This is a genomic window from Actinoplanes sp. NBRC 103695 (assembly GCF_030269485.1).
In the GTDB taxonomy this organism is placed as follows: domain Bacteria; phylum Actinomycetota; class Actinomycetes; order Mycobacteriales; family Micromonosporaceae; genus Actinoplanes.
Window position 1 is genome coordinate 1 of sequence record NZ_BSTL01000043.1, and the last position, 55,600, is coordinate 55,600.

Annotated in this window: 49 protein-coding genes, 1 tRNA gene and 5 riboswitches; of the genes, 22 read left to right on the plus strand and 28 right to left on the minus strand. The window is 68.8% G+C overall.

What is annotated here, in order from left to right; all coding sequences use genetic code 11:
* Positions 1-305: 305 nt before the first annotated feature.
* Both QSK31_RS43745 and QSK31_RS43750 read left to right on the plus strand, forming a co-directional pair.
* Positions 306-4,175 carry a tetratricopeptide repeat protein gene (locus QSK31_RS43745; protein ID WP_285690932.1) on the plus strand — a complete coding sequence of 1,290 codons (3,870 nt, stop codon included), beginning with the start codon at positions 306-308 and terminating at the stop codon, positions 4,173-4,175.
* A gap of 183 nt (positions 4,176-4,358) precedes the next feature.
* A complete protein-coding gene (locus QSK31_RS43750) occupies positions 4,359-6,563 on the plus strand; it encodes a GmrSD restriction endonuclease domain-containing protein (protein ID WP_285690933.1) in 2,205 nt (734 codons plus the stop codon).
* A gap of 156 nt (positions 6,564-6,719) precedes the next feature.
* Here the strand turns inward: QSK31_RS43750 and QSK31_RS43755 are convergent, their stop codons facing one another.
* The 3 genes from QSK31_RS43755 to QSK31_RS43765 form a co-directional block, all read right to left on the minus strand.
* Positions 6,720-7,310: a hypothetical protein gene (locus tag QSK31_RS43755; protein ID WP_285690934.1), complete on the minus strand. Its 591-nt coding sequence runs from the start codon at positions 7,308-7,310 to the stop codon at positions 6,720-6,722.
* Positions 7,311-7,492: 182 nt separating this feature from the next.
* Positions 7,493-8,797, minus strand: a complete 1,305-nt coding sequence (locus tag QSK31_RS43760; protein WP_285690935.1) for an ATP-dependent nuclease — start codon at positions 8,795-8,797, stop codon at positions 7,493-7,495.
* Between the two features lie 180 nt (positions 8,798-8,977).
* Complete coding sequence (locus QSK31_RS43765; protein WP_285690936.1) at positions 8,978-9,328, minus strand: hypothetical protein; 351 nt, start codon at positions 9,326-9,328, stop codon at positions 8,978-8,980.
* Positions 9,329-9,480: 152 nt separating this feature from the next.
* On the opposite strand from QSK31_RS43765, the gene QSK31_RS43770 reads away from it, so the two are divergent.
* Positions 9,481-10,722 carry an MFS transporter gene (locus QSK31_RS43770; RefSeq protein ID WP_285690937.1) on the plus strand — a complete coding sequence of 414 codons (1,242 nt, stop codon included), beginning with the start codon at positions 9,481-9,483 and terminating at the stop codon, positions 10,720-10,722.
* Here QSK31_RS43770 and QSK31_RS43775 read toward each other — a convergent pair.
* From QSK31_RS43775 to QSK31_RS43795, 5 genes are read right to left on the minus strand one after another with little or no spacing between them, the layout of a single operon-like run.
* Complete coding sequence (locus tag QSK31_RS43775) at positions 10,709-11,353, minus strand: ABC transporter ATP-binding protein (protein WP_285690939.1); 645 nt, start codon at positions 11,351-11,353, stop codon at positions 10,709-10,711. The two genes, QSK31_RS43770 and QSK31_RS43775, sit on opposite strands and share 14 nt — an antisense overlap.
* Positions 11,350-12,258, minus strand: a complete 909-nt coding sequence (locus QSK31_RS43780) for an ABC transporter ATP-binding protein (RefSeq protein ID WP_285690940.1) — start codon at positions 12,256-12,258, stop codon at positions 11,350-11,352. Before QSK31_RS43780 ends, QSK31_RS43775 begins: the two co-directional genes overlap by 4 nt.
* Positions 12,255-13,073: an ABC transporter permease gene (locus QSK31_RS43785; protein ID WP_285690941.1), complete on the minus strand. Its 819-nt coding sequence runs from the start codon at positions 13,071-13,073 to the stop codon at positions 12,255-12,257. The genes QSK31_RS43780 and QSK31_RS43785 overlap by 4 nt, the downstream gene beginning before the upstream one ends.
* Positions 13,066-14,031, minus strand: coding sequence for an ABC transporter permease (locus QSK31_RS43790; RefSeq protein ID WP_285690942.1), 966 nt, complete (start codon positions 14,029-14,031; stop codon positions 13,066-13,068). The genes QSK31_RS43785 and QSK31_RS43790 overlap by 8 nt, the downstream gene beginning before the upstream one ends.
* Positions 14,028-15,602 carry an ABC transporter substrate-binding protein gene (locus QSK31_RS43795; protein WP_285690944.1) on the minus strand — a complete coding sequence of 525 codons (1,575 nt, stop codon included), beginning with the start codon at positions 15,600-15,602 and terminating at the stop codon, positions 14,028-14,030. The genes QSK31_RS43790 and QSK31_RS43795 overlap by 4 nt, the downstream gene beginning before the upstream one ends.
* Before the next feature lie 285 nt (positions 15,603-15,887).
* Between QSK31_RS43795 and QSK31_RS43800 the strand changes: the two genes are divergently transcribed.
* Positions 15,888-16,394, plus strand: a complete 507-nt coding sequence (locus QSK31_RS43800) for a GNAT family N-acetyltransferase (RefSeq protein WP_285690945.1) — start codon at positions 15,888-15,890, stop codon at positions 16,392-16,394.
* Here QSK31_RS43800 and QSK31_RS43805 read toward each other — a convergent pair.
* Genes QSK31_RS43805 through QSK31_RS43835 form a run of 7 tightly spaced genes read right to left on the minus strand, consistent with a single transcriptional unit; the run spans position 16,378 to position 22,589 of the window.
* Complete coding sequence (locus QSK31_RS43805; RefSeq protein ID WP_285690946.1) at positions 16,378-16,803, minus strand: MarR family winged helix-turn-helix transcriptional regulator; 426 nt, start codon at positions 16,801-16,803, stop codon at positions 16,378-16,380. The genes QSK31_RS43800 and QSK31_RS43805 overlap by 17 nt on opposite strands.
* A 4-nt stretch (positions 16,804-16,807) precedes the next feature.
* The gene (ureG, locus tag QSK31_RS43810; protein ID WP_285690947.1) at positions 16,808-17,512 is read right to left on the minus strand and encodes an urease accessory protein UreG; all 705 of its coding nucleotides are present in this window, start codon (positions 17,510-17,512) and stop codon (positions 16,808-16,810) included.
* Between the two features lie 6 nt (positions 17,513-17,518).
* Positions 17,519-18,544, minus strand: coding sequence for a tRNA (adenosine(37)-N6)-threonylcarbamoyltransferase complex transferase subunit TsaD (gene tsaD / locus QSK31_RS43815; RefSeq protein ID WP_285690948.1), 1,026 nt, complete (start codon positions 18,542-18,544; stop codon positions 17,519-17,521).
* A gap of 2 nt (positions 18,545-18,546) precedes the next feature.
* Entirely contained in the window at positions 18,547-19,056 is a 510-nt protein-coding gene (gene def, locus QSK31_RS43820) for a peptide deformylase (RefSeq protein ID WP_285690949.1), read from the minus strand.
* Between the two features lie 42 nt (positions 19,057-19,098).
* Positions 19,099-19,521: a Fur family transcriptional regulator gene (locus QSK31_RS43825; protein WP_285690950.1), complete on the minus strand. Its 423-nt coding sequence runs from the start codon at positions 19,519-19,521 to the stop codon at positions 19,099-19,101.
* Between the two features lie 34 nt (positions 19,522-19,555).
* A complete protein-coding gene (gene alaS / locus QSK31_RS43830; RefSeq protein ID WP_285690951.1) occupies positions 19,556-22,153 on the minus strand; it encodes an alanine--tRNA ligase in 2,598 nt (865 codons plus the stop codon).
* Between the two features lie 19 nt (positions 22,154-22,172).
* Positions 22,173-22,589, minus strand: coding sequence for a Fur family transcriptional regulator (locus QSK31_RS43835; protein ID WP_285690952.1), 417 nt, complete (start codon positions 22,587-22,589; stop codon positions 22,173-22,175).
* Positions 22,590-22,692: 103 nt separating this feature from the next.
* On the opposite strand from QSK31_RS43835, the gene QSK31_RS43840 reads away from it, so the two are divergent.
* The 9 genes from QSK31_RS43840 to QSK31_RS43880 all read left to right on the plus strand — a co-directional run bounded on the left by QSK31_RS43840 (position 22,693) and on the right by QSK31_RS43880 (position 30,405).
* Entirely contained in the window at positions 22,693-23,322 is a 630-nt protein-coding gene (locus QSK31_RS43840; protein WP_285690953.1) for a superoxide dismutase, read from the plus strand.
* 4 nt (positions 23,323-23,326) lie between these two features.
* On the plus strand, positions 23,327-23,575 hold the full coding sequence (locus QSK31_RS43845; protein ID WP_285690954.1) for a superoxide dismutase: 249 nt from the start codon (positions 23,327-23,329) through the stop codon (positions 23,573-23,575).
* A gap of 48 nt (positions 23,576-23,623) precedes the next feature.
* Entirely contained in the window at positions 23,624-24,394 is a 771-nt protein-coding gene (locus tag QSK31_RS43850) for an SDR family NAD(P)-dependent oxidoreductase (RefSeq protein WP_285690955.1), read from the plus strand.
* A complete protein-coding gene (locus tag QSK31_RS43855; protein ID WP_285690956.1) occupies positions 24,387-25,058 on the plus strand; it encodes a lysophospholipid acyltransferase family protein in 672 nt (223 codons plus the stop codon). Before QSK31_RS43850 ends, QSK31_RS43855 begins: the two co-directional genes overlap by 8 nt.
* Complete coding sequence (locus QSK31_RS43860; RefSeq protein ID WP_285690957.1) at positions 25,055-26,746, plus strand: FAD-binding oxidoreductase; 1,692 nt, start codon at positions 25,055-25,057, stop codon at positions 26,744-26,746. Before QSK31_RS43855 ends, QSK31_RS43860 begins: the two co-directional genes overlap by 4 nt.
* A gap of 102 nt (positions 26,747-26,848) precedes the next feature.
* The gene (locus QSK31_RS43865) at positions 26,849-27,934 is read left to right on the plus strand and encodes a FecCD family ABC transporter permease (protein WP_285690958.1); all 1,086 of its coding nucleotides are present in this window, start codon (positions 26,849-26,851) and stop codon (positions 27,932-27,934) included.
* Positions 27,935-27,968: 34 nt separating this feature from the next.
* Entirely contained in the window at positions 27,969-28,949 is a 981-nt protein-coding gene (locus QSK31_RS43870) for an ABC transporter substrate-binding protein (protein ID WP_285690959.1), read from the plus strand.
* On the plus strand, positions 28,946-29,713 hold the full coding sequence (locus tag QSK31_RS43875; protein ID WP_285690960.1) for an ABC transporter ATP-binding protein: 768 nt from the start codon (positions 28,946-28,948) through the stop codon (positions 29,711-29,713). The genes QSK31_RS43870 and QSK31_RS43875 overlap by 4 nt, the downstream gene beginning before the upstream one ends.
* Positions 29,710-30,405 (plus strand): class I SAM-dependent methyltransferase, encoded by a 696-nt coding sequence (locus QSK31_RS43880; protein WP_285690961.1) that lies wholly within the window; start codon positions 29,710-29,712, stop codon positions 30,403-30,405. The genes QSK31_RS43875 and QSK31_RS43880 overlap by 4 nt, the downstream gene beginning before the upstream one ends.
* A gap of 138 nt (positions 30,406-30,543) precedes the next feature.
* On the opposite strand, the gene QSK31_RS43885 is transcribed toward QSK31_RS43880, so the two are convergent.
* Positions 30,544-31,767 carry a CysS/YqeB C-terminal domain-containing protein gene (locus QSK31_RS43885; protein ID WP_285690963.1) on the minus strand — a complete coding sequence of 408 codons (1,224 nt, stop codon included), beginning with the start codon at positions 31,765-31,767 and terminating at the stop codon, positions 30,544-30,546.
* A gap of 56 nt (positions 31,768-31,823) precedes the next feature.
* Here QSK31_RS43885 and QSK31_RS43890 point away from each other — a divergent pair, with 56 nt between their 5' ends.
* The 3 genes from QSK31_RS43890 to cydC are packed head-to-tail and all read left to right on the plus strand — an operon-like array spanning position 31,824 to position 35,829.
* A complete protein-coding gene (locus QSK31_RS43890; RefSeq protein ID WP_285690964.1) occupies positions 31,824-32,318 on the plus strand; it encodes a hypothetical protein in 495 nt (164 codons plus the stop codon).
* Between the two features lie 53 nt (positions 32,319-32,371).
* Positions 32,372-34,099, plus strand: coding sequence for an ABC transporter ATP-binding protein/permease (locus QSK31_RS43895; protein ID WP_285690965.1), 1,728 nt, complete (start codon positions 32,372-32,374; stop codon positions 34,097-34,099).
* Positions 34,096-35,829 carry a thiol reductant ABC exporter subunit CydC gene (cydC, locus tag QSK31_RS43900; protein WP_285690966.1) on the plus strand — a complete coding sequence of 578 codons (1,734 nt, stop codon included), beginning with the start codon at positions 34,096-34,098 and terminating at the stop codon, positions 35,827-35,829. The genes QSK31_RS43895 and cydC overlap by 4 nt, the downstream gene beginning before the upstream one ends.
* Here cydC and QSK31_RS43905 read toward each other — a convergent pair.
* The 6 genes from QSK31_RS43905 to QSK31_RS43930 all read right to left on the minus strand — a co-directional run bounded on the left by QSK31_RS43905 (position 35,821) and on the right by QSK31_RS43930 (position 40,381).
* Entirely contained in the window at positions 35,821-36,504 is a 684-nt protein-coding gene (locus tag QSK31_RS43905) for a (2Fe-2S) ferredoxin domain-containing protein (RefSeq protein ID WP_285690969.1), read from the minus strand. The two genes, cydC and QSK31_RS43905, sit on opposite strands and share 9 nt — an antisense overlap.
* Entirely contained in the window at positions 36,501-37,259 is a 759-nt protein-coding gene (locus QSK31_RS43910; RefSeq protein ID WP_285690970.1) for an ABC transporter ATP-binding protein, read from the minus strand. Before QSK31_RS43910 ends, QSK31_RS43905 begins: the two co-directional genes overlap by 4 nt.
* Complete coding sequence (locus tag QSK31_RS43915; RefSeq protein WP_285690971.1) at positions 37,246-38,235, minus strand: iron chelate uptake ABC transporter family permease subunit; 990 nt, start codon at positions 38,233-38,235, stop codon at positions 37,246-37,248. The genes QSK31_RS43910 and QSK31_RS43915 overlap by 14 nt, the downstream gene beginning before the upstream one ends.
* Positions 38,236-38,255: 20 nt before the next feature.
* Positions 38,256-39,206, minus strand: coding sequence for an ABC transporter substrate-binding protein (locus tag QSK31_RS43920; protein WP_285690972.1), 951 nt, complete (start codon positions 39,204-39,206; stop codon positions 38,256-38,258).
* Positions 39,207-39,250: 44 nt separating this feature from the next.
* A riboswitch (cobalamin riboswitch) is annotated at positions 39,251-39,432 on the minus strand.
* A gap of 71 nt (positions 39,433-39,503) precedes the next feature.
* A complete protein-coding gene (locus QSK31_RS43925; RefSeq protein WP_285690973.1) occupies positions 39,504-39,884 on the minus strand; it encodes a hypothetical protein in 381 nt (126 codons plus the stop codon).
* Positions 39,881-40,381 (minus strand): acyl-CoA thioesterase, encoded by a 501-nt coding sequence (locus QSK31_RS43930; protein ID WP_285690974.1) that lies wholly within the window; start codon positions 40,379-40,381, stop codon positions 39,881-39,883. The genes QSK31_RS43925 and QSK31_RS43930 overlap by 4 nt, the downstream gene beginning before the upstream one ends.
* Positions 40,382-40,422: 41 nt before the next feature.
* Positions 40,423-40,519: riboswitch (cobalamin riboswitch) on the minus strand.
* A gap of 81 nt (positions 40,520-40,600) precedes the next feature.
* Positions 40,601-40,726, plus strand: a riboswitch (cobalamin riboswitch).
* Between the two features lie 71 nt (positions 40,727-40,797).
* On the opposite strand from QSK31_RS43930, the gene QSK31_RS43935 reads away from it, so the two are divergent.
* Positions 40,798-41,664 carry a MerR family transcriptional regulator gene (locus QSK31_RS43935; RefSeq protein ID WP_285690976.1) on the plus strand — a complete coding sequence of 289 codons (867 nt, stop codon included), beginning with the start codon at positions 40,798-40,800 and terminating at the stop codon, positions 41,662-41,664.
* A 51-nt stretch (positions 41,665-41,715) separates the two neighbouring features.
* On the opposite strand, the gene metE is transcribed toward QSK31_RS43935, so the two are convergent.
* On the minus strand, positions 41,716-43,953 hold the full coding sequence (metE, locus tag QSK31_RS43940; protein ID WP_285690977.1) for a 5-methyltetrahydropteroyltriglutamate--homocysteine S-methyltransferase: 2,238 nt from the start codon (positions 43,951-43,953) through the stop codon (positions 41,716-41,718).
* Between the two features lie 114 nt (positions 43,954-44,067).
* Positions 44,068-44,281, minus strand: a riboswitch (cobalamin riboswitch).
* A gap of 110 nt (positions 44,282-44,391) precedes the next feature.
* Here metE and QSK31_RS43945 point away from each other — a divergent pair.
* Positions 44,392-44,706 (plus strand): hypothetical protein, encoded by a 315-nt coding sequence (locus tag QSK31_RS43945; protein ID WP_285690978.1) that lies wholly within the window; start codon positions 44,392-44,394, stop codon positions 44,704-44,706.
* Here the strand turns inward: QSK31_RS43945 and QSK31_RS43950 are convergent.
* The 5 genes from QSK31_RS43950 to QSK31_RS43970 form a co-directional block, all read right to left on the minus strand.
* Positions 44,645-45,004, minus strand: coding sequence for a restriction endonuclease (locus QSK31_RS43950; RefSeq protein WP_285690979.1), 360 nt, complete (start codon positions 45,002-45,004; stop codon positions 44,645-44,647). The genes QSK31_RS43945 and QSK31_RS43950 overlap by 62 nt on opposite strands.
* Before the next feature lie 53 nt (positions 45,005-45,057).
* Positions 45,058-46,053, minus strand: coding sequence for a ribonucleotide-diphosphate reductase subunit beta (locus tag QSK31_RS43955; RefSeq protein ID WP_285690986.1), 996 nt, complete (start codon positions 46,051-46,053; stop codon positions 45,058-45,060).
* A 56-nt stretch (positions 46,054-46,109) separates the two neighbouring features.
* Entirely contained in the window at positions 46,110-48,506 is a 2,397-nt protein-coding gene (locus tag QSK31_RS43960) for a ribonucleoside-diphosphate reductase subunit alpha (RefSeq protein WP_285690980.1), read from the minus strand.
* 135 nt (positions 48,507-48,641) lie between these two features.
* Positions 48,642-48,853, minus strand: a riboswitch (cobalamin riboswitch).
* Positions 48,854-49,163: 310 nt separating this feature from the next.
* The gene (locus QSK31_RS43965) at positions 49,164-50,258 is read right to left on the minus strand and encodes a tyrosine-type recombinase/integrase (RefSeq protein ID WP_285690981.1); all 1,095 of its coding nucleotides are present in this window, start codon (positions 50,256-50,258) and stop codon (positions 49,164-49,166) included.
* A complete protein-coding gene (locus QSK31_RS43970) occupies positions 50,255-50,488 on the minus strand; it encodes a hypothetical protein (protein WP_285690982.1) in 234 nt (77 codons plus the stop codon). Before QSK31_RS43970 ends, QSK31_RS43965 begins: the two co-directional genes overlap by 4 nt.
* 669 nt (positions 50,489-51,157) lie before the next feature.
* Here QSK31_RS43970 and QSK31_RS43975 point away from each other — a divergent pair.
* The 4 genes from QSK31_RS43975 (at position 51,158) to QSK31_RS43990 (ending at position 55,206) form a co-directional block, all read left to right on the plus strand.
* Entirely contained in the window at positions 51,158-51,613 is a 456-nt protein-coding gene (locus QSK31_RS43975; protein WP_285690983.1) for a hypothetical protein, read from the plus strand.
* 40 nt (positions 51,614-51,653) lie between these two features.
* Positions 51,654-51,728 (plus strand) — tRNA-Ala (locus QSK31_RS43980).
* A gap of 523 nt (positions 51,729-52,251) precedes the next feature.
* On the plus strand, positions 52,252-52,548 hold the full coding sequence (locus tag QSK31_RS43985; protein WP_285690984.1) for a helix-turn-helix domain-containing protein: 297 nt from the start codon (positions 52,252-52,254) through the stop codon (positions 52,546-52,548).
* Positions 52,549-52,773: 225 nt separating this feature from the next.
* Complete coding sequence (locus QSK31_RS43990; protein WP_285690985.1) at positions 52,774-55,206, plus strand: phage/plasmid primase, P4 family; 2,433 nt, start codon at positions 52,774-52,776, stop codon at positions 55,204-55,206.
* Positions 55,207-55,600 lie beyond the last annotated feature (394 nt).

The following is a 55,600-nucleotide window of genomic DNA, read 5'->3' on the forward strand; positions in this document are numbered from 1 at the left end:
CCTGCAAGTGCCTTCCGTGACAGGAAACTTGGACCCTCAGCAAGTCCTATTTTCCCTGATCAGAAGGCACTTCTTCGTTTCTGCCCAGTCCTTGGACACCCCTTAACGAAGGGTCGAGGCTAGGAGGACACAGGACTTGCCCAGCCGGTCGCTGTGACCGAGGCTGCGTCCTGTAAAACTGATAGGGGCAACAACGGGTCGGCCTAGTCCAGACAGACGCGAGGTGCGCTGTGAGTATGGCTCTGGCAGGCGGAGCCGCGGACAAGCTCGGGAACGGCTACGAGCGGCGCTTCACTGTCCTGGCCATGATCGAACTGCTGATGGGCGAAGCGGACTCTCTCCGTGTCGAGGTGCCGGGTGATGCCGGTGCCGGAGCGGAGTTTCGGGTACGTGTCGGATCTACATTTCGGTGGACTCAGTCGAAGCGGCAGAGGAGCAACGGCGCTTGGACCTTGGCGGCTTTGTTGAAAGAAGGCTTCCTGCAGCAATGGCTGCCGAAGCTCAGGGCCGGCGATACCTGCATCTTCTCCTCGACCACCAGTGCCGACGAGCTTCGACAGCTTTGTGCGAGTGCGCAGGATGCAATAGATCTGGCGGAATTCGAGAAAGAATTCCTCGGGTCGGGTCGCAGAAAAAAGTTTGAAGCTCTCAAGCGAGCATGGAACGTAGTCGACAGTGACGAAGCCTATCGCCTGCTGGGTCTAGTCAGGGTCGACACCATTGACGGCAATCGTCTAGACCAATACATCGAGACCTCATTGCATTTACTCGTAGAGGGAAATCTCCAGGTTGCGCGGCGGGTTCTGCTGCAATATGCGGACGAGATCGTCCATCATGAGGTTTCCGCGGACGACGTCTGGGATCTTTTGGCGGAGAATGGAATTCGCCGAAAGGTACACACCTCCTCCGTGGCTTCACCTGCCGCTTCGGTTTCCGGTGATCGGTGGCTCGCCGATCGGCTTGATCGTCTGCCCGCGCCTATACACAACCGGATCGTGGCTGCTATGGCCGCCGATGATCGCGCCGCCCGCCGGCTCATACGGCTCGTTACCGACGACCAAGTGCCACAATCAGTCCTGGAACTTTGGACCCTACAGAGACCTACTTGGCTGACCGGAGCAGACTGGGACACACAGATCGCAGCTGCAGAACTGGCAGGTGCATATGGCGTTCCCCGGCTGCAAGCCGACCTCTTTACGGAGCTCGCCGAACAGGGATGCCCACCGGAGCAATTGTGGAGAGCTCGAGCCGTGCTGGCATTGGATGCAGCTGGCGACAAGGCTGCGCGTGCCGCGCAAATAGAGAGCCTCCTCCCTTCCGGGACCTCGAGCCACCCCTTCGCCGGCGCAGTAGCGGCGGTCTTCGCATCCCACCCTTCAGAGGCACTCAGCCATCTCCAGCAGTGGACGCCAGAAGACCCTGCCGACCGTGCCGCAAAGGCACGCCTGCTCATCCAGATCGAACTCGGCCATCCCGACCAAGTGCCCACGGATGTGACGCTCGAGCGAGCGCTCGCCGAGTCGCAGTCCCTGCTCGCCGACGAGTGGCTCGGCAGCGTGGCGCTATGGCGCGCTCGCGCGCTGACGATGCGCGCTCGGCTGCGCGGCTCCAAGATCCCCTTTCGCGACCTACGAGAAGCCCAAGAAGGCGCGCTCCGGGTACGCGATGACCGACGCCAGTGTCGAGCCGACAGCGCTGAGGCTGCCGCAGCGTCTTTTGAAGCGGCCGCAGTACGGGGAGACACTGACTTCGTCTTGCGCAACGGCCTGCCGGAGGAGCTCGGCGGCACCGCGACGATCGAGGAATTCCAGCACTCTGACGTCGCCTTCCATGTAGCGGCCGCAGCGATGCAGCAGCAACGATTCGAACTCGCGCAGGTTGCCGCTGCCAACGTCACGGACGCCTTTCAACGAAAGCTCCTCGAGGCCCTCCGCGCCGAAGTCCAAGGTGAAACCAGTTCCGCGATCTGGCGTGAAGCCGTCAACCTCGCCGCGGACAACGACGAACATCTCGTCCAAGCTCTCAACGGCCTCGCCCGGACAGGCGCGACAGACCTACCCCGGCTCGATCATGTACGGCGACTATCCCCGCAGACTGCGGAGGAGATCCAAGCAATAGCTGAAATTCGCAGCGGCAACCTCGATCGCTCCACTGCGACACTAAGAACTCGCCGCCGCGAATCACTTCTAGCCGCCATGGCCCTTGCCGAAGCCTACCGCTCAACGGGTCAAACTGAGTCCGCGACCGAAACGCTGATGGACGCCGCCGAAGACTTCAGTGATCCAAGCCTCAAGCTCCAAGCAGCGACAATATACGCCCAAAGCGGACGCACCGATAAAGCCAAGGAAGTAATTTCGGCCCTTGTCATCGATCGTGACCGCGACTGGCCCGAGTTCATCGAGGTATTGAAGTTCGCGGCACAACTTGCACTCGATGAGCCCGACCTAGAACTCGCGACGAAGTACGCCAAAAGGATTCTCCACGAGAATCCACGGGACGAGGCGACGCGATGGATCATGATCAACTGCTTGATGGTCCTCGACCAGATGGACTACGCCTGGGAGGTTCTTGAAGCCGCGCCGACTCCCTTGGAGCCCGAAGACCGCACGCGTGCACAGATGTGGGTGGAACTCCACCGGCGATCCGCAGACCCTGTCACCACGATGCGCGCATGTCTCGACGTTCTCCGCCGGTTCCGCGACGACGAAGAATTTAACGCCTTCGCCCTTACCTCGATCATGCTGCGACAGCAAGCCGACACCGCAATCCCCGCCGACCTACTCAGCGACTACCATTACGGACTCGAGCGCTTTTTCGATCGGTGGCCCGACAGTACGTACTTGAGCCGCATCCGCACCAGCAACGACGAGCTTCTCATCCAGGCGCTCACCGACTCGCTGCGACCGACGCCGGAACGCCTGGCGGAACGTCACCGACTCAACCGCGAATTCCAGCGTGGAGAAAAGCCGCTTGTTCTACTGGCCGAGTACGCGAACAAAACCTACAGTGAGGTATTGGTCCGGCGAGGCTGCGGCGTACTGCCGACGGTCCATCCCGATCCCCGCGAGCTGGCGCTGTGCCGGCAGACCGTCCTGTACTCAGCTAACCATGACGTTGCGCTCGACACCTCCGCTGTCGTTGTACTCAGCGCACTTCCGCGTCATATTCGAGACCGCGCCATGGCCATCTTCCGGCGCGGCCTCACCAGCGAGGAGGTAGCAAGAGACGCTCGCCAATATCGGGAGGATCTGAACCGGACCAGCGGAACCCTTTACTACAACCCCGACACCGACGGCCCTGGATACGCTGAAATGACCGAGGACGAGGCCGCAAACGTGGAGGCGACCTTGTCAACGGCCCAGGCGATGATTGAGCAGTTACGGCGCGAACCCATCCAACCGCGGCCACACGGCCGCCGCGTACGGCTCAACGTTTATGCGTCAGTGATTCAGACGGCCGCAAGTAAACAGATCGCAGTCTGGTGTGACGACGCCGCAGCACGGCTGATGATGCGCGAACACGGAATTGCGTCTTTCTCAACCCACGCTGTCCTCGAGCATCTACTGGGAGAGGGGAATCTAGCCGTAACCGAGTACCAGACTGTTCTTGATACCCTGGTTCGGGCACGCATCGGTGCCGGCCGGCCCGAGCTGGCACGGCTCCTTCGCGTTGCCCGTGAGCAGAACTGGCAGCCGAACAGCGTCGCCGCATGCCTCGCACAACCTCAGACCTGGACAGATACGGCCCACACCTCGACGCTGTTCAACGACCTCCTGCGGACCTGCCACCGGGAGAACCCTTCCCAAACCACCGCCTTCTTCCAAGCCGCAGTCTTCGGCGCTGTTACGAACTGCCCCAACACTCGCGCCGGCGTCGAGATCGGCGCGCTGCTCCTCGCCGGGAGCGTCCTGGCCCTCACCGCCGACGGTGTACTTGCACGCGAAATGGTGGATGCCACACGAACGGCCGTCACATCTGCTCTGCCGGTCGACAACCCAGCCGGTGTTACGACCGACCCACTGCCAGCCGCGGCGAAGGATCTACGTGCGCTCCTGCTGGAGAGCAGCGTAATCAACGCCGATCAAGTTTTTCCCTTCATTCTCAAGGCGTTCCGTGGTCTGAACGATAAAGACATACGGACCGTTACCGAGGCTCTCCTATCCGACGACCAGTGATAGTGCAGCCGTTTGGGTCCGCTTCACTCGCGTGTCAGCCAAACTCGTTTGAGTAGCAGCGTGATCAAATCTTCTTGCTCGGCGGTCCTTTCGCCGCATAGCCTTGAACCTCGACTTGATCTCTACCCCCGTGATAGGCAAAGGGAGGTAGCTTTGGCGATTTCGGGTCGGGAGGGATCGTCGGTGGGTGGTTCGTCGATCAACGGAGATAGCTTCGCGCTGTCCGATCTGTTCAGCAAGGCCACGTACATGATCGACTACTATCAGCGCGAGTATGCGTGGTCCGCCGGCGATGTACGAACTCTGGTGGACGATCTGTGCTCTCAGTTCGACGAAGCCGTCCAGGACCCGAAGACACGCCGCGGGATGAGGCACGCCGACGCGTACTTCCTGGGGCCGTTCGTCTACTACGAACAGCGAGGCGGTGGCCGCTTCCTCGTTGACGGACAGCAGCGGTTCACCACCGTGCACCTGATCTTCATGCACCTGCACCGGCAGGCACGCGAGCTCAGGCTCCGGGATGCCGAGGCTCGCCTGGATCGCGTGATCCGGGAGACCCACGGCGGCACATGGCGGTTCCGGATCGACATCCAGGAACGCCGCGGTCTCCTCCAAGCCCTCTACGACGGGCGGAAGTACGAAGTCCCCGACCACGGAGCGTCGCTTTCCTTGCGAAACCTCCACGCTCGTAGTCTCGAGCTTGAGCAGTTGCTCGGCGAGCGGGTCGCGGCCGATGACCTGAGCAGGTTCACCGAGTGGATGCTCGATCGGGTGATCTTGGTCGGGATCCAGGCGCCGAGCCGCGACACCGGCTTCCGGATCTTCGAGTCGATGAATGATCGAGGAGCCCGACTCACCGCCGTCGACCTGCTGAAAAGCTACTTGCTGTCGCATGTGGGCCAAGACGAGGAAGAACTCAACAAGAGCTGGCGGGAGATGCTGGCATCACTGACGCCGGCCCGGGAAGACCCCGGCGCCCCCGGAAGATTCCTCAAGTCCGTCCTCGTTGCCCACCACGCCCGGCTGGGCGCCGAGTTCCGGGACCGCGACGACATCAACATGGCCCTGCACCTATGGATCCGGCAGAACGCGGACGGATTTCTCGGACTCAAACAACCCAACCAGTATTTCCGGTTCGTCGAACAGTTGATCAAGCTGGCCACCCTCTATCGCACCTTCCAGGCAGCCAGCGAACGCCCCTACCCGGAACTCGAGGCGATCTACTTCAACACCGTCAACGGGCTGGCCAATCAGATGACCTTCATCCTGGCCGCGATCAGGTCTGACGACCCGCTGACAGCAGCGAAAGCCAAAGCAAGGCTGGTCGCGAACTTCATCGATCGATGGTTCGTCCTTCGAGTGCTCGCCGACGAGCCGGCGCTGGCCCGCGACCTCGACGATCTGACGCCGTCGCTCGTTCCGCAGCTGCGCAAATGCAAGACCGTCGAGGATGTCGCCGCGTGCCTGTGGGCGGAGATGCCGTCCGATGACGGGTTCGAGTCGGTGCGGGCCTTCGGCCTACGCGGAAACAACTTGGCCCAGGTTCGCTATCTGCTGGCCAGGCTGACGGCCTTCGCCGAGACCACATGGGGAGCGCCCGATCTGACGACCGCCTACCTCAGCCTTGAACGCGGATGGGACGTCGAGCACATCTTCGCCAACAAGCACGATCGGCATCCGGAGATCCTGGACCCGGTGGAGTTCAGGCTGCTCCGCAACCGCCTCGGACTGCTCGGGCTACTCACCAAGACGGTCAACCGGAGTCTGCAGGACTCTGACGTGCCGTCCAAGGTCGAGGTCTATCGCAGCGAGAACCTATTGCTGCGCTGCCTGCACCGCGGTTTCCAGCAGAGCCAGAAACCTATTCGTCTCCTGATCCGGAGGTACAACCTCGCCCAGCACATGTGTGCGCTGCCCAGCGAGGGCGGCATCCGCGCCGCCGTCGCGCTACGGCAGGAGTTGTACCGGCGGCTGTTCTGCGAGATCTGGAAATTGGAAACGTTGGGCTTCCCCGCTGCCGAGCCCGCTGTTGTCGAGCGGGCTCATGACCAGGCAACTGCCACGGTTAAGGGGTCGGTGGCCGAGGAGACGGCGGTGCGCGGCCGCGCGATGCGGCCGACTGACCTGCAACGCATGCTGCGCGCCGGGAAGGTACGAGCCGGCAGCGCTCTGATCGGAACGACTTCGGGCCACGAGGTCAGGGCAACCGTCCAGGACGACGGCACTATCCGGCTCGATGCCACCGGCGACGTCTTCCGCAAACCGGACGACGCCGGCCAAGCGGTCACCGGAAAACGGTGCTCGGGAATGACGTTTTGGCATACTGCCGTGGCGGACGGCACGCTGCGGACGTTACGTCACGTCCGAGACGCTCCGGTAGCCGCCTGAGTCTTTACCGATCTCATGGCAATCTCCGAGATGGAAGACGAGCCGAGACGGGTAGAACCGACGGCGGTGTCGCCGCGTTTCCTATCGATCTCCCGCACGTGGGACGTCCTGCGGTCGCCGAGTGGCCTCAGGACCTTGTGCGGCGGTTGGCGTCCTTTAAGCCGGCGGCAGCAGGTTCAGGTCAGCGGTCATTCGTTCGGCGACCTTGGTATCGAGCTCCGGCCCGTGTCCGAACGACCACTTGCCGGATGTGAGGTTCTGCGCAGTCTTGGTGAGGCTGCGTCGGGTGTGGAGTACCGCCAGGTCACTGAGCAAGACTGATACTCGGCCTGCGCTGACGTCGACCAGTTCGAGGGCGGCACCGATCAGCGTGAGGCCATCGCCGGCATCGTCGAGGACCCCGATTGCGTTCCACTTGTCGTCTTCGCCTCGGTTGACTGCCTGATGATTGAGGCTGACGCATCGGGCTGCCTGCCCCAGCGAGGCAACGAGCCGACCGGCCGAGCCGAGATCGACAATGGTGGGCGGAGTCTCGGACAGCTCCTGCGAGCCCATTTGGAGCGCGAGCCGGAACTCCTTGACCATCTCGGCCGGCTCAAGAGCACGCAGGTGCGACCGGACGACGGTCTCCTCACGCACACGAAGCGCAGCGGCTATGTTCCTGACCTTGACGGCGAGCAGGTCTTCCACCGCGTCCCGGGAGATATCTATGCTCTGGTTCTGGCACTCGGCCACGATCTGGTCCACGAATCGCTGAAATCCCGCGCGTCCGCGCAACGACAATCTCCCTCCGCGAGTTCTACGGATCGGTCTTGGTCTCCGCTGGGACCCATGGCTCGACCCGCCGGGCCGCTGAAGTATCCGCAGAACTGATCGTAGGGTCGATTCTACGACCGGACGCTGGTACCAGGTGGAAGGTGCCGTTGCCGTCAGTTGGCGAGTTCTTCTAACGCCTTGAAGTGCTTGACCAGGTCGGCGGGTACTTCTTCAGGTAGCGAGAGTGTGGTGCACAGGCAGAACAACAGGCCGGCCTTGTCACGAGGCGCGTGCAGGGATGCTTCCCGGGCCATGGATTCGACGCCGGAGCTGAACTTGCCGCTCTTGCGGACGGCGTCGAAGTCTGCCGGTGTCCACAGCCGGTCGTCGATGGTGCGGGGCCAGAGCTCGTTGGCGGCGTCGGACCACTGCTCGTCGGTGAACAGGTCCTCGATCTCGCGGGTGCCGGCGTACATGATCTGGTCTTTGGCGATGCTGGCTCGGCTGAGTTTTTCCTCTGTGAAGTGGGTCTTGGCGTTTGTGGTCGAGTCGCGGTCGACGAGGAAGCGCACCAGGCGGCCGGACTGGTTCAGGTACTTGGTGACCTGGAGGGCGCCGACGTTGCTTTCACCGCTGATCAGGGCGATGCCGGCGGACTGGAGTGGATGTCCCATAGAGAGCTTGAACAGCATGGGGATGCACTGGATCTCGGTGGCGCCCTCGACACCGAGGAAGCAGCGTTCGTGCAGCAGGACGCTGTTGCGCAGCCCCATCGCCGAGGCGACCTGCGCGAGATGGTCGTCTGTCTCGGCGTGGCCGGAGGTGAGCAGCTGGGTGACGACCGTGCGTTCCTGCTTGTCGAGACGTAGGTGCACGATGTCGGCCGGGTCGACACGGTCGATGAAGTTCAGGCTGTGCGTGGCCACGATCATCTGGACGTCGTGGTGGGCGCACTGGTCGAGGACGAGGTCCAGCAGCTGGCGCTGGTGGCCGTAGTCGAGGTGGGTGTCCGGCTCATCGTAGGTGATCACGATGCCGGGATGTTCCGGCGGCTGGTCCTTGAGCTGCTGACTGGTCCACTCCCAGACCGCGAGGCTGATCTGCCGCCGCCGCCCGGCGCCGCCGCGCCGCAGCGCGATCCGGTGGCCGTCGTCCGTGGTCCGGTGGATCTCGACGGTGCGCAGGCTCTCAGAGAAGCTGACCTGCGGGGTGATGGTGACTTCGCCGATGCGCGGACACCGCTGTTTGATCAGTTGCCGCAGGTCGTCGGCCTCCCGGACCAGATCGTCCTGCAAGTCGGCTTCAAGCTGCCGCAGCGTGGCCAGCCGCTCATCGCCGTCGTTGATCAGCCGCCGGAGGCCCGCCTGAAGGGCGGCCCGGATCTCGGCCTCCGGGTCCGGTTCCTCGGTCGAGGAGAAGGACAGAAAGCTCGGCAGGCGCGCCTCGAGGTTCCGGTCGGCCGGAACCCATGTGGTCACGGTGTTACCCGCGGCGAGTTCCGCTGCGGCGAGTGTCCGCAGGGGTGCGAGCCATGCCTCTCTCGATGCCTTGTTGCCCTGCGGGTCGAGCGTTCGGGCTTCGGCGCGGGCCCGGAGCTCGTCTCGTTTGAGCAGATCGAGCCCACGCAGGTCCTCTGCCGCGGGTACGACCTGGCGAACCTACAGCCGGGCCGCCTCGCCTTCGACGCCCACCCGCCGGATGATGATCGGTCCCGCAAGGCCGAGCTTCTGTTCCTCGTAATTGGTCGGCATCAAGGTGCCGACGACCTGCACCTCGGCCTGCCGTAGCTGATCAACGGTCAAGATGTTGGGATCATCGCCCGTGATCGCGCAGGTGCGGTCCTCGTCGTGGATCTCCGGCTTGCCGGTGAGCAGGAACTGCAGGGCCAGCAACGCCGTGGTCTTGCCGCCGTCGTTGCTGCCGGTCATGACCGTGGGCCGGCGTACCGGCACAGCCGCGATATCGGCGAGAGAGCGCAACCCTTTGACGGAGTACCCGATCAAACGCATGATCCCGACCTGACCTCGAGCGACCTGTGGGCGCTCTGTTCAACTCCGCAAGGTCAGTTCTCGCGATGGCACCTTCGGTCGGGCAGCGATGACCTTAAGTACGACAGGCGCCTTCACCGCGCGCTCATGAGAAGCCCGGTAAGTTACGAGCCATGCATCAGTCCTTACGCCAACGACTGGCCGGTCTGGTCCCGGAGACTGGTCCGCAACGGGTGCTTGCGGTCTCGAACTTCGTCTACACCGTGGGCAGCGGCGTCTATCTGACCGCCGGGGTGTTGTTCTTCACCGAGGCGATGCGGTTGCCAGCCGCTCAGGTCGGGGTGGGGCTGGGCATCGCCGGGGTGGCCGCGCTGGTCGTTGGGATCGCGGTCGGGCACCTCGCCGACCGGCGCGGCGGGCGGGGCGTCTACGTCGGCACGCTGGTCGTGCAGGCGGTCGCCACGGCGGCGTTCGTGCTGGCCGACAGCTTCTGGCTGTTCGTGGTGGCGGTGTGCGCGGCGATGGGGGCGAAGGCGGCCGGGCTGGCGGCGCGCAGCCCGCTGATCCGGCACTTCGGCGGGGACCGGCCGCAGCAGTTCCGGGCCTATCTGCGATCGGTGACCAACGTCGGTGTCTCGCTGGGCGCGCTGGCCGCCGGGTGGGCCGTGCAGGTCGGATCGCTCACGGCGTACCAGATGATGGTCCTCGGCAATGCGATCGCGTTCGTCGCGGCGGCGGCCGTGCTGGTACGCCTGCCCGCGGTCCCGCCGCTGCCGATCGCCGGGGGCCCGCGGTGGAGCGCCCTGCGGGATCGGCCCTATCTGCTGCTCACGCTGCTCGACGGCGTGATGGCGATCCAGTTCAAGGTGCTGACGGTGGCGATCCCGCTGTGGCTGATCGGCTCGACCGAGGCGCCGCGCTGGCTCGTCGGCGGGACGATGGTGCTGGCCACGGTGATCGTGGTGGTGTTCCAGGTGCCGGCCAGCCGGGCGATCGACTCGCCGGTGGCCGGTGGCCGGGCCTATCGGCGGGCCGGTGTCGCGTTCTTGATCTCCTGCTCGCTGGTGGGGCTGGCCGCCGGGGTCCCGGCCGGGGTGGCGGCGACCCTGGTGCTGGCCGGCGTGGTGGTCCACACGGTGGGGGAGTTGTGGCACGCGGCGGCCGGTTTCGAGGTGTCCTTCGCGCTCGCACCGGTGCATGCCACCGGCCAGTATTTGGGCGTCTTCGGTCTCGGCGCCGGGCTGTCGGAGGCGTTCGGGCCGGGGCTGTTGATCGCGTTGTGCATCACGTGGGGGCGGCCGGGCTGGTTCGTGGTAGGGGTGATGTTCGCGTTGACCGGCCTGGCTGCGCCGGCGGCGGTGCGGTGGGCGGAGAGCCGTCAGCCGCAGCCAGGCGTGGTCGTCACTGCTGGGTGATCGAGGCCACGCGGTCGGCCCAGCGGGTCAGCAGGGTGGTGTCGTGGGAGACGAGCAGTACCCCCATCTCGCGCTGGTGTTGTTCGTCGGTGATGACGGCGGCGACGTGGGCCTGGGTGGAGGCGTCGAGCATGGTGGTGGCTTCGTCGCAGAGCAGGTAGGCGGGGCGGTGCACGAGGGCGCGGGCGAGGCAGGCGCGTTGCAGCTGGCCGTCGCTGACCGCGTGCGGGCGCCGGCCGAGCAGGTCGGCGGTGAGGCCGACGCGGTCGGCGAGCTCGGCGACCCTTTGCTCGTGCGGCTGCCTGGTTGCGCGGAGTGGTTCGGCGATGATGTCGGTGAGGGTCAGCCGTGGGTCGCTGGCCGCGCGGGGGCTTTGAAACAGGACCCCGATTTGGGTACGCCTTGAGGATGGCACCCGGTGCCGGATGTCGTCGATCTGGGTTCCGTCGAGGGTGACGTGCCCGGCGTCCGGCCGGTGGAGCAGGGCCAGGACGCGGACGAGTGTGGACTTGCCGCTGCCGGAGGGCCCTCGTAGCCCGACTGTCTCGCCGGGCTCGATGGTGATGGTCACGTCGTGCAGGACCTGCTGTCCGCGATAGCCGGCGCTGACGCCGTGGGCGGTGAGGCTCATGAGGTCACCAGCGGATGGTGGCAGGCGACCGGCCCGGTCGGTGGGGTGGCGCACTGCTGGTCGGCGCGAGGGCAGCGCGGTGCGTAGGCGCATCCGGCGGGCAGGGCGGTGAGCATCGGCGGGTGGCCGGGGATGGCCTGGAAGGCCCGGTCGGGCAGGGCGTCGAGGAGCGCGGCGGTGTAGGGATGCGCCGCCGTCTTGAAGACGGATGCGGCGGGGCGGTGTTCGACGATGCGGCTGGCGTACATGACGGCGACGGTGTCGGCGACGCGTTCGGCGGCGGCCAGGTCGTGGGTGATGAGCAGGACCGCGTCGCCGTTATCGCAGCGGCGGCGCAGGACGTCGAGGGTGTGGTCGACCAGGGGCCGGTCGAGGCCGGTAGTGGGTTCGTCGGCGATCAGCAGGGGCGGGTCGGAGGCCAGGGCCAGCGCGGTGACGAGGCGCTGGGCCATGCCGCCGGAGAGCTGGAACGGGTAGCGGTCGAGGTCGGTGTCGTCGAGGCCGGCGTCGGCGGCGATGGCGGTGGCCAGTGCGGCGTCTCGGCCGTGTTCGCGCAGGGTCTCGGCGAGCAGCGTGCGGCCGGTGCGTACCGGGGTCAGCGCGGTTGCCGGGCTCTGCGGGACCAGGCCGATGCGGCGGCCGCGGACCTCTCGGGCGAGTTTCTTCTCTCCGCAGTGGACGAGGTCGATGTCGTCGAGGAACGCGTGGCCGGTGGTGGTGGCGTTGGCCGGGAGCAGGCCGAGGAGGGCGTGGGCGAGGACGGACTTGCCGCAGCCGGACTCGCCGACTACGGCGAGCAGTTCGCCGCGGCGTACGGAAAGGTTGAGGTCTGTCACGGCCTGGACCACCGCGTCGCGCAACCGGAACCGCACGCTCAGGTCCTCGACCCGCAGGAGTGCGTTCACAGTTCGAGCTCCGCCCGGACGCGCGGATCGAGCCGATCGCGCCAGCGGGCCGCGAGCGCGGCGATCGCCAGGGTGACGGTGACGATGACCAGACCGGGGACGATGCTGGCCCACCAGGCGCCGGTGAGCAGGGAGCGCTGGCCGTCGTTGATCATGTTGCCGAGCGACGCCAGGTGGGGTGGCAGGCCGAGGCCGAGGAAGGACAGCGCGGTCTCGTGCCAGACGGCGTGCGGGACCATCAGCGTGGTCGCGAGGGCGATCTTGGGCAGGACGTGCGGCAGCAGGTGGCGGGTGAGGATGCGAGCTCGGCTGGCGCCGCCGGTGATGGCCGCGTCGATGAACGGCCGGGTGCGCAGGGACAGTAGTTCGCCGCGGACGATGCGCGCCGTGGAGAGCCAGTGGGTCAGGGCGACGGAGAGGACGACCGCGCCGAGGCTGGGGCGCAGCATGGCGACGATGAAGATGCCGAGCAGCAGGTGGGGCAGCGCGGCGATGGTGTCGATGACGCGCATCAGGATGCGGTCGGTCCAGCCGCCGAGCAGCCCCGCGACGCCGCCGATCAGGCCGCCCAGGACGGTGGCGACGAGCGCGGCGACGACGCCGACGAGCAGGGAGACGCGCAGGCCGTAGAGGCTGCGATGCAGTACGTCGCGGCCCAGGTCGTCGGTGCCGCCGGGGTCCGTCAGGCTGGGTGCTTGGCTGATGTTGTCGAGCGCGACGGCGCTCTGATCCAAGGGCCAGATGACGGGTACGAGCAGACAGGCGGCCACCGCGAGGCCGATCACGGCGGCCGGCGTGACGTCTCTCTTATCCATCGACGCGCACCCTCGGGTCGGCGGCCGTGTAGGCGATGTCGGTGAGCAGGTTGGCGGCGAGGACGACGGCCGTGGTGATCAGGGTGATCGCCGCCAGCAGCGGGAAGTCCGACCCGAGGGCCGCTTGGACGCTGACCGCCCCGAGGCCGGGCAGTGAGAACACGGTTTCCACGAGGACGGATCCGCCGACCAGTTCGGGCAGGTGAGTGCCGATCAGGGTGAGGAACGGCAGCAGCGCCGTCCGCAACGCGTGTCCGAACAGGACGGTCCGGCCCCTCAATCCCCGGGCGCGGGCAGCGAGCACATGGTCCTCCAGCAGGCTCTCGGCCACCGCGTCCCGCACGAACAGCAGGAACCAGGGCGCCTGCGAGATCGCCAGCACGGTCACCGGGAGCGCCAGATGGTGGGCGACGTCGCTGAGGGTGGTCGTGGTGGCGGTGATGTCGGTCAGGCCGCCGGCCGGGAACCAGCCCAGGGCCAGGGCGAGGACGGCGATCGCGGCGAGCGCCAGCCAGAAGACGGGCATCGACTCGACGGCGTAGGCCGCCGCGCGCAGGCCGCGGTCGAGCAGGCCGCCGCGGCGGTAGGCGGCGATCGTCCCCAGCAGCAGGCTGGTCAGCAGGACCACGAGCAGCGTGAGCCCGATCAGGAGCAGGGTCCAACCGGCCCGGGCGGCGATGACGTCGCCGACCGGTTGGTGGCGGGAGGTGGACCAGCCGAGGTCGCCGCCGATCAGGTTGGTGAGCCAGCGGAGGTACTGGATCGGCAGCGGGTCGTCGACGCCCCAGTTGGCGCGGATCTGAGCCAGGTTCTCCTCGCTGGCGGTGGAGACGGCGCCGCCGGCGTATTGCAGGGCTGGGTCGATGGGGGAGGCGGCGCCGAGCAGGAACATGCCGAAGCTGGTGGCGAGCAGGACCGGCAGAGCGACGGCGAGCCGTCTGCGGATCAGCCTGATCACCTCTTGGTCCAGGTGTGGACGTTCCACCAGAGACTGTTCTCGACACCGTGCTCGTGCGCCTCGACCCGCGGTGTCACGCCGGTGATGCCGTTGCGGACGACGTAGGTGTGCTGCAGGTAGGTGAGGAACACCCACGGGACGTCGGTGGCGAGCTGCTTCTGGAAGGTGGCGTAGGCCTGCTTGCGGGTGGCTTCGTCGGCGTGGTCGCGGCCGTCCTGCAGGGCCTTGTCGGCGACCGGCGAGTTGTAGTGGCCCGGGTTGTAGGAGGCCTCGCCGGCGAACTGCGAGCCGAACAGCTTGTAGGAGATGAAGTCCGGGTCGTAGGGGGTGCCCCAGCCCATGATCAGCGCGTCGGCTTTCATGCGCGGGCGGATCGCGTCCCAGGTCAGGCCATCGAGCTTGATCTCGATGCCGGCCTTCTTGGCGTCGGCGACCACGGCGAGGGCGAGTTCCTTGCGGAGGCTGTCGCCGGCCGGGTACATCAGCGTGAACGCCGCGCGTTGGCTGCCCTTGGCCCGGATGCCGTCCCCGTCCGGCGCCCACCCGGCCGCGTCGAGCAGTTGCCCGGCCTCGGCGGTGTCGGCGGCGGTGTTTCCCGCGACGGACGGCTCGGCGAAGGGCGAGTTCGGGGGTACCGGTCCGAAGGCGGGTTCGCCGGCGCCGCCGAGGACGCCCTTGACCATGGCGCCGCGGTCGACGGCGACGTTGAGGGCCTGGCGGATGGCGGTGTCGCCGGTGACCGGCCGGCCGAACGGCAGCATCATGCCGCGGTAGTCGGCCGACGGAACCCGCTGCACGGTGAACCCGGCGAACGTGGTGGCCAGCTTGGGAGCGAGCTCGGCGGCGTCGAACTCTCCGGCGCGGGCCCGCTGGGCGCGGACGTTGTCGTCGTCGACGAAGGCGACGATGACGCCGCTGTTGGCCGGCTTGCCGCCGTGGTAGGTGTCGTTGGCAGCCAACACGAGCCGGTCGCCCGGGGTCCAGGAGGTCACCTTGTAGGGGCCGGTGCCGACCGGCTTCTGGTTGAAGCCGGCCTTGTTGATGTCTTGGCCCTGCAGCGCCTTGGCCGGGACGATGCCGAGGGTGAGGCGTTGCAGGAACGGCGCGTAGGCGTACTTGAGGGTGAAGACCACGGTGGACGCGTCGGTGGCCTCGACCTTGGTGAGCATGTCCAGGTCGGAGCGCAGGACCGAGTCGACCTTGGGGTCGAGCACCGAGCGGTAGGTGAACGCGACGTCCTCGGCGGTCAGCGCTGTGCCGTTGTGGAAGGTCACCCCGGGCCGCAGCTTCGCAGTGACGGTACGCCCGTCGGTGGAGACGGCCGGGAGCTCCGCCGCCAGCGCGGGGACGAGGTTGTTCTGCCCGTCCCGGCTGACCAGGCCGTCGAAGATCAGGGAGGCGCCGTCGACGCCGAAACCGAGCACCGGGTTGAGGGTGTCCGGCTCCCCGCCGGTGGCGAGCACGATCGGGTCACTGGCGGTGGGGGTGCGCTCGGCGGTGGAGGGATCGGAGCATGCGCCCAGCACCAGCGCGGTGGCAGCGAAGGCAGCGAGCAGACGTCGAGTGGGCATCGAGGACAACCTCACGCTCGGCGGATCATTGTCGCCATGCTCTACCACCTGCACATCGATGGCAATAACTGGGTGACGAAGATTGCACTCTGCGTGGCGATCGGCCGATGATGATGCAGAAGGCGCCCGGCGGCGTGGATCATCGCGGTGCCGGGCGCCCCTACGGTGGCGCGAGTTTGTCGACGACGCGCCGTCGCCTCGGAGATCGGGTCACGGCCAAGCAACACTCACCCGAGGCGTTGCCATCATTTCGTATCTGCAAGCTCTTTGCAATAAGGTTCGCCCATGAGGACGTTGAGGGGCCTTGAGGTGCTGGAAGTCGCCGACCAGCTTGCCGAGGTCTATGCCGAGGTGTTCGGGGCCGAGCCGTGGAACGAGGGCCCCGACGACGTGGCCGCGTTCCGGAAGCGGCTCGCCGACGACGTCCGGGAGCCGGACTTCCGGGCCGTCGTCGCGGAAGACGGGTTCGCGTCGGCGTGGCGGACGACGCTGCCGTTGCCGCAGACCCGGGCGTACCCGAGGGTGGTCGAGCACCTCGGGCCTGAACGGGTGTCGTCGCTGCTGGACGGGGCGCTGGTGGTCGACGAGCTGGCGGTGCGGCCGGGCGCGCAGGGCACCGGTCTGGGCCGGCGGCTGCTCAAGGAGCTGATCGGCGAGGACCGGGCCTGGCTGCTGACCTCGACCCGGGCGCCGGCCGCGGTGGCGTTCTACCACCGGATCGGCTGGCAGGAGGTGCCGCCCGAGCCGGGTGTCGAGAGCACGCTCGTGCTGTTCGTCAGCCCATCTGACTGAGTGCGTCGAGCACTCGCCGCGCTGCCGTCACGTCCTGCGCGCCGAGCCGGTCCATCAGGCGACGGTCCTGGTCGGCGGCGAGCTGGTCGTCGGTGTGCAGTGCGGCCCGCCCGGCGTCGGTGATGCGGGCGACGCGGCGGCGCAGGTCGCCGGGCCGCCCGAGCCGGCGTACGTAGTCGCGCGCTTCGAGCAGTCCGAGAAGGCGTGACGTCTCCATCAGCGGCAGTCCGAGGCGGTCACCGAGGGCGCTCATGGTGGTCTCCTGATCAGCCACGGCACGCAGCACCGGGATCAGGCTGCCGTCGATGCCCGGATAGCCCGCCGCCGCGAGGTGCTCTTGGCGGCGCCGCTCGGAGGCGGCCTCCGCCGTACGGAGCAGGGCGGCGATCGGGCGGTCGTCGTCGGCCATGAGCTCAGGCGACTCCTGCGGCGGTCACCAGACCGCGGATCCAGTCGGCGACCGGGGTGGCGGCGCGGTCCTCGACCAGGGACAGGAAGGCCGTGGGCAGGTCGCCGCGGCGGGCGCGGGCGTCGCGGTCCATCACGCTCAGGTCGGCGCCGACCAGGGGCGCCAGGTCGGTCTTGTTGATCACGAGGAGGTCGGCGGTGGTGACGCCGGGGCCGCCCTTGCGCGGGACCTTGTCGCCACCGGCCACGTCGACGACGAAGATCTGGTGATCGATCAGGCCCTTGCTGAACGTCGCGGTCAGGTTGTCGCCGCCGCTCTCCACCAGCACCAGGTCGAGCGGGCCGAGGGCGTCCTCGAGGTCCTCGACGGCGTCGAGGTTGGCTGAGATGTCGTCGCGGATCGCGGTGTGCGGGCAGCAGCCGGTCTCGACGGCGCGGATGCGTTCGGCGGGCAGCACGCCGTTGCGGAGCAGGAAGTCGGCGTCCTCCGTGGTGTAGATGTCGTTGGTCACCACCGCCAGGCGAAGCTCGTCGCCGAGCGCCCGGCACAGGGCCGCGACCAGGGCGGTCTTGCCGGAACCGACCGGGCCGCCGATGCCGATGCGCAGTGCCCGCGGTCCGCCGGACAGCGGGGTGTGCGGGTCCACGCCCGGGTCGGGGTGGGTGTGCGGCACCTCGTCCGGGCCGTGCTCGTGCGGGTGATCAGACATCGAGGGTTACCTGCCTTCGGGTGAGATGAGCGCGGACCGCAGGACCGCGTTGGGTTCAATGCCGAGCGTCAAAGGGCTCGGTGGCAGGCCCGCGCGGACGACCAGGTCGCCGACGGCGGCGATCATCGCACCGTTGTCGGTGCACAGCGACGGCCGCGGCACCCGCAGAGTGATCCCGGCGGCGGCGCAGCGCTCGGCGGTGAGCGCCCGGACCCGGCTGTTGGCCGCCACGCCGCCGACCATCAGCAGGGTGTCCGAGGCGTGGTCGCGGCAGGCCTGGACCGACTTGGCCGACAGCGTGTCGGCGACAGCCTCCTGGAAGGACGCGGCCACGTCGGCGACCGGCACCGGCCCGTCATGGCGTTCCAGCCAGCGGGCGACCGCGGTCTTCAGTCCGGAGAACGAGAACGAGTAGGTGCCGGCCATCGCGCGCGGGAAGGCGATCGTGGCCGGGTCGCCGTCGCGGGCCGCCCGGTCGATCGCCGGGCCGCCGGGGTAGGGGAGTCCGAGCAAACGGGCGACCTTGTCGAACGCCTCACCGGCGGCGTCGTCGACGGTGTCGCCGAGATGGGTGATTGGGTCGCGGGCCAGGTCACCGAGCGCCAGTAGCGAGGTATGACCGCCGGAGACGATCAGCGCGACACACCGATCCGGCAGCGGCCCGTGCTCCAGGGTGTCGACGGCCGCGTGCCCGGCGAGATGGTGCACCCCATAGAGCGGCAGACCCAGACTCATCGCGTAGGCCTTGCCGGCCGCCAGCCCGACCTGAACCGCGGTGGCCAGTCCCGGGCCGGCGGTGGCTGCGACCGCGTCGAGGTCGCCGAACCCCACGCCCGCCCGATCAAGAGCCGCCCGGACCATGGGCTGCAGGGCGTGCAGGTGGGCGCGAGCGGCTATCTCCGGCACGACCCCGCCGAAGCGGGCGTGCTCGTCCATGCTGGACGCGAGAGCGTCGCCGAGCAGCACCCCGTCACGGACGAGACCGACGCCGGTCTCGTCGCAGGAGGTCTCGATGCCCAGCACCAGCGGCATGGTCAGTCCTTGAGGCCGGCCTCGCGCAGCAGATCGTCACGCTGTTTCTCGGGCAGCAGGTCGACGTAGAGGGTGCCGTTGAGGTGGTCGGTCTCATGTTGCAGGCAGCGGGCGAAGTACCCGGTGCCGGAGACCGTGATCGGCCGGCCGTGCTTGTCCTGCCCGGTCGCGGTGGCCAGCGCGGCCCGGCTCACCGAGGCGCGGGGTCCGGGCACGGACAGGCAGCCCTCGTCGCCGTCGTCGGTGCCGGCCAGCGCGGAGGCGGTCTGCAGCACCGGGTTGACGATGTGCCCGACCTGGTTGACGCCGTCGGCGTCCGGGCAGTCGTACACGAAGATCTGCGCGTCGACACCGATCTGGTTCGCCGCCAGGCCTACACCCTGCGCCTCGTACATGCTGGCGAACATGTCGTCGATCAGGTCGGACAGTGCCTGGTCGAAGACGGTGACATCGGCGCAGCGGCGGTGCAGCACCGGCGTGCCGTAGTAGGTGATCGGACGTGCGGTCGGCATTGGTGCACCTTACCGGCAGGTGCGAGTCGCTTGCAGAAGGGGTCAGGCGCAGTCTTGGCAGCGGCCGATCAGGGCCATGCCGGTCGCGCCGAGCTCGAGACCGCTGTGCCGGCGGGCCTCGGCGACCGCCTTGCCCAGATCGCTGGCGGGCAGCTCGAAGTGGCGGCCGCAGCCCTCACAGATGGCGTGCACGTGCGGGCTCTCGTTCAGCCCGAACAACGCCTCGCCGGGCCACGGCAGCACGTGGGCGACACCGCGTTCGACGAGGAAGTTGACCGTGCGATGCACGGTCGACACGTTTACCTCAGGCCGGCTGGCCGCGACCTTTTCGTGGATCGCCGCCACCGACAGATGGCCGTCGGTCTCGGCCAGCACGTCGATGACCAGCCCCCGGGCCATGGTGTGGCGCGCGCCGGCGGCGTCGAGAATCCGCCACGCCCGTGTGGCCCGATCTTGGCTGGTCATCGTCTCCATCACCGACAACCGTAAACGACCCGGCTCATGCTGCGGCGGCCAACAGGTCCCTGAGCCTCACCAGCAACGCTGCCGGGTCGCCGGCGGCCTTGCCTTGGGCGAGCGCGGCACTGCCGCCACCGCGCCCGGCGAGCAGAAGCTTGGTCAGGGCGGCGGCCGAGAGCCCGCGCTCGATCCCGGCGGCAGTGACGGCGACGACGATGCTGGGGCCGGTGACGATGCCGATGACGCCGGGGCGGCGGCCGAGCCGTTCGCTGACCTTCTCGGCCAGCCGGCGCCCATCGCCTGTCGTGGTGACACCGACGTAGGCGACGCCGGCGAGGTCGACGGCGTGGGCGGCGTAGCCGTCGGCGTCCAGGTCGAGGATCCGGTCGCGCAGGCCGTGGGCTTCCTGCTCGACCAGCTTCATCCGGTCCATCAGCGCGGTGATCCGGTCGGGCAGTTCCTCGGGGCGGGCCTTGAGCTGGGCGGCGAGCCGGCCGACGAGGTCCCGTTCGCGGGCCAGGTAGCGGAACGCCTCGATGCCGGTGACGGCCTCGATCCGACGTTGCCCGGCGCCGACCGACGATTCGCTGGTCAACGCGATGGAGCCGATCTGCGCAGAGTGCTCGACGTGGGTGCCGCCGCACAGCTCGCGGGACCAGGCGCCGCCGATCTCGACCACCCGGACGGTGTCGTCGTAGGTCTCGCCGAACAGTGCCAATGCGCCCTCCTCGCGGGCTTGGGCGAGGGGCAGGTGGTGGACGCCGACCGGCAGGTCGCGTCGGATGGCCAGGTTGGCGACCTCTTCGACCTCGGTGCGGGCGGTGTCGGACAGGCCGCCGCGCCAGGCGAAGTCGAGCCGCAGGTAGCCGGGCCGGTTGTACGAGCCGGACTGCAACGCGGTCGGGCCGAGGACCTGGCGCAGGGCGGCGTGTACGACGTGGGTGCCGGAGTGGGCCTGGCGGGCGCCGGTGCGCCACTCGGGGTCGACGGTGGCGTGGACGGTGTCGCCGGCCGCGAGGGTGCCGTCGAGGATCCGGACGGTGTGCGCGATCAGGCCCTTGACCGGGCGTTGCACGTCGATGATCTCGGCGCGCAGCTGCGGGCCGGTGAGCAGGCCGGCGTCGGAGTCCTGGCCGCCGCTCTCGGCGTAGAACGGGCTGCGGTCCAGGGCGACCGTGACGACGTCCGGTGCCGCGGACGGCCAGACCGCCAGGACCCGGGACTCGGTCTCGAGGGTCTCGTAGGCCAGCCAGTCGGTCGGCCCGTGCTGGTCGAGGACCGCGCGGTAGGCGGACAGGTCGGCGTGGCCGGTCTTGCGGGCCTTGGCATCGGCCTTGGCGCGGGCGCGCTGCTCGGCCATCAGTGACCGGAACCCGTCGGCGTCGACCTGCACGCCCTGCTCGGCGGCGATCTCCAGCGTGAGATCGATGGGGAAGCCGTACGTGTCGTGCAGCTGGAAGGCCTTCGCCCCGGACAACCTCCCGCCAAGGGCGCCGGCCAGAGCGGTGTCCAGGATGGTGGTGCCGGCTTTCAGCGTGCTGAGAAAGGTCTCCTCCTCGCCGTACGCCTGGTCCGCGATCCGGTCGAAGCCGGCGGCGACCTCGGGGTAAGAGGGCGCCATGCAGTCACGGGCGACGGGCAGCAGTTCGGGCAGGGCCTTGTCCTCGAAGCCGAGCAGCCGGATCGCGCGGACGGCACGGCGCATGATGCGGCGCAGTACGTAGCCGCGGCCCTCGTTGGACGGGGTGATGCCATCGCCGATCAGCATCAGGGCGGTGCGGACGTGGTCGGCGATGACGCGCAGGCGTACGTCATCGGTGTGGTCCTTGCCGTAGGTGGTGCCGGTGAGCGCGGCGGCGCGGTCGAGGATCGGGCGGACCTCGTCGATCTCGTACAGGTTGTCGACGCCCTGCAGGATGGACGCGATGCGCTCCAGGCCCATGCCGGTGTCGATGTTCTGTTTCGGCAGGTCACCGACGATCGTGAAGTCCTCCTTCGACTTCACGTCGGTGATCTCGTGCTGCATGAAGACCAGGTTCCAGTACTCCAGGAACCGGTCCTCGTCGACCTCCGGGCCGCCGTCCGGACCGTACGCCGGACCCCGGTCGTAATAGAGCTCCGAGCACGGACCCGCCGGCCCCGGGATGCCCATCGACCAGAAGTTGTCCTTCTTGCCCCGGCGCACGATCCGGTCCGGTGACATGCCCGGCTGCTGCTTCCAGATCTCGATCGCCTCGTCGTCGTCGAGGTAGACCGTGGCCCAGATATTCTCCGGGTCCAGCCCGAAACCGCCCTGCTCGACCGGCTTGGTCGACAGCTCCCAGGCCAGCGGGATCGCGCCCGCCTTGAAGTAGTCACCGAACGAGAAGTTGCCGTTCATCTGGAAGAAGGTGCCGTGCCGGGACGTCTTGCCGACCTCGTCGATGTCCGGCGTCCGGATGCACTTCTGCACCGACACCGCCCGCGCGTACGGCGGCGCCTGCTGACCCAGGAAGAACGGCACGAACTGCACCATGCCGGCGTTGATGAACAGCAGGTTCGGGTCGTCGACGGCGGGTAGCGGCGCTGAGGGCACGACGGTGTGGCCCTGCCGCTCGAAGTGGTCCAGGTATCGACGTTTGATCTCCGCGGTACGCACACGGCCAGGCTACCTGCAATCAGATTGCATCTGCGTGCCGAGTGCAGGAGGTGCAGTGGCCGGCCACGATCACCGTCGCGTCGAACCCTGCTCCGGCAGCGTCACGCCGCACCGCGTCCAGCGTGGCGGTGCTCAGCGACGCGGTGGTCCCGCAGGAGGTACACACCAGCCCGGACTCCTCGGCGGCGGCCAGCCGGTAGCCGACCGCGCCGATGCATGGGACGGCGAACACCGCGCCGGCCAGAGCCAGGCGCCGCAGGACGCGGTGCACGGTGCTGCGGTCGTGCGGGCGGCCCGACGCCATCAACTCCGCGTGCACCTGGCCGGCGGTGAGTCCCGGCTCGGCGGCCAGGATGGCCAGCACTGCCCGGGATGACTCTGTCCTGCGGAATCCCCGGGCCGACAGCCGTTCGAGCGCCGCGTCGTGATCGCTCATCCGGCCCCGTCGTTGTGAGAAAGGTCAGCCTTACCGGACGCAGCATATTCGGCTGTTGCAAGATGGTGGCAATAGCCAAGATCCGGCAGATGGAAGGTTGACGATGGCCGTCTACTCACTTCCCGACATGCCCTACGACTACGGCGCGCTCGAGCCCGCCATGTCCGGGCAGATCCTCGAACTGCACCACAGCAAGCACCACGCCGCGTACGTCAAGGGCAGCAACGACACCCTCGACCAGCTCTCCGAGGCCCGCGACAAGGGCGACTACCACGCCCTGGTCGGCCTGGAGAAGACCCTGGCCTTCAACCTGTCCGGGCACGTGCTGCACTCGATCTTCTGGAACAACCTGCGGCCCGGCAGCAGCGCCGACCGTCCCGAGGGTGAGCTCGCCGCCGCGATCGACGAGCATCTGGGTTCGTTCGACGCGTTCTCGGCGCAGCTGTCCACCGCGACCAAGGGTGTGCAGGGCTCCGGGTGGGGTGTGCTGGCCTGGGAGCCGTTGTCGCAGCGCCTGATCGTGGAGCAGATCTACGACCACCACGGCAACGTCGGTCAGGGCTCGACGCCGATCCTGGTCTTCGACGCCTGGGAGCACGCCTACTACCTGCAGTACAAGAACGTACGACCGGACTACGTGGACCGGCTGTGGAACCTGGTCAACTGGGCCGACGTCACCAAGCGCTTCGACGCCGCCCGAGCAGCCGGCAACCCGATCATCATCGCTCCGTAAACCCATGCCGGACGCTCACGAAGCCTTCGCGGGCGCCCAGCGCGCCGCCGGGGTCATCGCGGCCAAACACCGCGGTGACCTCGCCGGAGCCGAGGAACTCCTCGCGGCCTTTCCGGACGAGGCCGCCCGCACCCGCGGCTTCCTGCTGCTCGCCGAGCTGGCCCTGACCATCATGGGCGCGCAGACCAGCCAGAGCATGGATGAGGTCGTGCGGGAACTGAGCCTGCACATCGCAGCGGCCACCGAAGGCTGATCCTCCGCGTTCTTGCAATCCGATTGCAGGTGCGACAGGATTGCGCCGATGGGATCTGCTCTGATCACGGGCGCCACGGCCGGTCTCGGCGCCGCGTTCGTGGATGCGCTGGCCACTCGTGGCATGGATCTGGTTCTGGTGGCTCGCGACGAGGCGCGGCTGCAGCGGGAGGCGGCTCGGCTGCGTGCGTCCGGGCGAGTGGTCGAGGTGCTGGTCGCGGATCTGGCGGACCGGTCCGATGTCGACCGGGTCGCGAGCCGGCTGTCGGACGCGTCGGCGCCGATCGAGCTGCTCGTCAACAACGCCGGTTTCGGGCTGCACACCCGGCTCACCACCGGACCCGCCGACCTCGCCGAGCTGGATCGGGCGATTGACGTGATGGCCCGGGCCGTGCTGGTGCTCTCCGCTGCGGCCGGCCGGGCGATGCGGGAGCGTGGCCGAGGCCGGACCATCAACGTCTCCAGCACCGCCGGGTTCGTGTCGATGGGCACCTACTCGGCGATCAAGGCCTTTGTCACCACCTTCACCGAGAGCCTGGCCAACGAGCTGCACGGCACCGGCGTCACCGTCACCGCACTGACGCCGGGCTGGGTGCACACCGAGTTCCACGACCGGGCCGGGATCAGTAAGTCGAAGATCCCGGGGCCGCTCTGGCTCGACGCGACCTTCGTGGCCGAGCAGGCCCTGCACGACGCCGACCGGGGCCGGGTCATCTCGAACCCGAGTGTCCGCTACAAGGCGCTGATCTGGTTCGCGCGCCACCTGCCACGCAGCGCCATGCGCGGGGTCTCCCGAGCCCTGTCCGGCCGCCGTGGCTGACCGGTTCAGTTCGCCCACCGTCGCCGTCGCACGGTTCGTGGCTCAGCGTGCGCTGCTCAAGCCCGTGGTGTGGATGCTGGTCGCCCCGACGGTGGTCGGCCGGGGCCACCTCGACCGGGTCGGGAAGGCGTTCGTGGTGGTGGCCAACCACGCCAGCCACCTCGACGCGCCGCTCATCCTCGGTGCCCTGCCCCGCCGGCTCGCCCGCTACCTGGCCACCGGCGCGGCCGCCGACTACTTCTTCGACGTCGCATGGCGCCGCGGGCTGACCGCGCTGTTCTTTAACGCCTTCCCGGTCGATCGCTCCGGCGGCAACCCGCGCCGGGTCAGCGCCAAGACGCTGTTGCGGCGCGGGGTGCCGTTGCTGGTGTTCCCCGAGGGTACCCGGTCGCGTTCCGGGGTGCTGGGCACGTTCCGGGCCGGCGCCGCCGCGCTGGCCGCCGCGACGGACGCCCCGTGCCTGCCGGTGGCGCTGATCGGCACCCGGAACGCGCACCCGAGCGGCTCGAACTGGCCGAAGTGGGGCCGGTTGCCGGTGCGCGTCGTGTTCGGCGCGCCGATGACCGTGGCCGAGGGCGAGACCCCGGCCGAGTTCACGGCCCGGATCCGGTCTGAGATCGTTCGTCTGCTCGAAGATCACTCACGCGAAGGAGCCCGCTCGTGACCGACGTCCAGCACATGAAGTGGTGGGGATGGGGCAAGGAAGGCGTCGGGTTCCACTGGGAGGACAAGCCCGGCTTCGCGCCGTTCGTGCTCGACATCCTCGACCTGGACCTGCACGACGCCGCGGTGGTCGAGAAGCCGGCCTTCGAGAGCCTGACCATCGCCAACCCGGTCGCCGAGCCGGCGTTCGTCGCGGCGCTGGCCAGCATCGTGGGCGAGGACGACGTGACCTCGGACCCGATGGAGCGGGTCGTGCACACGTTCGGCAAGAGCCTGCGTGATCTCGTGCGCATCCGCCAGAACCGGGTCGACCGGGTGCCCGACTTGGTCGTCTACCCCGAGAACGAGGACGAGGTCCAGCGGGTGGTGGACGCGGTGGTGGCCGCCGACGCGGTGCTGATCCCGTTCGGCGGCGGCAGCAACATCGCCGGCAGCCTGGAGGCACGCGCGTACGAACGGCGTACCATCGTCTCGCTCGACCTCGGCCGCCTGCGGAAGCTGATCGAGCTGGACGAGGAGTCCGGGCTGGCCCGGATCCAGGCCGGGGCCCTCGGCCCCGACCTGGAGCAGCAGCTCAAGGAGCGGGGCTGGACCCTGGGACACTTCCCGGACAGCTTCACCCACTCGACGCTCGGCGGGTGGATCGCCACCCGCTCCTCGGGCATGCAGTCCGACAAGTACGGCGACATCGCCGACATCGTGCGCGGGCTGCGCCTGGTCCGGCCGGGCGGCGTCGTCGCGATCAGGCCAGTGCCGTCCACCTCGACCGGGCCGAGCCTGCGCGAGATGATCCTCGGCTCCGAGGGCCGGCTCGGCGTGATCACCGAGGCGACCGTCCAGGTGCATCGGATCCCGGCCAAGCGGGTCATCCACGCCTACTTCTTCCCGACCTGGGCCAAGGGTCTGGCGGCGATGCAGGCGATCGCCGAGTCGGACGCCACCCCGATCGTCACCCGTGTCTCCGACGCCCGCGAGACCAGGTTCTCGATGGCGACCAGCAAGGAGCGCCGGGGCCTGGACAAGTTCCTGGCCGGCACCGCGCTGCCCGGGATCATGCGGGCCAAGGGCTGGAACCTGGACCAGATCTGCCTGTCGTTCATCGGCTACGAGGGGTCACCGGAGCACGTCAAACGGCAGAAGAAGCTGGTCGACGCGATCGTCCGCAAGCACGGCGGCATGGGCGTCGGCACCGGACCCGGTGTGCTCTACGACCAGAAGAAGTTCGACACGCCGTACCTGCGCGACTTCCTGCTCGACCGGGGCGCCGCCGGGGACGTCTCGGAGACCGCGGCGCCGTGGTCGAAGCTGCTGCCGCTGTACACCGCGGTGGTCACGGCGGCGAACTGCGCGTTCGCGCGGATCGGCCGCAAGGGCTACATCATGTGCCATCTCTCGCATTCGTACCACTCCGGGGCCTGCCTCTACTTTACCTTCGCGTTCGTCGCCGATCAGGACATGCTGACCGAGTACGACGTGGTCAAGAGCGCCGTCCAGCAGGCCTTCGTGGACAACGGCGGCACCCTGTCGCACCACCACGGCGTCGGCGTCGAACACGCGCCCTGGCTCGAGCAGGACGTCTCACCGGCCGGTGCTCAGGTCCTGCGCGTCCTGTTCGAAGCCACCGACCCTGGCGCCAACCTCAACCCCGGCAAGATCCTCGATGAGGTGAGCGACCCGGTGGCGGGCTGAGCTGCGGGTGTGCGGTTCGCCACGCTTCCTGATCATCGATCACGCTGATAGCTTGCTGCACATAGATGGCAACAGCCAAAGTCTGGTGATGGGGGTGTGCGAGTGTCCGCCACCCTGACGGCTGCGCCCGACCACGACCAGCTGGGCATCCGCCGTCAGCAGCGCCGGACGGCGTTCTGGCTGCTCGGCCTGACCGCCGGGCTGCTGGTGACGGGCGTGATCGCGGTCGGCACGGGGGCGATCGCGATCAGCCCGGCCATCGTGGCGCGGATCATCGGCCACCAGTTGCTCGGTATCGGCGAGGTGACGTGGACGCCGCCGCAGGAGGCGATCGTCTGGTCGGTGCGGCTGCCCCGGGTGCTGCTCGGCATGCTGGTCGGAGCCGGCCTCGCGGTCAGCGGTGTCGCGCTGCAAGCGATGGTCCGCAACGTGCTGGCCGACCCCTATCTGCTGGGCATCAACTCGGGAGCCTCCAGTGGGGCCGCCGCCGCGATCCTATTCGGTGCGGGCGCCGGGTTCGGCCAGTACGCGCTGTCCGGGAGTGCGTTCCTCGGTGCGCTGGCGGCGTCGCTGCTGGTCCTCCTGATCGCCCGCAGCGGCGGCCGGGTCACGTCGATCCGGCTGCTGCTGGCCGGGGTCGCGGTCGGCTACGCCCTGTACGCGCTGACCAGCTTCCTGATCTTCGCGTCGGGGTCGGCCGAGGGCGCCCGGTCGGTGATGTTCTGGCTGCTCGGGTCGCTCGGCCTGGCCCGCTGGGACGCGCTACTGACCGTGGCGGCGCTGGTCATCGGTGGCACGACGCTCTATCTGACCGTCTCGGGGCGGCGCTTGGACGCGCTGGCTGTGGGTGACGAGACTGCGCACACCCTGGGCGTTTCGCCGGACCGGTTCCGGATCCGGCTGCTGGTCGTCGTCTCGCTGTGCGTCGGCGTGCTGGTGTCCGCCTCGGGCAGCATCGGCTTCGTCGGGCTGGTCGTCCCGCACTTCGCGCGGCGGATCGTCGGCGCTCCGCACGTACGCGTGGTTCCGGTCTCGGCCTTGCTCGGCGCGGTCCTGCTGGTCTGGGCCGACGTGATCGCCCGTGTGCTGCTCGCGCCGCAGGAGATCCCGATCGGCATCATCACCGCCCTGCTCGGCGCCCCCTTCCTCCTGATCCTGATCCGCCGCCTGCATGCCGCCGGCAACTGAACGCCCGACCGCTCTGACCCGTCGAGGGAGACCCATGAAGCCGACCCGACTCGCCGCCGCCACCGCGACGCTGTTGCTCTTCGCCGCCGGCTGCGGCGGAGGAGCTACCGAAACCGGCACCACGTCGGCGGCAGGCGGGGGCTACCCGCTGACGCTGACCAACTGCGGCGCCAAGGTCACCTTCGACAAGGCCCCGGAACGGCTCGTCATGCTCAAGAGCTCAGCGGTTCCGTTCCTGCACTACCTCGGTGTCATGGACCGGGTCACTGCCCGCGCGGGTCAGTACCCGAAGGACTACTACGACGCTGCCACCCAGGCCGAGATCGACAAGATCCCGCTGCTCACCGACAAGACCGACACCTCCGGCCACCTGCAGATCTCCAAGGAGGTGGTGATCGCCCAGCAGCCCGACCTGGTCCTCGGCGAGGTCGACAACCTCTCCCGCGACACTCTCTCGGCCGTCGACATCCCGCTCCTCGAAGAGCCGACGATGTGCGAGGGCAACACCGACGCGCCCACCTTCGACTCGATCTATGCCCAGATGGAGTCCTACGGCAAGGTCTTCGGCAAGCAGGGCGAGGCTCAGACCGCGATCACGGCGCTCAAGGACCGCATGTCCAAGATCGCCGCTCCTCAGCAGAAGCGCACCGCCGCGGTCCTGTACCCGACGGTCGGCGGTGGCGTGACCTATGCGTACGGAAACACCAGCATGGCCCACCCGCAGCTGGAGGCGGCCGGCTTCACCAACGTCTTCGCCGACAGCAAGGAACGGGTCTTCGAGGTCACCCTGGAAGAGTTGCTCGGCCGCAACCCCGACGTGCTGATCCTGCTCTACGGCGACGGCGACCCGAAGGCCGTCGAGCAGGCGGTCACCGGGCTGCCCGGCGCCGGGCAGCTCAAGGCCGTGCAGAACAAGAACGTCATGCCGCAGCTGTTCAACTTCACCGAACCGCCCACCCCGCTGTCCATCGACGGCCTGGAGCGGATCGTCGACCGGTTCAAGGCGGGCGCATGATCGAGGCGGCCGGGGTCAGCTGGCGGTACGGCGCGAACCCGGTCATCGACGGGGTGAGTGTCACCGCCCGCCCCGGCCGCGTCCTCGGCCTGATCGGGCCCAACGGCAGCGGCAAGACCACGTTGTTGCGGCTGCTCTACGGCGCGTTGAAGAGCCCGACCGGCAGCGTCACGGTCGACGACACAAAGCTGGCCGCCCTCACCCCGCGCGAGGCGGCCAAGCGGATGGCCGTCGTGGTGCAGGAGACCGGCGCCGAGTCGATGCTCACGGTGGCCGAGATGGTGCTGCTCGGCCGCGGCCCGCACCTGGGCACCTTCCAGCGCACGAGCAGCGCCGATCACGACATCGCCGCCGAGTGCCTGAAGCGGGTCGGCGCCACCCACCTCGGCGCCCGGCCCTATGCCGGTCTGTCCGGAGGGGAGCGGCAGCGGGTCTTGATCGCCCGGGCCTTGGCGCAGCAGGCTACCCACCTGCTGCTGGATGAGCCGACCAACCACCTGGACATCCGATACCAGCACGAGATCCTGCGCCTGGTCCTCGGGCTCGGCACCTGCTCGGTGATCGTGCTGCACGACCTCAACCTGGCCGCCCGTTACTGCGACGACCTGGTGCTGCTGGGCGACGGGGGAGTGGCCGCGGCCGGAACGGTCGACGAGGTCCTCGAGCCGGCGTTGCTGGAGCCGGTCTACGGCATCGGCATCAAACGCCTCGAGCTGGACGGCCACCTGCATCTGCTGTTCCATCCGACCGCGGAGGTCGTGTGAACGCCCAGGACAAGATCACCGCCTACTGGTCGGGTCACGCGCCGGCCTACGACGCGTACCAGCAGCGCCCCGAACGTCTCGCCGACAACACCCGGGCCTGGTCGGCGGTCTGGCGCGACGCCCTCGGTGAGGAGAAACGCGACGTGCTCGACGTCGGCACCGGCACCGGGCACGCCGCGATGATCCTGGCCGCGCTCGGCCACCGGGTCACCGGCATCGACCTCGCCGACGGCATGCTCGCCGAGGCCCGCCGCCATGCCGCCACGGTCACCGCCGGGCCGGAGTTCATGCAGGGCGACGCGGTCGCTCCCGATTTCCCGCCCGCGAGCTTCGACGCGATCGCCGCCCGATACGTCATGTGGACCTTGCGCGAGCCGGAGGTCGCGGTGGCCAACTGGATGAGGCTGCTGCGCCCCGGCGGCATCATCGCCGTCGTCGACAGCACCTGGCACACCGGCGGCCTGCAGGCGTCGACGGACCGGTTCGCCGCCCACTACGACGCCGAGGTCGGCGCCGCCCTCCCGCTGGCCGAGGCCGCATCCATCGACGACACCGCAGCCGTCCTCGACCGCGCCGGCCTCACGGACGTGACGGTGACACCGCTTCTGGCGATCTACGAGCTGGACGAGAAGTACGGTGTGGCGCCCGGGCACCAGATCCAGATGCAATACGCGGTCACGGGCCTGGTGTAATCGCCACAACATTGCAACGAGTCGGCGTGCTGGCCTACACGTTCGGGCTGCGGCACGGCATCGTCGCCTGTTCGTCGTGGCCTGGCTGATCGCGATCGCCGTCTGGCGGTTCGGCCGCGTCGAGCAGCGCTGGTCGGCTCACTTCACCGAATAGCTGGTGGCCCCCGGCTCGTCGCGCACGTCGACGCCGGCGGCGGCCAGTGCGTCGCGGATGGCGTCGGCTGCCGCCCAGTCACGGCGGTCGCGCAGCTGGTCGCGTACACCAAGAAGGGGTTTGATCAGGGGTTTCCACCGCTCGGCGGGGTCGGTGAGGCCGGGTGTGGCGGCTTGCGACAGCCGGACGATCAGGGTGCGCAGGACGGCGCGGGCCTGGTCCATGCCGTCGTCCTCCTCGGTGTCGGTGGCCCACGCGCGCACCGATTCCTCCAGGTCGAGGATCGCGGTCGCCATTGCCTCGGCGTTGCGGCCGGCGAGGGCCTCGTCGAAGCGGCGCTCGCAGTCGGCGGCGGTCTCGGTGATGGTCGCGCTCGGTGCTGGCGCCTCGGCCTGGCCGGTCGGTCGCGGTGGAGGCAAGACTCGGTCGATGGGTACGCCGTGAGCAAGCGCTCGTAGTTCGGTGAGGGTGAGCTCGGTCCCCGAAGCCAGGACGGTGCTGTGCCCGTCGCGGCGGACGGTCAGCCCACCGCGCCCGATCACCCGCACGGTGTCGGCGTCGCGGTCGACGAGTACGCAGGTGTGTTCGTCCACGCCGAGCACGGCCGCGTCGTCGGGCAGCAGGCGTTCCATGATGCGCAGCCGGCGTTCGCCGAGGTAGCAGTAGCGAGTGTCGAACCTCGTGCCGCCCTCGGTGTTGTCGTAGTGCGGGATGAGCGCCACCCGCAGCCCGAGGCGCTGGAGGACGTCGAGGCCGTCGGCCCAGTGCGGGTCGTATCCGGCTTTGTAAAGCTCGTAGACCGGCACCGACCAGGCGCCCAGCGTGGCCGCGGCGGCCGACGCGAAGACCGTGATGCTGGTGAAGGCGTTGATCCGGTCATGCAGGGCCTGGGCGGTCGGCGCGCCTCGCCAGCACCGCATCGCATACGTGGGACTACCGGGCCCGGAGAACAGCCAGTCGGCGCCGCGCACCATGGCCAGACCGTGATCGCCGTCCTCCGGTGCGACCGCGACCTTCAGCCCGACACTGCGGTCGAAATACTGGCAGGCCCGGGTGGAGATGTCGCGGGCGTTCTCCTGGAAACCGTAGGGGGTCTCGAGCAGCACGGCGCTCGGGCCGGGCGGCAGCAATGCCGCGATGCGCTGATGGATGGTCACCATGGTCGGGCTGGTCTCACCCGAGCCCATGATCGCGAGTAGTCCGGCCATGAACATCACCCTTGGGCGTTGTTGCCACATTGTGGCAGATGCACAATGATGGCCCGATGGATCTTGACGGACCGGCAGCGCCGCCGGAACTCTCCATGCTGCCGGGTGTGGGCGTCGTCGTCGAGACGCTGTTGATCGGCGCGACCGATGACGGGCTCACCTTCCGGGCCTTCGAGCGGCCCCTCGGCGACGACGAGCATCCCGATCAGGTCGCGCGTGAGCTGGCCGGGTTCGGTGCGCAGCTGTTGCACTCGACATCGTGGCGGTTCGCGGCCGGCCGGATCGTGCTCACATACGCGGCCTTGCCGGACCCGGACCCGCGGACCGCTACCCAGCTGGAGGGTGTGGGTCTGACCGCCGTGGGGTCCGGCCCGCTCCAGCCGTCGCCGGCCACGATCGATCTGGCGGCGGTTGTCCTGCACGCCGTCCGTCATCTCGCCTTCCTGCGCCACACCGACGACGCGGCCGCCGCCGCAGCAAACGGCGACCCGCGCCTCTGGGCGCTGATCAGCCGTCACGAGCCGGCACTGGCCGGCACCCTGCGGCGTTAGCGCGATCACTTCGCTCTTGCCTACAGGTTGCAATAAGGCCTAGCGTCCGAGCTGTGCTGAACCGAAGGCTCCTCGCGTTGATGGCCCGCCGCCGGTCCGGCCTGGCGGTCCTGGTCGTCCTGGGTCTGGCGATCACGGCCACCTTCGCCGGGCAGGGCTGGCTGATCGCGCGGGTCCTCGGCGCGGTCCTGTCCGGTGACACCGGATCGGCGGTGGTTGCCGCCGCGGCCGGCATCGCGGTGCTCCAGGTGGCGCGGGCCGTGCTGGTCTGGGGCCGGGAACGGCTGGGGGCCACCATCGGCGGCCGGATCAAGGACGACGTCCGCGGTCGGCTGCTGGACCGGTTGTTCGCGCTGGGCCCGGGCTACACCACTGGCACCCGGACCGGGCGGCTGCAGTCCACGTTGGTCGACGGTGTGGAGGCGCTCGAGGCGTACTTCGTGGCGTTCCTGCCGCAGCTGGTGTCGTCGCTGCTCGGGGCGGTCGTGCTGATCACGTACGTCTGGTGGCTGGACCCGATCGTCGGCGTGACCGTCGCGGCCTGCGGCGTGCTCGTCGCGGTCGCGCCGCGGGTCTCCCGCCGGGTGATGAGCAAGCCGATGGAACGCTGGTGGGCCGCCTACCGCGGGGTGTACGCGGACACCCTCGACGTCCTGCAGGGCATGGTCACGCTCAAGGGCGTCAACGCGCACCGCCGCCGCGGCGAGCAGTTGCGTGCGCAGTCTGAGCAGTTCGCCGTCACGTCGACCCGGCTGGTCGCCGCCACCGCCGGTTACGAGCTGGTGGTCGGTCTCGCCGCGGGCGCCGGGACCGGCCTGGCCGTCGGGGTCGGCGCGCTGCGCACGGCCTCCGGCGCGTTGGACGTCGCCACCCTGCTGATCATCCTGCTGCTGTCGCGCGAGTGCTTCCGCCCGCTGACCGACCTGGGCAAGGCCTTCCACGCCGCGTCGCCCGGGATCGCCGCCGCCGAGGGCGTCTTCGCCCTGCTCGACGAGCAGCCGGCCGTCACCGACCCGGACAATCCCGTGACGGCGTCTTTGAAAAACCCTCCTCGGGTACGCCTCGACGGCGTCACCTTCGCCTACGGTCCCGAGCATCCGCCCGCCCTGCGCGACGTGTCGTTCACCGCCGAGGCCGGGGTCACCACCGCGCTGGTGGGCCGGTCCGGGGCGGGCAAGAGCACGGTCGTGGCGCTGCTGTTGCGCTTCTTCGACCCGCAGCAGGGGACGGTCACCGTCGACGGCCGCGATCTCAGCTTGCTGCCGTTGTCCGACCTGCGGTCGCTGATCTCGGTTGTCTCGCAGGACACCTACCTGTTCCACGGCACCGTGCGTGACAACCTGCTGCTGGCCGCCCCCGGCGCCGACCACGACGTCGTCGAGGCAGCGACCCGGGCAGCCGCGGCGCACGACTTCATCACCGCGCTGCCGCAGGGCTACGACACGATGATCGGTGAACGCGGCGCCCGCCTCTCCGGCGGCGAACGACAGCGCATCGCGATCGCCCGCGCCCTGCTCAAGGACGCGCCGATCCTATTGCTGGACGAGGCCACCTCGGCCATCGACGCGGCCAACGAGGCCGCCATCCAGGCCGCCCTCGACCGGCTCACCGTGCACCGCACGACCCTGGTGATCGCGCACCGGCTCTCCACCGTGCGCGACGCCGGCCACGTCGTCGTCCTGGACGACGGCCAGGTCGCCGAGGACGGGCCACCCGACCGGCTGCTCGCCACCCGCGGCGCCTACCACCGGCTGGTCGCCGCCCAGGCCGGTGCCGCGTGAAGCTCATCGACAGCTGGACCATCCTCGCGTTGCTGCGCCCGCACCGCCGGCTGCTCGCGGCCGCCATCGCCGCCGGTGCCCTCAACCAGCTGCTGACCATCGCCGCCGCCGGGGTCGGCGCCTACCTGGTCGGCCTGGTCGCCACCGGCGCCGGCCGGGACCGCCTGATGCCCTGGTTCTGGCTGCTGGTCGTGCTGATCCCGCTCCGCGCCGTCGCGCCCTACCTGGAGTCCTATCTGTCGCACGCGATGGCCTTCCGCGCCCTGGTCGACGTGCGAGGCAGGGTCCAGTCCGCGTACGAGCGGCTCGCCCCAGCCGGCCTGGCCGCCCGCCGCAGCGGCGACCTCGGCACCACGGTCGTCACCGACGTCGAAGCCCTGGAACTGTTCTTCGCCCACACCCTCAGCCCGCTGGTGGTCGCCGCCACCGTCCCGTTCAGCACCCTGGTCGCCCTCGGCCTCATTGACGGGATCCTGCCGATCGTGGTGCTGCCCATCCTGATCGCGGTCGCCACGGTCCCGGCCTGGCTGGCCCGGCGGGCCCGCGCCCAGGGCGACGCGGTCAAGGCCGCCGCGGCCGAGGTCGGCGCCGAGACCGTCGACGCGATCCAGGGCCTGCGGGAGCTCACCGTCTTCGCCGCGACCGGCACCCAACGCGGCCGGATCGCCGCGGCGGCCGACCGGCTCCGCGCCGGCCAGCACGCCCACGCAGGCCGGGCCGGCGTGGAGAAGGCCGCGATCGACACCCTCGTGACCGTCGGCGTGGTGGCCGTGCTGGCCGCCGCGGCCGTGCTCACCGCCGCCGACCGGATGTCACCCGCGCTGTTCCCGGTCGCGGTGGTCCTGGCCGCGTTCTCCTACGCCCCGGTCACCATCGTCGCCGAGGTGGCCAAGGACCTCAACCTCGCCGCCGCGGCGGCCGCCCGGATCACCACCCTGCTCGCCCAGCCCGACCCGGTCACCAACCACGGCACCACCACCGAGGTGAACGGCGCCGAGGTCACCTTCCGCGGGGTCGGCTTCCGGTACGGCCCGGACCTGCCGGACGCGCTGACCGGGCTCGACCTGACCATCCCGGCAGGCCGTAGCCTCGCGCTGGTCGGGCACTCCGGCGCCGGCAAGTCCACCACCGCCCATCTGCTGCTGCGCTTCCAGGACCCCCAGCGCGGCACCATCAAAATCGGCGGCACCGATCTGCGGGACCTGCCGCTCGACCGGCTCCGCGAACTGGTCGCCTTCGTGCCGCAGGACCCGTACCTGTTCCACGCCACCGTCACCGAGAACCTGCGCATCGCCCGCCCGGACGCCACCGACGACGACCTCACCCGCGCCGCGAGCGACGCCGGGGCCCACGAGTTCATCACCGCGCTGCCCGACGGCTACGACACGGTGGTGGGCGAGCGCGGCACCCGGCTGTCCGGCGGGCAGCGTCAGCGGGTCGCCCTGGCCCGGGCCCTGCTCACCGAGTCACCTGTGCTGGTGCTCGACGAGCCGGTCTCCAACCTCGACGCCGAGACCGAAGCCGTCCTGGCCGACGCGATGGCGGGCATCATCGCCGGCCGCACCACCCTGATCATCGCCCACCGCCTGTCCACGATCCGCGTCGCCGACCGTATCGCCGTGCTTGACCACGGCACGCTCGCCGAGACGGGAACGCACGACGACCTGCTAGCCCGTTCCGGTGCCTACGCCCGGCTCGTCGAGACCCAGCTCGCCCCTACCTCAGCCTGACTGCCGGGGCGGCCGATCACCGACGGGGACGCCGTCGCGTAGGTGCTCGTCGGCGATGCGGGTGGCCAGGGCGGGGTCGGCGTGCTCGTACCAGATGTCGTCGGGGTGGACGACGATGAGCGGGCCGAGGTTGCAGGGGAACAGGCAGCCGGTTTCAGTGACGAGCACATCGTCGTCGCCGAGGCCGTGCTCGCGCAGCCGGCAGCCGAGGGCCGCGGCGACCTCGTTGGCGCCGTAGGCGGTGCAACGCGGCCCGCGGCAGACCAGGACTTGCCGGCGGTGTTTCGGGATGTCGGACCAGGCGGGGCTGCGGAACGGGCCGGGCGTGCCGGTCAGCGGGACCGGCGGGCCGGCGATTGCTTCGGTGACGGCTTGGGCGAGGGCGGGCTGGGCCGCGAGTGGGGGAGCGAGCGCGATGCGCAGCGGGCGGTCGCGGGTCTGCTGCCAGTGGGCGACGGCCCGGCGGATCCAGGTGTCCAGGTAGCGGTCGGGTGGCACGTGCACGGCAACTAGCAGGATGTCGGCGTCGTCGGGCTGGGCGTCGAGGGCGGCGTGCAGCGACGGTTCGGCGCCGTCCAGGAAGCAGGCGGTGGCGCCGACGGCGGCGGCGAGGCGGTGGATGGCGTCGTGGCCGCCGTGGTGGGTGACCGAGCGGGAGACGAGCAGCACGTTCACGTGGGCCTCCGATAGGTGATGACCGGGCGGCCGTCGTGGGTCGTGACGTCGGCGTCCACTCCGTACACCTGCTTGAGAAGGTCTGGGGTGAGCACCTTGAAGGGTGCGCCTGACGCGGCGACGCGGCCCTGGTCGAGGACGACGACGAGGTCGCAGAACATGGCGGCGAGGTTGAGGTCGTGCAGGGCGGCGAGGGTGGTGGTGCCGGAGCGGCGGACCAGGTGCAGCAGTTGTAGTTGGTGGCCGATGTCGAGGTGGTTGGTGGGTTCGTCGAGCAGCAGCAGTTCGGGTTCCTGGGCGAGGGCGCGGGCCAGCTGGACGCGTTGCCGTTCGCCGCCGGACAGGGTCTGCCATTTGCGGTCGGCGAAGTCGGCCAGGTCGACCTGATCGAGGACCTGCCCGGCGATGGCCCGGTCGGTGTCGCCCTCGGACCAGCGGGAGCGGCGGTGCGGGGTACGCCCGAGCAGCACGACCTCGGTGACGGTCAGGTCGAGGTCAGTTTCGGAATGTTGGGCCAGCAACGCCATCCGGCGCGCCGCGACCGCCCGGGGCATCGCCGCGACCGTATCGCCGTCCAGGGTGACCGCACCCGACCCGGCGGGTAGCAGGCCGGCGACGATCCGCAGCAGGGTGGTCTTGCCGGAGCCGTTCGGGCCGAGCAGCCCGACCAGGCTGCCGCGGGGCGCCGCGCAGGTGACGCCGTCCAGGATCCGGGCCGCCGGGACCGCCCACGACACGTCGTCAACGCGCAGCATCGCGGCCCCTGGACAGCAGGATCACGAAGGCGGGCACGCCGATCACCGCGGTCAGCACCCCGGCTGGCAGCTCGCGCGGTTCGAACACCGTGCGGGCGGCGGTGTCCACCCAGATCAGGAAGATGGCACCCGCCAGCGCGACGACGGGCAGCAGCCGCCGATGGTCGGGTCCGGTCACGAACCGGGCGGCGTGCGGCAGGATCAGCCCGACGAAGCCGATCGCCCCGGAGACCGCCACCAGCACCGCGGTCAGCAGCGCGGCGACGACCAGCAGGACCCAGCGGACCCGGCCCACGGCGATGCCGAGCGCGGCGGCGGCCTCCTCACCGAACGCGAACGCGTTCAGCGCCCGCGCGTGCCACAGGATCACCACCAGCGCGACCCCGAGCGCTACGCCGGCCCAGGCGAGGGCGGTCCAGTCGGCGCGGGCCATCGACCCGGACAGCCAGAACGTGATGCTCTGCGTGGCATGCGGGTCGGCCGCCCAGATGATGACGAACGAGGTCAGCGCCGCGCACAACTGCGCGATCGCGACACCGGCCAGCACCACCCGGGTCGGCCGCAGCGTGCCACGCCATCCGGCGATCAGCAGCACCAGCGCAAAGGCGGCCAGGGCGCCCAGGAACGCGCCGCCGGCGAGCGCGGCGACCCCGGCGCCGAGGCCGAGCACGATCACGCCGACCGCGCCGAGCGACGCGCCCGAGGAGACGCCCAGCAGGTACGGGTCGGCGAGCGGGTTGCGGGTCACCGTCTGCAGCACTGCACCGACCACGGCCAGGCCGGCCCCGACCACGGCCGCGGCGATCACCCGGGGCAGCCGCAGCTCCCACACGATGTGGTCACGCAGCAGCGGCACGGTGCTCTCGGCCAGGCCGGTATGCGCGGCGACGACGCTCCACACCGTACCCATCGAGAGATCCGCCGGACCGACCGTGACCGCCGCACCCACCGAGAGCACCAGCCCGGCCGCGAGCACCGGCAGAGCGATCGCGGTCCTCAGCGCAGTGCCCCGGCGAGGGCCTCGACCGCGAGGACGTTGCGCACGCCGGCCGAGGTCGACGAGAACGGGATGACCACGTACTTCTTCGCCTTGACGGCGGGCAGGTCCTTGAGCGTCGCGTGCTTCTCCAGGAAGGCGCGTTTCTTGTCGGCCGGGTCCCAGGTGGCGTCGATCAGCACGATCACGTCCGGGTTGCGCTCGGTAACGGTCTCCCAGCTGGTGTCGCCCCAGCTGCCGTCGAGGTCGGCGAACGCGTTCGTCACGCCCGCCGCGGTCATGATCATCGCGGGGCCGCCGCAGCAGGCGCCGACGCTGGGCGCGTCGCTGCCGCCGTCCCACCACAGGACCTTCGCGGCCTTGACGTTCGCGGCAGCCTTGGCGATGCGGTCGCGCTGGGCGGTGGTCAGGGTTTCGGCCCGCTCGGGTACGCCAAACACGGCCGCCACCTCGCGAATCTCGCCGAACACATCGTCGATGGCCAGCTTCTCCGGGCGGGTGTCCTTGGGGCAGCCGGCCGGCGAGATGTAGGTGCCGACGCCGAGATTCTGCCAATCCGCCCGGTCGCCGACGCCTTCGTCGCTGAAGGCGCTGTTGAAGGAGGCGTACACGAAGTCGGGCTCGGCCTCGAGCAGCTTCTCCTTCGACGGGTACTCCTTGGCCAGCACCGGCACCTTCGCGTAGGCGGCGGCGTAGTCAGGCAGGACCTGGTCGTCGAGATAGGCAGTGCCGATCATCCGGTCCTGCAGCCCGAGGGCCAGCATGATCTCGGTGGCCGACTGGTTCATCGTGACCGCCCGCTGCGGCGGCTTGGCGATCGTGACCGGTGTGCCGCAGTTGGTCAGCGCGACCGGCCCGGCCGAGGCCGGCGCCGGCGCGGCCGGCTCGGTGTCCGCGCCGCAGCCGGTGAGCAGGATGAACACCACGGACAGGGGCGCTAACGCGCGCATGGGGGACCGCATCAGCGGGACCGCCTTCCAGCACCTCGTGGACGGGTCGTCTCGGTGCCGTGGCCGGTCTCCTGGCTGACGGGTGCTGCTCCGAAGACTGGCCTTCCCAGACGCTCACGCGCCCAGTGACCCCCTTGCGGGGACGGCCTCCGGCTCCCGATCACAGTGGCGAGGGCCGCGCCGGCATCACACCGGCTTCCCGAACACCACGGCACCGCCACCCTAACCAGCGTCGATGCCGCCCGTCACCATGGTCTTCGCCACCCCGCGCTGCCTGAACGCCACCGGGGTTGCCGGTTAATCGGCCTTCCGCATGGCCGCGCGCACCTCGTCGACGGGCTTGTCGTACTCGTCGGCGAGTTCCGTCGCGGATAGGCCGGTCTCGGTCATCGCCAGACCCTTCTCCACGGTGAGGACGTCTGTGGCGAGCCGGATCAGGTCGTCCGCGGCCCGGCCGCGTTCCAGCGGCGAGGCCCGCACGAACCCGGCCAGCGACAGCAGCAGGCTGGTCAGCGCCGCGATCCGGGTCGCGGCCGGCACGAACATGGTGTCGGCGGCGTCCGCGAGCCGGTGCGCGGCGGCCCGCAGCCGGCGCGCGTCCTCCTGCGACACCTCGCCCAGGTAGGCGATCTCCCACACCAGCTCGTCCAGCTTCCGGGTGATCTCCGCCGGGGTCATGACGGAAAATTCTCATCCTCTGCGAGCGCCGCCCGCAATGTCAGGCGGTGTTCGCGCCGGATCTCGGCCTGCCGGAAAGCGCGCCGGTCGGCGTCGGTCTCAGGGAGCAGGGCTGGCACTATGCGCGGTTTGCCGTCGTCGTCGACCGCGACCATCACCAGATGCGAGGTGGCGACGGTGGTGGGTGGCACAGCGCGGTCCCAGCGGTCGGCGGTGACCTTCACCGCGACCTCCATCGAGCTGCGCCCGGCCCACGTGATCCGGGCCGCGACGTGCACGACATCACCGACCCGGACGGCCCGCAGGAAGGCGGTCTCGTCCATGACCGCGGTCACCGCCGGCCCGTCGGAGTGGCGGGCGGCGACGACGCCCGCGACCGAGTCGATCAGGTTGAGAACCTGACCGCCGTGGACCGTGCCCATGAGGTTGGTGTCGTGTTGATCCATGATCTGCGACAAGGTCAGCTCGGACGCCGACGGCGGACGGCCTGCTGTCATGACGATCTTCTCCTGCCCGGCCCACCCACGAGGCCTCCGATGGCTGTTGTGCGGCGCGGGCAGGTATCGGACTCTCACCGTTGCGGGGCAGTCCCGGAGTTCCACCAGGTTCCCTGAACCAGCGCTGAGCCGAGCATATCGGCACCGGCCACGGCGGAGATCGATCTCGGCAGTGACGCGGGTTGCACCGACGCCGGTGGCCCCGCGATCACGTCTCGCTAGACTGAGCGGGCAGTTGGTTCGCCCGCCCTGCCAGGACGGGTGACGAAAGAGGGAACCCGGTGCGACTCCGGGACTGCCCCGCAACGGTGAGAGTCCGATACCTGCCGGCTGCCCGTGTCCCGACCGGGCGCGGTCTTTTCGGTGACCTCGAGGGCGGGTCGGCGGTGGATTCCCACACCTTTGACGATGACGATGTGAGCGCGGGCGTGCTCGCGCGCAGGCTGGGCGTCGCGGTGACGACGCTGCGGACCTGGCACCAGCGATACGGGCTGGGCCCGACCGGCCACGAGTCCGGCAAGCATCGCCGATACACCCGGCGTGACGTGGCCGCCGTGACCGTGATGGCCCAGCTGACCGCCCGCGGGGTACCCGCCGCCGAGGCGGCCCGGCTGGCCGGCCGCGAGACGGTGCCGTGGCCGGCCGAGCATCCTGCGCTCAACCGCAGCACCGCCTCCGCGGCCCGCGGTCTGGCCCGCGCGGCCAACCGCCTCGACGTGCTCGCCCTCCGCGAAACCCTGGCCGACGCGGTCGCCACCCACGGCGTCGTGCACACCTACCACACTCTGACAGGGCCGGCGTTCACCCACATCAGCCGGGCGCATTACCCGGATCATCACAAGGCGGCCGTACGCCGGCTCCTCGCCCGCACTCTCAGCGAGGTCTTCGCCACCGTCCCTCGTCCCGCCGCCGGCACCCCGGTCAGCGTCCTTCTCGTAGCCGCCGACGCCGGCCGCGATGTCGCCGCTCTCGACGGCCTGGCCGCCGCACTCGCTGAGAAGGGAATCGGGTCACTGCATCTCGGAGCAGGCTTGCACCACGAGGCACTCACCGACACGGTCGCCCGCAGCCACCCGGTGGCCGTTGTGGTGTGGAGCCACCGGTGGCGTCCCGGCGTGCCCGCGCTGATCGAGGCGCTCACCGGCACACCAGGATGGCGGCCCAGCGTCGTTGCCGCCGGACGGGGATGGCCGCCGCACACCGGTGGCACGGCCATCACCTGTCACACGCTCGCGGACGTCGTAGCGACGGTTGCCGGCTTGACCGAAGGCGGAGTGGATTAGGCCGGGCGGAGCCTGTGGGACGGCTCCGCCCGGCGGAGGGGGATAAGGCTTCTACTTGCCGCGGACCTCGGCGGCGGCCGCGACCAGGTGGGCCAGGGACGCTTCGACCTCGGCGTACCCGCGGGTTTTCAGGCCGCAGTCGGGGTTGACCCACACCCGGCGGGCCGGGACCGCGGCGACGGCCCGGCGCAGGCCTTCGACCACCTCGGCGTGCGACGGCACCCGCGGGGAGTGGATGTCCCACACACCCGGGCCGACACCGCGGCCGTAGCCGATGGCGGCCAGGTCGTCGAGGACCTCCATATTCGAGCGGGAGGCCTCGATGCTGGTGACGTCGGCGTCGAGGGCATCGATCGCGGTGATGACCTCGCCGAACTCCGAGTAGCACAGGTGAGTGTGGATCTGGGTGGCGTCGGCGACCCCGCTGGTGGCCAGCCGGAACGATCCGACCGCCCACTCCAGATAGGCCTTCTGGTCCGCCTTGCGCAGCGGCAAGGTCTCTCGCAGGGCGGGCTCGTCGACCTGGATCACCCGGATGCCCGCCGCCTCCAGATCACGGCACTCGTCGCGCAGCGCGAGCGCCACCTGGTCGGCGGTGTCCGCGAGGGGCTGGTCGGTGCGGACGAAGCTCCAGGCCAGGATGGTGACCGGGCCGGTGAGCATGCCCTTGACCGGCTTGGCCGTCAGCGACTGCGCGTACGTGGACCAGCCGACCGTCATCGGTGTCTTGCGGGCCACGTCGCCGTAGATGATCGGCGGCCGGACACAGCGCGAGCCGTAGGACTGGACCCAGCCGTGGGCGGTGGCGGCGAACCCGTCGAGCTGCTCGCCGAAGTACTGCACCATGTCGTTGCGCTCGGGTTCGCCGTGCACCAGCACGTCCAGACCGAGCCGCTCCTGCAGGCGGATGACGTGCTCGACCTCGCCGCGCATCCGCTGCTCGTAACCGGCCGCGTCGAGGATGCCCGCGCGAAGCTCCGCGCGGGCCTTGCGCAGCTCGGTGGTCTGCGGGAACGACCCGATCGTGGTGGTCGGCAGCTCCGGCAGACGCAGCCGTTCCTGCTGGCTGGCAGCCCGGGTGGCGTAGTCGCCGCGCTGCCGGTCGGCCGGCCGCAGCGCCGACAGCCGGCCACGGACATCGTCGTGCCGCCACCCGGCGGGAATCTGCGGGGTCGGCGCGGGCAGCTCGGCGGTGCCGTCGCGTAGCGCGCGCCCGAGCAGCACGATCTCATCGACCTTCTGCCGGGCGAAGGCGAGCCGCGCGGTCAGCTCAGGATCAAGATCAGATTCAAGATCGAGATCCACGGGTACGTGCAGCAGCGAGCACGACGAGCTCACGGCGATGTGGTCCACAAGCCCCGCGACGGTGACCCCGGCGGTGATGGCGGCGCGCAGGTCCGTACGCCAGATGTTGTGCCCGTCGACCAGCCCGGCGACGATCGTCTTGCCGCGCAGCGGCCCGGCCGAGGCCAGCCGTTCCAGGTTGCCGCGGCCGGCGACCAGGTCCAGGCCGACCGCCTCGACCGGGGTGGCGAGCAGGGCGGGCAGAGCGTCGCCGAGCTCGCCGAAGTAGGTGGCGACGAAGATCTTCGGCCGGTTCCGCAGTTCACCCAGGCGGGCGTAAGCAGCCCGCAGGGCGTCGATCTCGGCCGGAGTGCGGTCGGCGACGTAGGCAGGCTCGTCCAGCTGCACCCAGCCGACCCCGGCCTCAGCGAGGGTGGCGAGGATCTGCGCGTAGGTCTCGACCAGGTCGCCGAGGCGAGCGAACGGGTCGGCTCCCTTGGCCAGCAGCAAGAATGTCGCCGGGCCGACGAGCACCGGCCGGGTGCTGATGCCGAGCACGTTCGCCTCGGCGTACTCCTGAAGGGCCTTGGCGGGGCTGGCGGTGAAGACCGTGTCGGCGTCGATCTCGGGGACCAGGTAGTGGTAGTTGGTGGCGAACCACTTGGTCAGCTCGAGCGCAGGCTCCGCATCGACGCCACGGGCCATGGCGAAGTAGGTGTCCAACTCGGACAGCCCGAGCCGGCGGAAGCGGGCCGGGATCGCGCCGACCGCGACGGCGGTGTCGAGGACGTGGTCGTAGTAGGAGAAAGTGTTGGACGGGATCGCGTCCAGGCGTGCGTTGCGTAGCGTCTGCCACACGTCGGCACGCAGGCCGGCGGCAGTCTGTTCGAGCGCGGCGGCGTCGATCGTGCCGGCCCAATAGGCTTCGACGGCCTTCTTGAGCTCGCGGTTGGCGCCGATGCGGGGGTAGCCGAGCACGGTGCTCTGGCCGAATGCGGTATTCACAGTGGGTCCTTCCCTCGAAGCGTCCGGCAAGCACACGGGACGGGGGAGGGAAGGCACGGCGCGGCGCCGGCTTCCGCCCTGACCCTCCCGAGGGGTCGCCGGCGGCGCACACCGGCGGTGTACGCAGTGTTGGCAGGTCTTCGGACTTGCGGGCGCGACCCATTGCTGGATCTCCTACTGGCCGTCGCTTCCCAGGCCTTGCGGCCCAGTGCTTGATGACGGCGGTCGTTCCCGCTCACCGCTGCGGGGCAGTCCCGGTCTCACACCGGGTTCCCTCTTACGACACCCTGCCTGGCGGACAGGGCGAACCAGCACCGCCGCATATCGTACGGGCCTTGCGGCGCCTTGTGGACAACGGTGTCCGCCGTACGAGACAAATGGGTTGGCCGTCACGTGGTTGACTTGTTCTCTGGTGTCCGTCCCGCGGAAGGGTGTCGCATGGCCGGCAAGATCGACCGCCGTACCGTGATCGTCGACGGCCGGGAGATGGTCGCCGTCCGACCGGCCGACTTCGAACGCCTTGACGCCAGCCGCAGGCAGATGGGCGCCCGCTCGTCACGTATCACCCGGCTCCAGCAGCAACTGAAAGACGCGAACGCGCGGCTGGCCCGGATCGAGGAGATCATGACTGCCGCCGGGCCCGACGACTGTAGATGTGAGCAGGTGTCAGTCGTTGTCAGCGGTGGTCCGATCAAAGGTCGCGCGACTGCAGCGCCGTCCACCACGACAAGCTCGCGGCGTCGACGAAGGTGATTCCCGCCGTCGAGGCCGCGTCCAGCAAGGGCAGCCTTGCCGGGCCGTCCACGACGATCATGGTGACATCGCTGCGGCGTAGCTGACGCGCGGTGCCCGCGAAGCGGTGCACGTCGACGGGGGTGACCCGGTCCGGGTCGCTGTGGCAGCGCAGCAGCCAGCGCCGTCCATCGGTGCCCAGCCCGGTCACGTCGGTGCCGAGGTGCCCCATGACGGCGGTGATGGTCACCTGCTGCCATCCGCCGGCGCGCATCAGCGCTGCGACTCGCTCGGTGAGCCTATGGTCTGTTGTCTTCATGGTGTTGGGATGCCTCGGCCGGCGCCAAGGCGCCTTGGCGCCGGCCGCGACGATCAGAAGTCGTCGTCGAAGCTGACGCTTCCGGTGACGCCGACCTGGTAGGCGGAGACGCGGCGCTCGAAGAAGTTGGAGAGTTCCTGGACGTCCTGCAGTTCCATGAAGGCGAACGGGTTCTTGCTGCCGTAGAGCGGTTCGATGCCCAGGGCACCGAGGCGGCGGTCGGCGACGTGCTGGAGGTATTCCCGCATGTCGGTCAGGGACATGCCGGAGACGCCTTGTTCGAGCAGGTCGGCGGCGAACTGGACCTCGCACTCGACGGCCTCGGCGAGCATGTCCTTGACCTGCTGCTCCATCTCGGCGTCGAACAGGTCCGGCTCCTCGGCGCGGACCGTCTCGACGACGTCGAAGGCGAACGCCATGTGCATGCTCTCGTCGCGGAACACCCAGTTGGTGCCGGAGGCGAGGCCGTTGAGCAGGCCGCGTGAGCGCAGGAAGTACACGTAGGCGAAGGCGCCGTAGAAGAACAGGCCTTCGATGCAGGCGGCGAAGCAGATGACGTTGAGCAGGAAGGCCCGCCGGTCGTCGCGGGTCTTGAGTTCGCGCATCTCGTAGATCGAGTCGATCCACTTGAAGCAGAACTCGGCTTTGCGGGCGATCGAGGGGATGTTCTCGACGGCGGCGAACGCCTCGAACCGCTCCTGCTCGTTGGGGACGTAGGTGTCGAGGAGGTTGAGGTAGAACTGGACGTGCACGGCCTCCTCGAACAGCTGGCGGGACAGGTAGAGCCGGCCCTCGGGGGAGTTGACGTGCTGGTAGAGGTTGAGGACCAGGTTGTTGGCCACGATCGTGTCGCCGGTGGCGAAGAAGGCGACCAGCCGGGAGACCAGGTGTTGTTCGGCGGGGGAGAGTTTGGCCAGGTCGGCGAGATCGGAGTGCAGGTCGACCTCCTCGACGGTCCAGGTGTTCTTGATGGCGTCCTTGAACCGGTCGAAGAAGTGCGGGTAACGCATCGGCCGCAGCGTGAGGTCCATGCCGGGGTCGAGCAGCATCCGCTGCCCGCCGCCGGTGGCCGGGTCGGTGCTGACGCGGGGTTCGGGAATGGTGGTCACTGACAGGCCTCGCAAGATTCCGGGTTTTCCAGGGAGCAGGCGATCGCCTCGTCGTCGGCGATGACGGCGAGCGGAGCAATGGCCGGGGTCGCCGCGGCGGCCGGGGCGACGGACACCGTGGCCTGCTGGATCCGCGTCGCGGGACGGGACCGCAGGTAGTACGTGGTCTTCAGCCCGGCCTTCCAGGCGTAGTTGTACATCGACGACAACTTGCCGATGGTCGGCGAGCTGAGGAACAGGTTGAGCGACTGCGACTGGTCGATGTAGGGCTGCCGGGCGGCGGCCAGCTCGATCAGCGCCTTCTGCGGCAGCTCCCACGCGGTGCGGAACAGCTCGCGGACCTCGGCCGGCAGGTCGGTGATGCCCTGCACGGAACCCTCAGCGCGCTTGATGACGTCGCGGACCTGTGCCGTCCAGAGGCCGCGAGCCTTCAGTTCCCGTACCAGATAGGTGTTGATCTGAAGGAACTCGCCGGACATCGTCTCGCGTTTGAAGAGGTTGGACACCTGCGGCTCGATGCACTCGTAGCAGCCGGCGATCGACGCGATCGTGGCCGTGGGAGCGATCGCGATCAGCAGCGAGTTGCGCAGGCCGTGCTCGGCGACGTTTTCCTTCAGGGCAGCCCATCGTTCGTTCTGGGTTGCCTCGGCGCCCCACAGCTCGTGGTGCAGGTCGCCCTTGGCGGCGCGGGTCTCCGGGTAGGCCGGGTGCGGACCGAACTGCTCGGCCAGACCGACGGAAGACTCCAGCGCTGTCAGGAAGATCTCCTCCTGCACGCGGGTCGAGAGCTCCTTCGCCTCGGGGGAGTCGAATGGCAGCCGCAGCGTGAAGAACGCGTCCTGCAAACCCATCAGACCGAGCCCGACCGGACGCCAGCGCGGGTTCGACGCCTCGGCCTGCTTGCTCGGGTAGTAGTTGATGTCGATCACACGGTCCAGGAACACCACGGCTGTGCGGACGGTCGAGCGCAGCTTCTCCCAGTCGACCCCGTCGGCGGTGACGTGGGCGCCGAGGTTGATCGAGCCGAGGTTGCAGACCGCGGTCTCGTCGTCGGAGTTGACCTCGAGGATCTCGGTGCACAGATTGGACAGGTGGATGTTGTTGCCGGGCTCGCCGGTCTGGTTGGATAGGCCGTTCGAGCGGTCCTTGAACGTCATCCAGCCGTTGCCGGTCTGGGCCAGGGTGCGCATCATCCGGCCGTACAAGTCGCGGGCCTTGACCGTCTTCACGGCCTTCTTCTCCGCTGCCCGGTAGGCCTCGTCGAACGCCTCGCCAAACAGGTCCGGCAACTCCGGCGCATCGCTGGGGTCGATCAGGGACCACTCGCCGTCGGCCTCGACGCGGCGCATGAACTCGTCGGGGATCCAATTGGCGAGGTTGAGGTTGTGGGTGCGGCGGGAGTCTTCGCCGGTGTTATCGCGCAGCTCGAGGAATTCCTCGATGTCCGGGTGCCACGGCTCGAGGTAGACGCAGGCGGCGCCCTTGCGCCGGCCGCCCTGGTTGACCGCCGCGACGCCCGCGTCGAGCGTCTTCAGGAAAGGGACGATGCCGTTGGACTTGCCGTTGGTGCCCCGGATGAGGGCGTTGCGGCCGCGGATCCGGCTCCAGGAGATGCCGATGCCGCCGGAGAACTTGGACAGCTTGGCGACCTGGTGGTAGCGCTCGTAGATCGAGTCGAGCTCGTCCTTGGGGGAGTCGACCAGGAAGCACGACGACATCTGGGTGTGCCGGGTGCCCGAGTTGAACAGCGTCGGTGAACTGGGCAGATAGGCCAGCGACGACATCAGCCGGTAGAAGCCGATCGCCTCCGCCGGGGTCTGCGACAGGCCGCACGCCACACGCAGCAGCCAGTACTGCGGGGTCTCCACGACCTCGCGGGTCTCCGGGTGCCGCAGCAGGTAGCGGTCGGCCACGGTGCGCAGCCCGAAATACTCGAACCGCAGGTCACCGCCATTGTCGATCGCGTCGTCCAGCTTCCTCGCATTCAACGTCACGAACGCCAGGGTCTTCTCCCCGATCAGGCCCTGCTGATGCGCGTACCGGATCGACTGACTGAAGGAAGCGACCCCCTGGTTGCGGACCTCTTTGTCGACGTACGCGGCCAGCAGGCGAGCCGCCAGCTTCGAGTACTGCGGCTCCTCGCCGATCAGCTCGGCCGCTGTCTGGATCGACAGTTTGTCCAGCTCAGCGGTCGTCGCCCCGTCGTACAGGCCGCTGATCGTCTTGGTGGCCACCCGCAGCGGGTCGACCTCGTCCAAGTCGTCGACCCACCGCTCGACGGCCTTGACGATCTTGTTGACGTCCACCGTCTCGGTGTCGCCGTTGCGCTTACGAACCTGCATCCCGTGCCGGCGCTGCTCCGGCACCGCGGTCTCCTGCTCGATGACGGTCATCGTCCCCCTCTTCGGCCTAACCCCAAAGGCCGACGGACACGCAGGAGGACGCCGCCGAACGAGCCCACGCAGAAGGCGCGGCCCACGGCTGATGGCGTCGGCCGTCCCACGCGGCCTTCGACCGCCGTGCACCGGCCGGTGCACGGCGCGCTGGCAGGTCTTCGGACTCGCAGGCGCGACCCATCGCTGGATCACCTACTGGCCGTCGCTTCCCAGGCTCGCGCCCAGTGCTTCATGACGACGTTCGTTCCTGCTCACCGCTGCGGGGCAGTCCCGGACTCACACCGGGTTCCCTGTTGCCTCGACCCTCCAGGAAGGAAGATCGAACCAGCTGCGAGCGACACCATATCTGGGTACGCCCACGAATCCACAACACCAGATGGTGTGTCGGCGTGTCGCACACGCCACATCACTGAGTGTCGCTGGATGCATCGGTCACCGTCGCTGGCGACTCCATCGGCCGGGGGACCGTTCAGGCCCGGCCGGTGACGCGACAGCCTCGCAGCGTGGAGGAAGAGCCTCTCGCGGTGACCGTAAATGAGAATGATCGTCCCTGCGCCAACTGTCGGACCATCAGCGCCTTCGCATCAAGGCCCAATGAGCGATCACCGCCGATCAGAGACCGGGGCCATCGTCGACGCATGTGCGGTCATGTGCTTATCGGGCCGCCGTGGATGCCGGTGAGGACACTGCGCTGCCCTCGACAAGGCCAGGCACCACGGCGGCGGGATGGGGTTCGCCGGTGAGCGCGGCCAGAGCTTGCGCCACTTCGTGGAGGTCGGCCCGGACGTAGGTGGCGGTGACGCCGGTGTCGCGGCCGCTGTTGTGGCCGGCGTAGGCGCGGGCGACGGCATAACCGTAGTTCCGTTCCACCCAGGTGAGGGTGGTGTGCCGGAGCCAGTGGATGCTGACCTGCTGGGTGGCGACCCAGGGGAGGTGCTTGCCGAGGCGTTGCCACAGGTAGTCGTAGCGGCGCCGGGTAATCGGTCGGCCGTTGCGGTAGCGCAGGACCCGTTCGGTCGAATCGCCGCTGCTGCGTTGCACGTCGTGGTCGAGGATGGCACTCATGAGGGTGGGGGAGATGGGCTGCCAGCGGACCGTTTCGCCTTTCTCGTGCAGCTGGATGAGGCACCCGGCGGGATCGAGATCGGCGCGTTGCAGGGCGAGTGCTCCGCCGCGCCGGCAGGCGGTCTCGATGTGGAGGCGGAGGATGAGGTTGTCGAGGTCGGGGTCGTTGCCGGTGGTGGCGGCGACCTTGATGATGTCGGCAAGTTGGTGGTCAGGCAGAGCTCGGCGGGTGCTGGCGAGGCGGCGGGGCTTCGCGACCCGGGCGGCGGGATTGTCGGATGCGGCGATGAGCCGGTCAGCGACAGCGTGCTGGTAGAGGCAGCGGACGGCGGAGATGAGGTGCTCGGCGGCGCTGCGGCCGCCCCGGGCGTTACGTCGCTGAACGGTGCTGTGCTTGGCGCGCTCGGCGAGCTGTTTGATCTCCAGCGAGTCTGGTTCGTCGATTCGCCGGCTGCCCCAAGCGTCGCTGACTTTGCGCCAGTAGGTGCTGTAGAGGCGGCGTGACCCTTCGGGCACGGCTGCCGAGACGCGCTCGATGTACTCGTCGAACGTCGGCATGACCGCTGGCGGCTGCGGCTGGGTGAGCAATTGCTCGGGAGTTACCCCGAGGCGGGCGAGCAGCAAATGCAGCGCTTGCAGCTCGTGGCCTGGTGCCGACGCGGCGGTCGCTTGTGGCTCGCTCATGGCAGGGCACTGACTCTGGGGTCGAGCAGGCTGTCGAGGACGGCGATCGTGCAGATCACGAGCAGACGTTGGTGTGGGTAGGCGGCTATCAGGAGCTGGTCGCCGGTGTGAATGTGGCAGCGGTGACGGATCGCGGCCGGCAGGCACAGGAAGCTCTGGCCATTGAGCGCGTCGGGTCCGCCCATCTCCGCGCGAATCAGAATCGTGTCATGAACCGTCGCGATGGCCACATGTTGACGGGGCCTCCATCCGAGAGCTCTGAGCGGTGAGCGGTCGGCGAGGCGGCCCTGGCGGTCGGCAGTGGTTAAGGCGTACCGGGCCGTGCTGGTCCTCTTCGGTCTCTCGCGTTCGAGTCCGGGAAGAGGCAGGCCGCGGACCGAAGCCGCCGGCAGAGCACGTGACGGGCGCGAGTCGATCGAACTGATCGCCGTCACCTCGCCGACGGGCTGCGAGAAACCCCCGTCGATGCTTCCGTCCGAGGCAAGGCGCAACGTGTCGTGGTTGCTATGGCCCTCCGTGGCAAAAGGCGCGGCTGGCTCCATAAAGTCTTCACCCCCGCTGACCAGGACATCAAGGTCGCCGAGTCCGGACAAGTTGTCTTCGGCTGTCCCTCGTAGTCCGCCGGGGCACCCCCAACGCCAGCGGCGGCAAACGACGTGCCCCTCGCAGCTACGACGCGACACGTGAGACATACCGAGACCGGGACTACCCCAGACAGCCGCAGACAACTTCCGACCCGCCGGCGGCGGCCTCGACGATGGGAGCCCGCCGGGCATGCGCCGCGGCGTCGACGATCCTCACGAACTCGCCTGCCGACGTGGGGGAGAAGCGCAGGGACTGACCGCAGCACACCGACACCAAGGGCGAGGCCGCAGGCCTGCGACGAAGGAGACTGATCGATGACCCTGTACACCACCGCCAGAGACCGATCGCTTCACGCACTCTGGGGCGACGAACAGAACGCCGTCGTGGCGAAACTGCCTGCGACCGCGACCAAGAAGCAGCAGGAAGCGTTGGCCGCTGCCTTGACGGGACTGTCGGTGGAACTGCGAAGGTCCTTCGGTGCCGACACCCTCCTTCCCTACGGTGGTGCGTCACCCATCTCTCGGCGGGCCCGGCGGAAACACTCGATCGAAGTCATCAGCGCGACAGGGGAGGGCAGGGGGTTCGTGCAGGGCATGGTGCCGCGCCCGCCCCAGTACGACGCATTAGGCCGGCATGCGGAAGAGATTCGACGCGTGCTCACTGAAGTCGGAGACACGACGCTCATGGGAGAGGTCGGCGTGGAGGTACAGCGTGAGATCGCCGCGCTGGAAGCCGCCGAGGACTGCTTCTTCGCAAATCGCAGCGAGTAGGTTGCCGAGATCAGGCGTATTCTGATCGCCGTTGGATGGCGGGTCGGACGGGGTCCCGATCCTGACCCGCACACTGGCAGTGTGGGGGTCAGGGGTTCGAGTCCCCTCAGCTCCACCCTTCTGAGCAGCGAAAACGCACCGTCTGACTATCCAGGTTAGACGGTGCGAAATTTTTTGCGCACACATGCGCACACATAATGATCTTGAAGCGCTGCTCACGCCTCTTCGGCAACGAGCCGTACCTTAGCCCTCAAATGGGTCCTGATCTGCGGAAACGTCCCAAGATCATGGCTGTTGGTCGTCGTTCGAGACTCCAGCCGGGCTGTTTGAATACTGGACGACAGTGGCCCAAATCACATCTGGCTCCCAGGGGAATCTCGGCATGAGAGGCATCCCTCCGACTGTCGCTGAGTCGCACCAGGGACGACGCCGCCACCTCAACGAGACAGCCTCGGACAGCGGCAGTTAGGGCCTCCGCGCCTGTACTCCGGCCTCCATCGTCGGCAAGGCTCGGAAGAGCCAGCAGTGGCCCTCCTCGAGGCTCCGACTGGCAACCGCAGACACCTCCGTAACGGTGCCGCAGCCCTACGGCCGGCCTATGGCTGCACCGCGGTGCGTTCATACGACGGGAGGAACGAATGCCAGAGCAGGATGCCCAGCAGCCGAAGCGCCGGGGCGCCGACGAGGAGCTCTACTTCTCCGTAGAGCAGGTGGCCGCCAAGTTGAAGGTCTCAGCACGGTGGCTCGCTGACCAGTGCCGTGATGGCCAAGTCGAGCACGTGCACCTCGCAAGAAAGCGCAAATTCACTCCCGCGCAGGTGCAGAAGCTCCTCGACAGCCACACAGTCAAGCCTGCAGCAGTCCGAGAGCAGGAACGCGGCTATGAGCGGGCGGTGCAACGCGTGCGTCGGGAACGCGCGCGACAGCGCCGCTAGGAACTCCTAATGCGCGAATGATTGGTACCGGGAAGCACCTGACTCCCACAAGATTTCCTGTGGGGGTCACTCCTCCCTGGCCGCAATGAAATGCGGCCTGGCTCCCAAGGACTCTATCTCAGCGGCGACTACGCCGCTAGCGGCTCGACAGCTCTGAATCGTCGTGAGCGCAAGAACATCAATGGGGACTAAGTGAATGGCACACCAGATACGCTCTCGGCGGCAATGGCCTGGTTCGCTGCGGGTTGCGCCGTCATTCCCATCCGTGCGGATGGAAGTAAGGCTCCTCTTGTCGCATGGCGGAGCTATATGCACACGCCGCCGGATCGAAGACAAGTCGAAAAATGGTTTACGGGCGACCCGCCGGGGATGGCGATTGTGTGTGGCGGTGCCTCCTCGGGGCTGGAGATGCTCGAGCTCGAGGGCCGAGCAGTCGACGAGGGCCTGGGGCAGGCGTTGGTTGATCTTCTCGCCGAAGCGGGTCTGGCCGATCTATGGAAGCGACTAACGTCCTACGGCTACTGGGAGAGAACTCCGTCCGGAGGAGTCCATGTCCTTTACAGGATTACTGATGCTGCGGTCGATCGGAATTTGAAGCTGGCGCGGAGACCCGCGAATGAGTATGAGCTTTCGATTGATGCGACCGAAAAGGTCAAGACTCTTGCCGAAACCCGAGGCGAAGGTGGCTACACCATCGTCGCTCCGTCCCACGGAACCGTGCATGAAACACGTCGCCCGTGGGTGACCCTGAGCGGATCAACGCCGTCGCGCATTCCCGCCATCAGCGCGACCGAACGGGCAGCGTTGTTGGATGCGGTGAGAGCGCTCGACGGGATGCCGCCCCCGCCGCCTGTCGCCCCGCATAGTCTGCGTGCGCCTTCACCCGGACTGGACGCCACTTCAGGTGATGACTTCGAGCGGCGTATGGACTGGAACGACTTGCTGGTGCCAGCCGGGTGGACGCTTGTACACACGGTTGGACGTACGCGGTATTGGCGACGCCCAGGCAAGAACGTGGGAGTTTCGGCGACGACGGGACGCGCTGAAGACCGCGATCGGCTTTTCGTGTTCAGCAGCAGCACAGTATTCGAAACGGAAACGCCGCTGACGAAGTTTCATGCCTTTGCGGTGCTGCACCATGGCGGGGACCACCGCGCTGCTGCTCGCGCGCTGCGTCATGACGGATATGGTCGACGCCTCGATGTGCAACCGGTGCCAATCAGCCACGGGGTCCGAGAGCCAGAGGCTGCAGCGCCGGCTCACGCCCGAGTCGCACGCGAAACGGTGTCGCCGCCGGCGGCCTGGGGACCGACGGAAGACGGACTGGCGCGCGCCTTGGTCGCCCACCACGGTCACGAGCTGAGGTACTGCCCTCAGCGAGGAGCGTGGTTGCTTTGGTCGGGGCATCGGTGGGTCTGGGACGACGCGGAACGACACCGGGAGTACGTGAGGGAGTTGGCTCGGCAGTTGCCCGGTGCCGGTGGCTGGCGTCGATTCCGGTCTCAGGCGTTGTCTGCCGGCGGAGTGTCCGGCGTGGTGCGCCTGGCGCGTTCAGACCCTGCGGTGACCGTGTCCTTGGCCGCGTTGGACGCCCGTCCTTACGAGCTGAACACCCCGGCAGGTGTGGTCGACCTTCGTACCGGCGAGGTGCGCGCCGCGGATCCGACGCTTCTGCATACGCGGTCAACAACGGTTGCGCCGGACTTCGAGCGGCGGTCGGAGGTCTTCGACGCCTTCTTGCATGACACTTTCGGCGAGGATGACGAGCTGGCGGGGTATGTGCAGCGGTTGATCGGCGTTTCGGCCATCGGCAGTGTGCTGGAGCAGCTGCTTCCGTTCGCGGTGGGTCCTGGAGCGAATGGCAAGTCAACGCTGTTGGAGGCGGCGATGCATGCCTTGGGCCGTGGTGATGACGGCTATGCGCGGGCGGGGTCGTCGGAGATGTTGATGGTGCGGAAGCATGCCGAGCATCCGGCGGAGCTGGCGCAGTTGTCTGGTGCGAGGTTGGTGGTGTGTGCCGAGCTCGACGAGGGTCAGCGTTTCGCTGAAGCGCGGGTCAAACAGCTGACGGGCCGGGACTCGTTGTCGGCCCGGTTCATGCGGCGGGACTGGTTCACGTTCGAGCCGAGCCACACGCTGTGGCTCCTCGGCAATCACTTGCCGGCGGCTCGGGCGGGAGGCCCGGCGTTCTGGCGGAGGATTCGAGTGCTGCCGTTCAACCGGGTGGTGCCACCGCAGCGACAGGACAAGCAGCTCGGAGAGCGTCTGGCGCAGGACGCGCCTGCGGTCCTGGCGTGGATCATCGCGGGAGCCGCGGCGTATCACCACGGCGGTCTTCGCGAGCCGGTGTCGGTGTCGTCGGCGACCGAGGCGTATGCCCGAGATCAGGACACCGTTGGCCGCTTCGTCGACGAGCAGTGCCATCGCCAGCCCGGGTCTGTAGGAGTTCGGACCGCTGTCGGTGTGCTGCGAGGGGCATACGAGCAGTGGTGCGAACAGTTGGGCGAGCGTCCAGTATCGGCTAAGCGTTTAACCCAGGAGTTGCAGAGCCGCTTCGGTGTCGCCGACGCGCGGGGCGGTAAGGGCCAGCGCTTCTACACCGGCGTCGCTCTTCTAGAGGTCAATGATCCACAAACTGTTCTGCCGATCGACCCATGATCAGCGGCGGTTCTCGTCGTCGGCGAGGGGTGACAGGTGACAGATGTTCCGTAGTTTCCCGGTTGACGGCTATCGCGCGCGGGCGCGCGGACGTGTGGTGCGCGCGTAATGCCGGTCAGCTTGCAATGGTGGCATCACCTGTCACCTGTCACCCGGCTCGGTTGTCAGCGACATCGGTCGGCGACCATCGACACCGATGGTTCGTGGGAACTGACTCCATTGATGCGCGCACACGATGATCGATTCCCGTGGACTTAGACCCTGGTGAATAAGGGGTTCGGCCCGAGGCTGGGTCTGGCGGAGATCGACGATCTTGCCCGTGTGCGGCGTGTCGCGCGGACACGAGGAAGGGCCTCCGGTACGAGCAAAGGCGACTAAACCAGCAGCTCGTTAC

Excerpts from the sequence above, each read along its gene's own strand:
- QSK31_RS43745 (WP_285690932.1), top strand. The coding sequence starts at position 306 with ATGATCGAACTGCTGATGGGCGAAGCGGACTCTCTCCGTGTCGAGGTG.
- QSK31_RS43765 (WP_285690936.1), bottom strand. The coding sequence starts at position 9,328 with ATGCGTTTGATCGGGTACTCCGTCAAAGGGTTGCGCTCTCTCGCCGAT.
- QSK31_RS43770 (WP_285690937.1), top strand. The coding sequence starts at position 9,481 with ATGCATCAGTCCTTACGCCAACGACTGGCCGGTCTGGTCCCGGAGACT.
- QSK31_RS43775 (WP_285690939.1), bottom strand. The coding sequence starts at position 11,353 with ATGAGCCTCACCGCCCACGGCGTCAGCGCCGGCTATCGCGGACAGCAG.
- QSK31_RS43785 (WP_285690941.1), bottom strand. The coding sequence starts at position 13,073 with ATGGATAAGAGAGACGTCACGCCGGCCGCCGTGATCGGCCTCGCGGTG.
- QSK31_RS43795 (WP_285690944.1), bottom strand. The coding sequence starts at position 15,602 with ATGCCCACTCGACGTCTGCTCGCTGCCTTCGCTGCCACCGCGCTGGTG.
- QSK31_RS43800 (WP_285690945.1), top strand. The coding sequence starts at position 15,888 with ATGAGGACGTTGAGGGGCCTTGAGGTGCTGGAAGTCGCCGACCAGCTT.
- QSK31_RS43805 (WP_285690946.1), bottom strand. The coding sequence starts at position 16,803 with ATGGCCGACGACGACCGCCCGATCGCCGCCCTGCTCCGTACGGCGGAG.
- ureG (WP_285690947.1), bottom strand. The coding sequence starts at position 17,512 with ATGTCTGATCACCCGCACGAGCACGGCCCGGACGAGGTGCCGCACACC.
- tsaD (WP_285690948.1), bottom strand. The coding sequence starts at position 18,544 with ATGCCGCTGGTGCTGGGCATCGAGACCTCCTGCGACGAGACCGGCGTC.
- def (WP_285690949.1), bottom strand. The coding sequence starts at position 19,056 with ATGCCGACCGCACGTCCGATCACCTACTACGGCACGCCGGTGCTGCAC.
- QSK31_RS43825 (WP_285690950.1), bottom strand. The coding sequence starts at position 19,521 with ATGACCAGCCAAGATCGGGCCACACGGGCGTGGCGGATTCTCGACGCC.
- QSK31_RS43835 (WP_285690952.1), bottom strand. The coding sequence starts at position 22,589 with ATGAGCGATCACGACGCGGCGCTCGAACGGCTGTCGGCCCGGGGATTC.
- QSK31_RS43840 (WP_285690953.1), top strand. The coding sequence starts at position 22,693 with ATGGCCGTCTACTCACTTCCCGACATGCCCTACGACTACGGCGCGCTC.
- QSK31_RS43845 (WP_285690954.1), top strand. The coding sequence starts at position 23,327 with ATGCCGGACGCTCACGAAGCCTTCGCGGGCGCCCAGCGCGCCGCCGGG.
- QSK31_RS43850 (WP_285690955.1), top strand. The coding sequence starts at position 23,624 with ATGGGATCTGCTCTGATCACGGGCGCCACGGCCGGTCTCGGCGCCGCG.
- QSK31_RS43870 (WP_285690959.1), top strand. The coding sequence starts at position 27,969 with ATGAAGCCGACCCGACTCGCCGCCGCCACCGCGACGCTGTTGCTCTTC.
- QSK31_RS43875 (WP_285690960.1), top strand. The coding sequence starts at position 28,946 with ATGATCGAGGCGGCCGGGGTCAGCTGGCGGTACGGCGCGAACCCGGTC.
- QSK31_RS43885 (WP_285690963.1), bottom strand. The coding sequence starts at position 31,767 with ATGGCCGGACTACTCGCGATCATGGGCTCGGGTGAGACCAGCCCGACC.
- QSK31_RS43890 (WP_285690964.1), top strand. The coding sequence starts at position 31,824 with ATGGATCTTGACGGACCGGCAGCGCCGCCGGAACTCTCCATGCTGCCG.
- QSK31_RS43910 (WP_285690970.1), bottom strand. The coding sequence starts at position 37,259 with ATGCTGCGCGTTGACGACGTGTCGTGGGCGGTCCCGGCGGCCCGGATC.
- QSK31_RS43920 (WP_285690972.1), bottom strand. The coding sequence starts at position 39,206 with ATGCGCGCGTTAGCGCCCCTGTCCGTGGTGTTCATCCTGCTCACCGGC.
- QSK31_RS43925 (WP_285690973.1), bottom strand. The coding sequence starts at position 39,884 with ATGACCCCGGCGGAGATCACCCGGAAGCTGGACGAGCTGGTGTGGGAG.
- QSK31_RS43930 (WP_285690974.1), bottom strand. The coding sequence starts at position 40,381 with ATGACAGCAGGCCGTCCGCCGTCGGCGTCCGAGCTGACCTTGTCGCAG.
- QSK31_RS43945 (WP_285690978.1), top strand. The coding sequence starts at position 44,392 with ATGGCCGGCAAGATCGACCGCCGTACCGTGATCGTCGACGGCCGGGAG.
- QSK31_RS43950 (WP_285690979.1), bottom strand. The coding sequence starts at position 45,004 with ATGAAGACAACAGACCATAGGCTCACCGAGCGAGTCGCAGCGCTGATG.
- QSK31_RS43955 (WP_285690986.1), bottom strand. The coding sequence starts at position 46,053 with ATGCTGCTCGACCCCGGCATGGACCTCACGCTGCGGCCGATGCGTTAC.
- QSK31_RS43960 (WP_285690980.1), bottom strand. The coding sequence starts at position 48,506 with ATGACCGTCATCGAGCAGGAGACCGCGGTGCCGGAGCAGCGCCGGCAC.
- QSK31_RS43965 (WP_285690981.1), bottom strand. The coding sequence starts at position 50,258 with ATGAGCGAGCCACAAGCGACCGCCGCGTCGGCACCAGGCCACGAGCTG.
- QSK31_RS43975 (WP_285690983.1), top strand. The coding sequence starts at position 51,158 with ATGACCCTGTACACCACCGCCAGAGACCGATCGCTTCACGCACTCTGG.
- QSK31_RS43985 (WP_285690984.1), top strand. The coding sequence starts at position 52,252 with ATGCCAGAGCAGGATGCCCAGCAGCCGAAGCGCCGGGGCGCCGACGAG.
- QSK31_RS43990 (WP_285690985.1), top strand. The coding sequence starts at position 52,774 with ATGGCCTGGTTCGCTGCGGGTTGCGCCGTCATTCCCATCCGTGCGGAT.